The 54,712-nt window shown below is 62.7% G+C and carries 64 protein-coding genes (1 of these 64 cut by a window edge); 53 read left to right on the forward strand and 11 right to left on the reverse strand.

Annotated features, from left to right (window positions below):
- The 32 genes from GCT19_RS26545 to dsbD form a co-directional block, all read left to right on the forward strand.
- On the forward strand, window positions 1–353 hold a 353-nt coding region (locus GCT19_RS26545), incomplete at its 5' end, for an EF-Tu C-terminal domain-related protein (protein ID WP_456299582.1).
- Between the two features lie 127 nt (window positions 354–480).
- Window positions 481–792, forward strand: coding sequence for a 30S ribosomal protein S10 (rpsJ, locus tag GCT19_RS26550; RefSeq protein WP_006998489.1), 312 nt, complete (start codon window positions 481–483; stop codon window positions 790–792).
- Window positions 793–993: 201 nt separating this feature from the next.
- Window positions 994–1,653 (forward strand): 50S ribosomal protein L3, encoded by a 660-nt coding sequence (rplC, locus tag GCT19_RS26555; protein WP_026228374.1) that lies wholly within the window; start codon window positions 994–996, stop codon window positions 1,651–1,653.
- Window positions 1,653–2,273 carry a 50S ribosomal protein L4 gene (rplD, locus tag GCT19_RS26560; RefSeq protein ID WP_008923346.1) on the forward strand — a complete coding sequence of 207 codons (621 nt, stop codon included), beginning with the start codon at window positions 1,653–1,655 and terminating at the stop codon, window positions 2,271–2,273. The genes rplC and rplD overlap by 1 nt, the downstream gene beginning before the upstream one ends.
- The gene (rplW, locus tag GCT19_RS26565; protein WP_008923345.1) at window positions 2,270–2,584 is read left to right on the forward strand and encodes a 50S ribosomal protein L23; all 315 of its coding nucleotides are present in this window, start codon (window positions 2,270–2,272) and stop codon (window positions 2,582–2,584) included. Before rplD ends, rplW begins: the two co-directional genes overlap by 4 nt.
- A 2-nt stretch (window positions 2,585–2,586) precedes the next feature.
- A complete protein-coding gene (rplB, locus tag GCT19_RS26570; protein ID WP_013090758.1) occupies window positions 2,587–3,414 on the forward strand; it encodes a 50S ribosomal protein L2 in 828 nt (275 codons plus the stop codon).
- 10 nt (window positions 3,415–3,424) lie between these two features.
- Window positions 3,425–3,700 carry a 30S ribosomal protein S19 gene (rpsS, locus tag GCT19_RS26575; RefSeq protein WP_006998484.1) on the forward strand — a complete coding sequence of 92 codons (276 nt, stop codon included), beginning with the start codon at window positions 3,425–3,427 and terminating at the stop codon, window positions 3,698–3,700.
- Window positions 3,701–3,712: 12 nt separating this feature from the next.
- Window positions 3,713–4,042 carry a 50S ribosomal protein L22 gene (gene rplV, locus GCT19_RS26580; protein ID WP_007730533.1) on the forward strand — a complete coding sequence of 110 codons (330 nt, stop codon included), beginning with the start codon at window positions 3,713–3,715 and terminating at the stop codon, window positions 4,040–4,042.
- A gap of 11 nt (window positions 4,043–4,053) precedes the next feature.
- Window positions 4,054–4,860 (forward strand): 30S ribosomal protein S3, encoded by an 807-nt coding sequence (gene rpsC, locus GCT19_RS26585; protein WP_012434570.1) that lies wholly within the window; start codon window positions 4,054–4,056, stop codon window positions 4,858–4,860.
- Window positions 4,861–4,862: 2 nt separating this feature from the next.
- Complete coding sequence (gene rplP / locus GCT19_RS26590) at window positions 4,863–5,279, forward strand: 50S ribosomal protein L16 (protein ID WP_008923342.1); 417 nt, start codon at window positions 4,863–4,865, stop codon at window positions 5,277–5,279.
- Between the two features lie 10 nt (window positions 5,280–5,289).
- Entirely contained in the window at window positions 5,290–5,484 is a 195-nt protein-coding gene (gene rpmC / locus GCT19_RS26595) for a 50S ribosomal protein L29 (protein ID WP_007180130.1), read from the forward strand.
- The gene (rpsQ, locus tag GCT19_RS26600; RefSeq protein WP_007180129.1) at window positions 5,481–5,753 is read left to right on the forward strand and encodes a 30S ribosomal protein S17; all 273 of its coding nucleotides are present in this window, start codon (window positions 5,481–5,483) and stop codon (window positions 5,751–5,753) included. The genes rpmC and rpsQ overlap by 4 nt, the downstream gene beginning before the upstream one ends.
- Before the next feature lie 290 nt (window positions 5,754–6,043).
- Complete coding sequence (rplN, locus tag GCT19_RS26605) at window positions 6,044–6,412, forward strand: 50S ribosomal protein L14 (RefSeq protein ID WP_006998478.1); 369 nt, start codon at window positions 6,044–6,046, stop codon at window positions 6,410–6,412.
- A 9-nt stretch (window positions 6,413–6,421) separates the two neighbouring features.
- A complete protein-coding gene (gene rplX, locus GCT19_RS26610; protein ID WP_008923340.1) occupies window positions 6,422–6,730 on the forward strand; it encodes a 50S ribosomal protein L24 in 309 nt (102 codons plus the stop codon).
- Window positions 6,731–6,746: 16 nt separating this feature from the next.
- Complete coding sequence (gene rplE / locus GCT19_RS26615; RefSeq protein WP_008923339.1) at window positions 6,747–7,286, forward strand: 50S ribosomal protein L5; 540 nt, start codon at window positions 6,747–6,749, stop codon at window positions 7,284–7,286.
- A 7-nt stretch (window positions 7,287–7,293) separates the two neighbouring features.
- Complete coding sequence (gene rpsN / locus GCT19_RS26620) at window positions 7,294–7,599, forward strand: 30S ribosomal protein S14 (RefSeq protein ID WP_013090757.1); 306 nt, start codon at window positions 7,294–7,296, stop codon at window positions 7,597–7,599.
- Between the two features lie 14 nt (window positions 7,600–7,613).
- The gene (gene rpsH / locus GCT19_RS26625; protein ID WP_013090756.1) at window positions 7,614–8,009 is read left to right on the forward strand and encodes a 30S ribosomal protein S8; all 396 of its coding nucleotides are present in this window, start codon (window positions 7,614–7,616) and stop codon (window positions 8,007–8,009) included.
- 18 nt (window positions 8,010–8,027) lie between these two features.
- Window positions 8,028–8,558, forward strand: a complete 531-nt coding sequence (rplF, locus tag GCT19_RS26630; protein ID WP_018433854.1) for a 50S ribosomal protein L6 — start codon at window positions 8,028–8,030, stop codon at window positions 8,556–8,558.
- A 12-nt stretch (window positions 8,559–8,570) separates the two neighbouring features.
- Window positions 8,571–8,936 (forward strand): 50S ribosomal protein L18, encoded by a 366-nt coding sequence (gene rplR, locus GCT19_RS26635; RefSeq protein ID WP_008923336.1) that lies wholly within the window; start codon window positions 8,571–8,573, stop codon window positions 8,934–8,936.
- Window positions 8,937–8,950: 14 nt separating this feature from the next.
- Window positions 8,951–9,469, forward strand: a complete 519-nt coding sequence (gene rpsE / locus GCT19_RS26640) for a 30S ribosomal protein S5 (RefSeq protein ID WP_004197945.1) — start codon at window positions 8,951–8,953, stop codon at window positions 9,467–9,469.
- Window positions 9,470–9,481: 12 nt separating this feature from the next.
- A complete protein-coding gene (rpmD, locus tag GCT19_RS26645) occupies window positions 9,482–9,664 on the forward strand; it encodes a 50S ribosomal protein L30 (RefSeq protein ID WP_008923335.1) in 183 nt (60 codons plus the stop codon).
- A gap of 29 nt (window positions 9,665–9,693) precedes the next feature.
- Complete coding sequence (gene rplO, locus GCT19_RS26650) at window positions 9,694–10,128, forward strand: 50S ribosomal protein L15 (protein ID WP_013090754.1); 435 nt, start codon at window positions 9,694–9,696, stop codon at window positions 10,126–10,128.
- A gap of 46 nt (window positions 10,129–10,174) precedes the next feature.
- Window positions 10,175–11,521: a preprotein translocase subunit SecY gene (secY, locus tag GCT19_RS26655; protein ID WP_013090753.1), complete on the forward strand. Its 1,347-nt coding sequence runs from the start codon at window positions 10,175–10,177 to the stop codon at window positions 11,519–11,521.
- Between the two features lie 8 nt (window positions 11,522–11,529).
- The gene (gene infA / locus GCT19_RS26660; protein ID WP_004521905.1) at window positions 11,530–11,748 is read left to right on the forward strand and encodes a translation initiation factor IF-1; all 219 of its coding nucleotides are present in this window, start codon (window positions 11,530–11,532) and stop codon (window positions 11,746–11,748) included.
- A 20-nt stretch (window positions 11,749–11,768) separates the two neighbouring features.
- Window positions 11,769–11,885, forward strand: a complete 117-nt coding sequence (gene rpmJ, locus GCT19_RS26665) for a 50S ribosomal protein L36 (RefSeq protein ID WP_004199844.1) — start codon at window positions 11,769–11,771, stop codon at window positions 11,883–11,885.
- 41 nt (window positions 11,886–11,926) lie between these two features.
- Window positions 11,927–12,292 (forward strand): 30S ribosomal protein S13, encoded by a 366-nt coding sequence (gene rpsM / locus GCT19_RS26670; RefSeq protein WP_008923332.1) that lies wholly within the window; start codon window positions 11,927–11,929, stop codon window positions 12,290–12,292.
- Between the two features lie 28 nt (window positions 12,293–12,320).
- Entirely contained in the window at window positions 12,321–12,725 is a 405-nt protein-coding gene (rpsK, locus tag GCT19_RS26675) for a 30S ribosomal protein S11 (protein WP_006052224.1), read from the forward strand.
- Between the two features lie 147 nt (window positions 12,726–12,872).
- The gene (gene rpsD, locus GCT19_RS26680) at window positions 12,873–13,496 is read left to right on the forward strand and encodes a 30S ribosomal protein S4 (protein WP_013090752.1); all 624 of its coding nucleotides are present in this window, start codon (window positions 12,873–12,875) and stop codon (window positions 13,494–13,496) included.
- A 124-nt stretch (window positions 13,497–13,620) separates the two neighbouring features.
- The gene (locus tag GCT19_RS26685) at window positions 13,621–14,598 is read left to right on the forward strand and encodes a DNA-directed RNA polymerase subunit alpha (RefSeq protein WP_007730697.1); all 978 of its coding nucleotides are present in this window, start codon (window positions 13,621–13,623) and stop codon (window positions 14,596–14,598) included.
- Window positions 14,599–14,780: 182 nt separating this feature from the next.
- The gene (rplQ, locus tag GCT19_RS26690) at window positions 14,781–15,173 is read left to right on the forward strand and encodes a 50S ribosomal protein L17 (protein WP_013090750.1); all 393 of its coding nucleotides are present in this window, start codon (window positions 14,781–14,783) and stop codon (window positions 15,171–15,173) included.
- Between the two features lie 190 nt (window positions 15,174–15,363).
- Window positions 15,364–15,696: a divalent-cation tolerance protein CutA gene (gene cutA, locus GCT19_RS26695; RefSeq protein ID WP_408582397.1), complete on the forward strand. Its 333-nt coding sequence runs from the start codon at window positions 15,364–15,366 to the stop codon at window positions 15,694–15,696.
- A complete protein-coding gene (gene dsbD / locus GCT19_RS26700) occupies window positions 15,689–17,569 on the forward strand; it encodes a protein-disulfide reductase DsbD (RefSeq protein ID WP_152853604.1) in 1,881 nt (626 codons plus the stop codon). Before cutA ends, dsbD begins: the two co-directional genes overlap by 8 nt.
- A gap of 125 nt (window positions 17,570–17,694) precedes the next feature.
- Here dsbD and hemB read toward each other — a convergent pair whose 3' ends face one another.
- Both hemB and yihA read right to left on the reverse strand, forming a co-directional pair.
- Entirely contained in the window at window positions 17,695–18,693 is a 999-nt protein-coding gene (gene hemB, locus GCT19_RS26705; RefSeq protein WP_018433851.1) for a porphobilinogen synthase, read from the reverse strand.
- A 285-nt stretch (window positions 18,694–18,978) separates the two neighbouring features.
- A complete protein-coding gene (gene yihA / locus GCT19_RS26710; RefSeq protein ID WP_018433850.1) occupies window positions 18,979–19,641 on the reverse strand; it encodes a ribosome biogenesis GTP-binding protein YihA/YsxC in 663 nt (220 codons plus the stop codon).
- 220 nt (window positions 19,642–19,861) lie between these two features.
- Here yihA and GCT19_RS26715 point away from each other — a divergent pair, with 220 nt between their 5' ends.
- The 5 genes from GCT19_RS26715 (at window position 19,862) to msrQ (ending at window position 25,970) form a co-directional block, all read left to right on the forward strand.
- Window positions 19,862–20,515, forward strand: coding sequence for a c-type cytochrome (locus GCT19_RS26715; RefSeq protein WP_026228372.1), 654 nt, complete (start codon window positions 19,862–19,864; stop codon window positions 20,513–20,515).
- 118 nt (window positions 20,516–20,633) lie between these two features.
- A complete protein-coding gene (locus GCT19_RS26720) occupies window positions 20,634–22,844 on the forward strand; it encodes a cytochrome c biogenesis protein ResB (protein WP_152853605.1) in 2,211 nt (736 codons plus the stop codon).
- A gap of 4 nt (window positions 22,845–22,848) precedes the next feature.
- Window positions 22,849–24,057, forward strand: coding sequence for a c-type cytochrome biogenesis protein CcsB (ccsB, locus tag GCT19_RS26725; RefSeq protein ID WP_152853606.1), 1,209 nt, complete (start codon window positions 22,849–22,851; stop codon window positions 24,055–24,057).
- Between the two features lie 205 nt (window positions 24,058–24,262).
- Window positions 24,263–25,258 (forward strand): protein-methionine-sulfoxide reductase catalytic subunit MsrP, encoded by a 996-nt coding sequence (gene msrP, locus GCT19_RS26730; RefSeq protein ID WP_152853607.1) that lies wholly within the window; start codon window positions 24,263–24,265, stop codon window positions 25,256–25,258.
- Between the two features lie 10 nt (window positions 25,259–25,268).
- Window positions 25,269–25,970, forward strand: coding sequence for a protein-methionine-sulfoxide reductase heme-binding subunit MsrQ (gene msrQ / locus GCT19_RS26735; RefSeq protein ID WP_152853608.1), 702 nt, complete (start codon window positions 25,269–25,271; stop codon window positions 25,968–25,970).
- A 120-nt stretch (window positions 25,971–26,090) separates the two neighbouring features.
- On the opposite strand, the gene lysA is transcribed toward msrQ, so the two are convergent.
- Window positions 26,091–27,353: a diaminopimelate decarboxylase gene (gene lysA / locus GCT19_RS26740; RefSeq protein WP_152853609.1), complete on the reverse strand. Its 1,263-nt coding sequence runs from the start codon at window positions 27,351–27,353 to the stop codon at window positions 26,091–26,093.
- Window positions 27,354–27,362: 9 nt separating this feature from the next.
- Window positions 27,363–27,707, reverse strand: a complete 345-nt coding sequence (lptM, locus tag GCT19_RS43575) for an LPS translocon maturation chaperone LptM (protein ID WP_013090739.1) — start codon at window positions 27,705–27,707, stop codon at window positions 27,363–27,365.
- Window positions 27,708–27,742: 35 nt separating this feature from the next.
- On the opposite strand from lptM, the gene cyaY reads away from it, so the two are divergent.
- Window positions 27,743–28,063, forward strand: a complete 321-nt coding sequence (gene cyaY / locus GCT19_RS26750) for an iron donor protein CyaY (protein WP_018433842.1) — start codon at window positions 27,743–27,745, stop codon at window positions 28,061–28,063.
- Between the two features lie 102 nt (window positions 28,064–28,165).
- Here cyaY and GCT19_RS26755 read toward each other — a convergent pair whose 3' ends face one another.
- Window positions 28,166–30,562, reverse strand: a complete 2,397-nt coding sequence (locus tag GCT19_RS26755; protein ID WP_152853610.1) for a penicillin-binding protein 1A — start codon at window positions 30,560–30,562, stop codon at window positions 28,166–28,168.
- A 249-nt stretch (window positions 30,563–30,811) separates the two neighbouring features.
- On the opposite strand from GCT19_RS26755, the gene pilM reads away from it, so the two are divergent.
- The 7 genes from pilM (at window position 30,812) to GCT19_RS26790 (ending at window position 38,241) form a co-directional block, all read left to right on the forward strand.
- A complete protein-coding gene (gene pilM / locus GCT19_RS26760; protein ID WP_018433840.1) occupies window positions 30,812–31,801 on the forward strand; it encodes a type IV pilus biogenesis protein PilM in 990 nt (329 codons plus the stop codon).
- Window positions 31,798–32,493 (forward strand): fimbrial assembly protein, encoded by a 696-nt coding sequence (locus GCT19_RS26765; RefSeq protein WP_152853611.1) that lies wholly within the window; start codon window positions 31,798–31,800, stop codon window positions 32,491–32,493. The genes pilM and GCT19_RS26765 overlap by 4 nt, the downstream gene beginning before the upstream one ends.
- A complete protein-coding gene (locus GCT19_RS26770) occupies window positions 32,490–33,428 on the forward strand; it encodes a hypothetical protein (RefSeq protein ID WP_152853612.1) in 939 nt (312 codons plus the stop codon). Before GCT19_RS26765 ends, GCT19_RS26770 begins: the two co-directional genes overlap by 4 nt.
- Window positions 33,425–35,143, forward strand: a complete 1,719-nt coding sequence (gene pilQ / locus GCT19_RS26775; protein ID WP_152853613.1) for a type IV pilus secretin PilQ — start codon at window positions 33,425–33,427, stop codon at window positions 35,141–35,143. Before GCT19_RS26770 ends, pilQ begins: the two co-directional genes overlap by 4 nt.
- Before the next feature lie 114 nt (window positions 35,144–35,257).
- Window positions 35,258–35,809, forward strand: a complete 552-nt coding sequence (locus GCT19_RS26780; protein WP_026228368.1) for a shikimate kinase — start codon at window positions 35,258–35,260, stop codon at window positions 35,807–35,809.
- The gene (gene aroB / locus GCT19_RS26785) at window positions 35,809–36,894 is read left to right on the forward strand and encodes a 3-dehydroquinate synthase (protein ID WP_152853614.1); all 1,086 of its coding nucleotides are present in this window, start codon (window positions 35,809–35,811) and stop codon (window positions 36,892–36,894) included. The genes GCT19_RS26780 and aroB overlap by 1 nt, the downstream gene beginning before the upstream one ends.
- 159 nt (window positions 36,895–37,053) lie before the next feature.
- The gene (locus tag GCT19_RS26790) at window positions 37,054–38,241 is read left to right on the forward strand and encodes a deoxyguanosinetriphosphate triphosphohydrolase (RefSeq protein ID WP_184251752.1); all 1,188 of its coding nucleotides are present in this window, start codon (window positions 37,054–37,056) and stop codon (window positions 38,239–38,241) included.
- Window positions 38,242–38,343: 102 nt separating this feature from the next.
- Here GCT19_RS26790 and GCT19_RS26795 read toward each other — a convergent pair whose 3' ends face one another.
- Window positions 38,344–38,724, reverse strand: a complete 381-nt coding sequence (locus tag GCT19_RS26795) for a DUF883 family protein (RefSeq protein WP_013090729.1) — start codon at window positions 38,722–38,724, stop codon at window positions 38,344–38,346.
- A gap of 364 nt (window positions 38,725–39,088) precedes the next feature.
- The gene (locus GCT19_RS26800; protein WP_152853615.1) at window positions 39,089–39,814 is read right to left on the reverse strand and encodes an OmpW/AlkL family protein; all 726 of its coding nucleotides are present in this window, start codon (window positions 39,812–39,814) and stop codon (window positions 39,089–39,091) included.
- A gap of 187 nt (window positions 39,815–40,001) precedes the next feature.
- Between GCT19_RS26800 and GCT19_RS26805 the strand changes: the two genes are divergently transcribed.
- The 4 genes from GCT19_RS26805 to GCT19_RS26820 all read left to right on the forward strand — a co-directional run bounded on the left by GCT19_RS26805 (window position 40,002) and on the right by GCT19_RS26820 (window position 48,606).
- Entirely contained in the window at window positions 40,002–40,709 is a 708-nt protein-coding gene (locus GCT19_RS26805; protein ID WP_013090727.1) for a transposase, read from the forward strand.
- Between the two features lie 351 nt (window positions 40,710–41,060).
- On the forward strand, window positions 41,061–45,764 hold the full coding sequence (locus tag GCT19_RS26810) for a glutamate synthase-related protein (RefSeq protein WP_018433833.1): 4,704 nt from the start codon (window positions 41,061–41,063) through the stop codon (window positions 45,762–45,764).
- 104 nt (window positions 45,765–45,868) lie between these two features.
- Window positions 45,869–47,338, forward strand: a complete 1,470-nt coding sequence (locus GCT19_RS26815; protein ID WP_013090725.1) for a glutamate synthase subunit beta — start codon at window positions 45,869–45,871, stop codon at window positions 47,336–47,338.
- 392 nt (window positions 47,339–47,730) lie between these two features.
- Window positions 47,731–48,606 (forward strand): tyrosine-protein phosphatase, encoded by an 876-nt coding sequence (locus GCT19_RS26820; protein ID WP_152853616.1) that lies wholly within the window; start codon window positions 47,731–47,733, stop codon window positions 48,604–48,606.
- Window positions 48,607–48,781: 175 nt separating this feature from the next.
- On the opposite strand, the gene GCT19_RS26825 is transcribed toward GCT19_RS26820, so the two are convergent.
- Together GCT19_RS26825 and GCT19_RS26830 are read right to left on the reverse strand one after the other, a co-directional pair.
- The gene (locus GCT19_RS26825; RefSeq protein WP_152853617.1) at window positions 48,782–50,089 is read right to left on the reverse strand and encodes an ATP-binding protein; all 1,308 of its coding nucleotides are present in this window, start codon (window positions 50,087–50,089) and stop codon (window positions 48,782–48,784) included.
- Entirely contained in the window at window positions 50,086–50,826 is a 741-nt protein-coding gene (locus GCT19_RS26830) for a response regulator (protein WP_018433830.1), read from the reverse strand. The genes GCT19_RS26825 and GCT19_RS26830 overlap by 4 nt, the downstream gene beginning before the upstream one ends.
- A 392-nt stretch (window positions 50,827–51,218) precedes the next feature.
- Here GCT19_RS26830 and GCT19_RS26835 point away from each other — a divergent pair, with 392 nt between their 5' ends.
- The 4 genes from GCT19_RS26835 to GCT19_RS26845 all read left to right on the forward strand — a co-directional run bounded on the left by GCT19_RS26835 (window position 51,219) and on the right by GCT19_RS26845 (window position 53,124).
- Window positions 51,219–51,410, forward strand: coding sequence for a hypothetical protein (locus GCT19_RS26835; protein WP_026228364.1), 192 nt, complete (start codon window positions 51,219–51,221; stop codon window positions 51,408–51,410).
- 54 nt (window positions 51,411–51,464) lie between these two features.
- Window positions 51,465–51,623, forward strand: coding sequence for a DUF6726 family protein (locus GCT19_RS42905; protein WP_018433828.1), 159 nt, complete (start codon window positions 51,465–51,467; stop codon window positions 51,621–51,623).
- A 3-nt stretch (window positions 51,624–51,626) separates the two neighbouring features.
- Window positions 51,627–52,340: a hypothetical protein gene (locus GCT19_RS26840; protein ID WP_152853618.1), complete on the forward strand. Its 714-nt coding sequence runs from the start codon at window positions 51,627–51,629 to the stop codon at window positions 52,338–52,340.
- 112 nt (window positions 52,341–52,452) lie between these two features.
- Window positions 52,453–53,124 (forward strand): flagellar basal body L-ring protein FlgH, encoded by a 672-nt coding sequence (locus GCT19_RS26845; protein ID WP_018433826.1) that lies wholly within the window; start codon window positions 52,453–52,455, stop codon window positions 53,122–53,124.
- An 82-nt stretch (window positions 53,125–53,206) separates the two neighbouring features.
- On the opposite strand, the gene GCT19_RS26850 is transcribed toward GCT19_RS26845, so the two are convergent.
- Both GCT19_RS26850 and GCT19_RS26855 read right to left on the reverse strand, forming a co-directional pair.
- Window positions 53,207–53,950, reverse strand: a complete 744-nt coding sequence (locus GCT19_RS26850; RefSeq protein ID WP_018433825.1) for a response regulator — start codon at window positions 53,948–53,950, stop codon at window positions 53,207–53,209.
- A gap of 101 nt (window positions 53,951–54,051) precedes the next feature.
- Window positions 54,052–54,712, reverse strand: the 3' portion of a protein-coding gene (locus GCT19_RS26855; RefSeq protein WP_018433824.1) for a hypothetical protein. The gene runs 8 nt beyond the window's last position; only the last 661 of its 669 coding nucleotides appear in the window; the start codon falls outside the window, past its right edge; it ends in the stop codon at window positions 54,052–54,054.

Raw genomic sequence — 54,712 nt, forward strand, 5'->3', positions numbered from 1 at the left:
TGCTGCGCGGCACGAAGCGTGAAGACGTGGAGCGTGGTCAGGTTCTGGCCAAGCCGGGTTCGATCAACCCGCACACGCACTTCACGGCTGAAGTGTACGTGCTGAGCAAGGACGAAGGCGGCCGTCACACGCCGTTCTTCAACAACTACCGTCCGCAGTTCTACTTCCGTACGACGGACGTGACGGGCTCGATCGAGCTGCCGAAGGACAAGGAAATGGTGATGCCGGGCGACAACGTGTCGATCACGGTGAAGCTGATCAACCCGATCGCAATGGAAGAAGGCCTGCGCTTCGCAATTCGCGAAGGCGGTCGTACGGTCGGCGCTGGTGTCGTCGCAAAGATCATCGAGTAAAATCGTCGATTGCTGTAGCAGTATGTAGCGCCCCGGCTCGGGCGCCCGCTCTCCGCCAGCGCCCGAGCCTACGTTCTTTTTCTACTCGGCGGTGCAATATCGCCTCGCTCTTTCCAAGGAATTTGTCATGCAGAACCAGAAAATCCGCATTCGCCTGAAGGCTTTCGACTATCGCCTGATCGATCAATCGGCAGCTGAAATCGTCGATACGGCAAAGCGGACTGGCGCAATCGTTCGTGGTCCGGTGCCCCTGCCGACTCGCATTCAACGCTTCGACATCCTGCGTTCGCCGCACGTCAACAAGACGTCGCGCGATCAGCTGGAAATCCGCACGCACCAGCGTCTGATGGACATCGTCGATCCGACGGACAAGACCGTCGACGCGCTGATGAAGCTGGACCTGCCGGCCGGCGTGGACGTTGAAATCAAGCTGCAGTAAGGCTTCCAGCCCTTGTCCGACAACCCGGACAGCGCTAAGTCTTTGATTGCTTGCGGAAAACGAAAAGGCTCGCTATACTAGTGAGCTTTTCGCGCATTTGCGTAAAAAAGTCGGCGTGCTGCAGCATGGTTTCATGCCCGAAACGGCGCCGACATTTTGTAAATTAGCCCCGACCAATCGCAGTCGGGAATGGAGAAAACGATGAGCCTTGGACTCGTAGGTCGCAAGGTTGGCATGACCCGTATCTTCACGGCTGAAGGGGATTCGATTCCCGTCACCGTGCTGGACGTGTCCGACAACCGCGTGACGCAGATCAAGACTGTTGAAACCGACGGCTACACAGCCGTGCAGGTTGCTTTCGGTTCGCGCCGTGCATCGCGCGTGACGAAGCCGTTGGCAGGTCATCTCGCCAAAGCTGGCGTTCAAGCCGGTGAAATCCTCAAAGAATTCCAGATCGATGCCGCCAAGGCTGCCGAGCTGTCGAACGGCACCGTGGTTGGCCCTGAGCTGTTCGAAGTAGGCCAGAAGGTCGACGTGCAAGGTGTGTCGATCGGTAAGGGCTACGCCGGTACCATCAAGCGTTACAACTTCTCGTCTGGCCGTGCATCGCACGGTAACTCGCGCTCGCACAACGTGCCGGGTTCGATCGGTATGGCGCAGGATCCGGGTCGTGTTTTCCCGGGTAAGCGCATGACCGGTCACATGGGTGACGAGAAGGTAACGGTGCAAAACCTCGAAATCGCTCGTATCGACGCTGACCGCAAGCTGCTGCTGGTCAAGGGCGCCGTTCCGGGTGCGAAGGGTGGCAAGGTATTCGTTACGCCGGCCGTGAAGACGCGTGCCGTGAAAGGAGCGAAATAATGGAACTTAAGCTCCTGAATGCCAATGGTCAGGAAGGTGCAGGCGTTAGCGCGTCGGACGTCGTGTTCGGCCGCGATTACAACGAAGCCCTGATTCACCAGGTGGTGGTTGCGTACCAGGCGAATGCTCGTAGCGGTAACCGCGCGCAGAAGGATCGTGAGCAGGTCAAGCACACGACCAAAAAGCCGTGGCGCCAGAAGGGTACGGGCCGTGCCCGTGCCGGTATGTCGTCGAGCCCGCTGTGGCGCGGCGGTGGCCGTATCTTCCCGAATTCGCCGGAAGAAAACTTTTCGCACAAAGTCAACAAGAAGATGCATCGCGCAGGTCTCTGCTCGATCTTCTCGCAACTGGCCCGCGAAGGCCGCATCTCGGTGGTCGACGAGCTGACGCTCGAGGCGCCGAAGACGAAGCTGCTGGCTGAAAAATTCAAGGCGATGGGTCTCGACTCCGTGCTGGTGATTACCGACACGGTTGACGAAAACCTGTACCTCGCGTCGCGCAACCTCGCCCACGTGGCGGTTGTCGAGCCGCGTTACGCCGACCCGCTGTCGCTGATCTACTTCAAGAAGGTCCTGATCACGAAGGCTGCGGTCGCCCAGATTGAGGAGTTGCTGTCATGAGCGAGATTCGCAAGAACGATCATCGTTTGATGCAGGTCCTGCTCGCGCCGGTGGTCTCCGAAAAGGCGACGCTGGTTGCTGACAAGAACGAGCAGGTTGTGTTCGAAGTCGCGCCGGATGCCACGAAGCAGGAAGTGAAAGCTGCAGTCGAGCTGCTGTTCAAGGTGGAAGTCGATTCCGTCAACGTGCTGGTCGCGAAGGGCAAGGCCAAGCGCTTTGGCCGCTTCATGGGCAAGCGCAAGGACGTGAAGAAGGCGTATGTCTGCCTGAAGCCCGGCCAGGAAATCAACTTTGAAGCGGAGGCCAAGTAATCATGGCAATCGTGAAAGTTAAGCCGACTTCGCCGGGCCGCCGCGCGATGGTCAAGGTGGTCAACAAAGAACTGCACAAGGGCAAGCCGTTTGCGGCACTGCTCGACACGCAGTCGTCGACCGCCGGCCGTAACAACAACGGTCACATCACCACGCGTCACAAGGGTGGTGGTCACAAGCATCACTATCGTGTCGTCGACTTCCGTCGTACGAAAGATGGTATTCCGGCAAAGGTTGAGCGTCTTGAGTACGACCCGAACCGTAGCGCGAACATCGCGTTGGTTCTGTACGCAGACGGCGAGCGCCGCTACATCATCGCTCCGAAGGGTATCACCGTCGGTCAGCAACTGATGTCAGGTTCGGAAGCTCCGATCCGCGCAGGTAACACGCTGCCGATCCGCAACATTCCGGTCGGTACGACGATTCACTGCATCGAAATGCTGCCGGGCAAGGGCGCGCAAATGGCGCGTTCGGCTGGCACGTCGGCAATGCTGCTGGCTCGCGAAGGCGTCTACGCGCAGGTTCGTCTGCGTTCGGGCGAAATCCGCCGCGTGCACGTTGAGTGCCGCGCGACGATCGGGGAAGTGGGTAACGAAGAGCACAGCCTCCGTCAAATCGGTAAGGCTGGCGCGAACCGCTGGCGCGGTATCCGCCCGACGGTGCGTGGCGTTGCAATGAACCCGGTCGACCACCCGCACGGTGGTGGCGAAGGCAAGACTGCGGCAGGCCGCGATCCGGTGAGCCCGTGGGGCACGCCGACGAAGGGCTATCGCACCCGCAGCAACAAGCGCACGACGAGCATGATCGTCCAGCGCCGTCACAAGCGTTAAGGAGTAGGCAATGGCACGTTCTATTAAGAAAGGTCCGTTCTGCGACGCCCATTTGCTGAAGAAGGTTGAGGCGGCTGCAGCATCGCGTGACAAGAAACCGATCAAGACCTGGTCGCGTCGCTCGACGATTCTGCCGGACTTCATCGGTCTGACGATCGCCGTTCACAACGGCCGTCAACACGTTCCGGTGTATGTCACGGAAAACATGGTCGGCCACAAGCTTGGCGAGTTCGCACTGACCCGTACGTTCAAGGGTCACGCGGCCGACAAGAAGGCCAAGAAATAAGGGGCAATCAAGATGGAAGTGAAAGCAATTCATCGCGGTGCCCGCATCTCGGCGCAGAAAACGCGCCTTGTGGCTGACCAGATCCGCGGTTTGCCGGTCGACAAGGCGCTGAACGTTCTGACGTTCTCGCCGAAGAAGGCTGCGGGAATCGTGAAAAAGGTCGTGCTGTCGGCGATCGCGAATGCGGAGCACAACGAAGGCGCCGATATCGACGAGCTCAAGATCACGAGCATCTACGTCGACAAGGCAGCGTCGCTGAAGCGTTTTACCGCGCGCGCCAAGGGCCGTGGTAACCGCATCGAGAAGCAATCCTGTCACATCACTGTGACGGTCGGGAATTAAGGGGTCATACGATGGGACAGAAAATTCATCCGACTGGCTTCCGTTTGGCCGTCAGCCGCAATTGGGCTTCGCGTTGGTACGCGAACAACAACAATTTCGCGGCGATGTTGCAGGAAGACATCGGTGTTCGTGAATACCTGAAGAAGAAGCTGAAGAACGCGTCCGTCGGCCGCGTTGTGATCGAGCGTCCTGCAAAGAACGCCCGTATCACGATTTTCAGCTCGCGTCCGGGTGTCGTGATCGGTAAGAAGGGTGAAGACATCGAACTGCTGAAGTCCGAGCTGCAAAAGCGCATGGGCGTTCCGGTTCACGTCAACATCGAAGAAATCCGCAAGCCGGAAACCGACGCGCAACTGATCGCTGATTCCATCACGCAGCAACTCGAGCGCCGGATCATGTTCCGTCGCGCGATGAAGCGTGCGATGCAGAACGCGATGCGTCTGGGCGCTCAAGGCATCAAGATTATGAGCGCTGGCCGTCTGAACGGTATCGAAATCGCCCGTACGGAGTGGTATCGCGAAGGTCGCGTGCCGCTTCATACGCTGCGTGCTGATATCGACTACGCAACGTCGGAAGCAAAGACGACGTACGGCATCATCGGCGTGAAGGTGTGGGTCTACAAGGGCGACACGCTCGGCCGCAACGACGCACCGGTGGTCGAAGAAGTCGCCGAAGAAAAGCGTCCGCGCCGCAACGCACGTCCGGGTGGCGATCGCCGTCCGCGTCGTGATGGTGAAGGTGGTGGCCCGGCAGGTGCACGCCGTGGCGCTCCTCGTCGTGCTGGCGGTGCCGGCGGCGACGGGAAGACTGGAGAATAACGATGCTGCAACCGAAACGCAGAAAGTATCGCAAAGAGCAGAAAGGTCGTAACACCGGCGTTGCTACCCGCGGCAACGCGGTGTCGTTCGGTGAGTTCGGCCTGAAGGCTGTCGGTCGTGGCCGTCTGACCGCGCGCCAGATTGAAGCGGCGCGTCGTGCAATGACGCGTCACATCAAGCGCGGTGGCCGCATCTGGATCCGGATTTTCCCGGACAAGCCGATCTCGACCAAGCCGGCGGAAGTGCGTATGGGTAACGGTAAGGGTAACCCGGAGTACTACGTCGCTGAGATTCAACCGGGCAAGATGCTGTACGAAATGGACGGCGTAACCGAAGAACTGGCGCGCGAAGCGTTCCGTCTCGCTGCAGCGAAGCTGCCGCTGAAGACGACGTTTATCGTGCGTCAGCTCGGCGCCTAAGGAGCAAATGATGAAGGCTTCCGAACTTCACCAGAAAGATCAGGCCGCGCTCAACAAGGAGCTGTCGGACCTGTTGAAGGCGCAATTCGGCCTGCGCATGCAACTCGCGACCCAGCAGCTCACGAACACGAGCCAGCTGAAGAAGGTTCGTCGCGATATCGCACGTGTGCGGACCGTCCTGACTGAGAAGGCGAACCAGAAATGAACGATAGCGTAAAAACCTCGCTCAAGCGGACGCTGGTCGGCAAGGTCGTCAGCAACAAGATGGACAAGACGGTTACCGTGCTGGTCGAGCACCGCGTGAAGCACCCGATCTACGGCAAGTACGTCGTGCGTTCGAAGAAGTACCACGCGCATGACGACGCGAACACGTACAACGAAGGCGACCTCGTTGAAATCCAGGAAACTCGTCCGATTTCGAAGACGAAGGCTTGGGTTGTGGCTCGCCTGGTCGAGGCTGCTCGCGTCATCTAATGTCGCAAAGCTGTAGAAGTAGTTGAAATCGCAGTAAGTTTCGCTTGCAAGACCGAGATTATTTGATATAATCTCGGTCTTCCCTCTTTATGGGAGCCCCGTCGCGGGCGAAGTTGGTGGGGGAAGCGGTTCGGGCGCCAGCCTGTGCCGAAGGATTCACCGGATTGCGATGGCGGGTTTCGTTTGCCGTCGCTGCTGTTCTAACCCAAGCAGCCGATCGGCTGACGGGACCAAGACTGACCGGGAAGCACCATGGTGGTGTGACCGGATTAAGTTGGGAAAGATAAACCATGATCCAGACCGAAACTCGGCTTGAAGTAGCCGACAACACGGGTGCACGTGAAGTCATGTGCATCAAGGTGCTCGGCGGCTCGAAGCGTCGTTATGCCAGCATTGGCGACATCATCAAGGTGACTGTCAAAGAGGCAACGCCGCGCGGGCGCGTGAAGAAAGGCGAAATCTACAACGCCGTGGTGGTTCGCACCGCCAAGGGCGTGCGCCGTCAGGACGGCTCGCTGATCAAGTTCGACGGCAACGCAGCTGTGTTGCTCAACACCAAGCTCGAACCGATCGGTACCCGTATTTTCGGACCGGTCACGCGCGAGTTGCGTAGCGAACGATTCATGAAGATCGTTTCGCTGGCGCCTGAAGTGCTGTAAGGAGTCGCGATGAACAAGATTCGCAAGGGTGACGAAGTTATCGTCATCACCGGCAAAGATAAGGGCAAGCGTGGCGTTGTGCTGGCCGTTCACGGCGAAACCGTGACTGTCGAGGGCATCAACCTCGTCAAGAAGCACGTCAAGCCGAACCCGATGAAGGGTACGACTGGCGGCGTGGAAGCCAAGACGATGCCGCTGCAAATTTCGAACGTCGCATTGGTCGACGCGAATGGCAAGCCATCGCGTGTAGGCATCAAGGTCGAAGGAGACAAGAAGGTCCGTTTCCTGAAGACGACCGGTGCCGTGCTGAGCGCCTGACGCTGCGGAGTAAAAAATGGCTCGTTTGCAAGAGTTTTACAAAGAGAAAGTTGTACCCGGCCTCATCGAGAAGTTCGGTTACAAGTCCGTGATGGAAGTGCCGCGCATCACCAAGATCACCCTGAATATGGGTCTTGGCGAAGCCGTCGCTGACAAGAAGATCATCGAAAACGCCGTTGGCGATCTGACGAAGATCGCCGGTCAGAAGCCGGTGATCACGAAGGCACGCAAGGCAATCGCTGGCTTCAAGATCCGTCAGGGCTATCCGATCGGCGCCATGGTCACGCTGCGTGGCCAGGCAATGTACGAATTCCTCGACCGTTTCGTGACGGTTGCGCTCCCCCGCGTGCGCGACTTCCGTGGCGTCTCGGGCAAGGCTTTCGATGGTCGCGGCAACTACAACATCGGTGTGAAAGAGCAGATCATTTTCCCCGAAATCGACTACGACAAGATCGACGCACTGCGTGGGCTGAACATCAGCATCACGACGACTGCGAAGACTGACGACGAAGCAAAGGCTCTGCTCGCCAGCTTCAAGTTCCCGTTCAGAAACTGAGGTTACCGTGGCTAAACTGGCACTGATCGAACGTGAAAAGAAGCGTGCTCGCCTCGCCGCCAAGTACGCTCCCAAGCGTGCTGCACTGAAGGCAATCATTGGCGACATGAGCAAGTCGGAAGAAGAGCATTACGCAGCACGTCTGGAACTGCAGCAACTGCCGCGAAACTCTAACCCGACCCGTAAGCGCAATCGTTGCGCAATTACCGGTCGTCCGCGCGGCACGTTCCGTAAATTCGGCCTGGCGCGTAACAAGATTCGTGAAATCGCGTTCCGCGGCGAGATTCCTGGCCTGACCAAGGCGAGCTGGTAATAGGAGAAACATAAATGAGCATGAGTGATCCTATCGCCGATATGCTGACTCGCATCCGCAATGCGCAGATGGTCGAGAAGGTTTCGGTGACTATGCCCTCGTCGAAAGTCAAGGTTGCGATTGCGCAGGTCCTGAAGGACGAAGGTTATATCGACGGTTTCGCAGTGAAGTCCGAAGGTGCGAAGTCGGAATTGAACATCGTGTTGAAGTATTACGCTGGCCGTCCGGTCATCGAGCGCATCGAACGCGTCTCGAAGCCTGGTCTGCGTGTGTACCGCGGCCGTAACGACATCCCCGTGGTCATGAATGGCCTGGGCGTGGCAATCGTGTCGACGCCGAAGGGCGTGATGACGGACCGCAAGGCACGTGCAACGGGCGTTGGCGGCGAAGTCATCTGCTACGTCGCTTAAGGCCGAAAGGAGAGAAACATGTCTCGAGTAGGTAAGAGCCCGATCGCGCTGCAAGGCGCGGAAGTGGCCCTGAGCGCCGACAGCATCACTGTCAAGGGGCCGCTGGGTACGATTTCGCAGGCTGCTAACAGCCTCGTGAAGGTGGTGAACGACAACGGCACGCTGAAGTTCGAGCCGGTCGATGAAAGCCGCGAAGCGAATGCGATGTCGGGCACGATGCGCGCACTGGTTGCGAACATGGTGCACGGCGTGACGAAGGGTTTCGAGCGCAAGCTGACGCTGGTTGGCGTTGGTTATCGCGCACAGGCGCAAGGCGACAAGCTGAACCTGTCGCTGGGTTTCTCGCACCCGGTGGTGCACCAGATGCCGGCTGGCGTCAAGGCAGAAACCCCGTCGCAAACCGAAATCGTGATCAAGGGGATCAACAAGCAACAAGTCGGTCAAGTCGCTGCAGAAGTGCGCGGCTACCGTCCGCCGGAGCCCTACAAGGGCAAGGGCGTGCGTTACGCCGATGAGGTTGTGATCCTCAAAGAAACGAAGAAGAAGTAAGGGTGCGCAATCATGGATAAGACTCAATCTCGCCTGCGCCGCGCTCGTCAGACGCGTATCAAGATCGCTGAGCTGCAGGTCGCGCGTCTCGCCGTGCATCGCACGAACACGCACATCTATGCGCAAGTGTTCTCGCCGTGCGGCACCAAGGTGCTCGCCAGCGCGTCGACGCTCGAAGCCGAAGTGCGTGCGCAACTGGCCGATCAATCGGGCAAGGGCGGCAACGTTGCTGCTGCGACCCTGATCGGCAAGCGCATTGCAGAAAAGGCTAAGGCTGCCGGCATCGAATCCGTCGCCTTCGACCGTTCGGGTTTCCGTTACCACGGCCGCGTGAAAGCGCTGGCTGATGCGGCGCGCGAAGCCGGACTCAAGTTCTAAGGGAAGAATTCGTCATGGCAAAGATGCAAGCTAAAGTTCAGGCTGACGAACGCGACGACGGCCTTCGTGAAAAGATGATCTCGGTCAACCGCGTGACCAAGGTGGTGAAGGGTGGCCGTATTCTCGGCTTCGCTGCACTGACCGTGGTTGGCGACGGTGATGGCCGCGTCGGTATGGGCAAGGGTAAGGCCAAGGAAGTGCCGGTCGCTGTCCAGAAGGCGATGGAACAGGCTCGGCGCAACATGTTCAAGGTGCCGCTGAAGAACGGTACCCTGCAACACGAAGTGCACGGCAAGCACGGCGCATCGACGGTCCTCCTCGCTCCGGCGAAGGATGGTACTGGTGTGATCGCTGGCGGCCCGATGCGCGCAGTGTTCGACGTGATGGGCGTGCAGAACGTCGTGGCTAAGAGCCACGGTTCGACGAACCCGTACAACCTCGTTCGTGCGACGCTCGACGGCCTGCGCAAGCAGTCCACGCCGGCCGACATCGCTGCGAAGCGTGGCAAGTCCGTCGAAGAAATTCTGGGCTAAAAGGTGGACACCATGTCTGATAAAACTGTCAAGGTCCAGCTCGTCAAGAGCCTGATCGGCACCCGTGAATCGCACCGTGCAACGGTGCGTGGCTTGGGCCTGCGCCGACTCAACTCGGTTAGCGAGTTGCAGGATACGCCGGCTGTGCGCGGCATGATCAACAAGGTTTCGTACCTCGTTAAGGTCATCAGCTAAGCGGCTGATCAGGACTCAAGGAGTTGATAATGGAATTGAATAACCTGAAGCCGGCTGAAGGCGCGAAGCACGCAAAGCGTCGCGTTGGTCGCGGCATCGGCTCCGGCCTCGGCAAGACCGCTGGCCGTGGTCATAAGGGTCAGAAGTCGCGTTCGGGCGGCTTTCACAAGGTTGGCTTCGAAGGCGGTCAAATGCCGCTGCAACGTCGCCTGCCGAAGCGTGGCTTCACCTCGCTGACGAAGGAATTCGTCGGTGAAGTGCGTCTTTCGGATCTGGAGAAGCTGCCGGTCGACGAAGTCGATCTGCTGGCTCTCAAACAAGCCGGCCTGGTCGGCGAGCTGATCCGTAGCGCCAAGATCATTGCAACGGGCGAGCTCAAGCGCAAGGTCGTTGTGAAGGGTCTGGGTGCGACGAAGAGCGCACGCGCTGCTATCGAAGCAGCCGGTGGCTCGTTTGCCGAGTAACGCGCAAGTTATTTGCCGTCACTAGCATTTGCATCGGAGAAGGTACTTGGCTAACAGCCCGAGTCTCGCAAAACCCGGTCGCAGCGCGGCGAAGTTTGGCGATCTGCGTCGGCGAGCAGTGTTCTTGCTGCTGGCGCTGGTCGTCTACCGTATCGGCGCGCATATTCCGGTGCCGGGTATCGACCCGGACCAACTGGCGAAGTTGTTCCAAAGCCAGTCGGGCGGCATCCTTGGCATGTTCAACATGTTCTCGGGTGGCGCACTTTCGCGGTTCACGATTTTCGCGCTGGGGATCATGCCGTACATTTCGGCGTCGATCATCATGCAGTTGCTGGCGATTGTCTCGCCGCAACTCGAGGCGCTGAAAAAGGAAGGGCAGGCAGGTCAACGGAAGATTACGCAGTACACGCGGATCTTCACGGTTGTGCTGGCGACGTTCCAGGCGTTCGGTATTGCCGTCGCGCTGGAAAATCAGCCGGGCCTCGTGATCGATCCGGGAATGGTTTTCCGGTTGACGACGGTCGTGACGCTGGTGACCGGCACGATGTTCCTGATGTGGCTGGGTGAGCAGATCACGGAGCGCGGGCTTGGCAACGGTATCTCGATCATCATTTTTGGCGGTATTGCGGCGGGTTTCCCGAACGCAATCGGTGGGCTCTTTGAACTGGTGCGAACCGGCTCGATGAGTATCATCTCGGCGATTATTGTCGTCGCGCTGATTGCTGCTGTGACGTATCTGGTGGTGTTCATCGAGCGCGGCCAGCGCAAGATTCTTGTGAACTATGCGAAGCGGCAGGTGGGCAACAAGATTTACGGCGGCCAGTCTTCGCATTTGCCGCTGAAGCTGAACATGTCGGGAGTGATTCCGCCGATCTTCGCATCGTCGATCATTCTCTTCCCGGCAACTATCCTGAACTGGTTCAGTTCGGGTTCGCGTACCAGCTGGTTCGCAGACACGTTGCACAACGTGGCCGAAGCCCTGAAGCCCGGTCAACCCGTGTACGTGTTGCTGTACGCGTTGGCGATCGTTTTCTTCTGCTTCTTCTACACCGCACTGGTGTTCAACAGCAGGGAAACGGCCGACAACCTGAAAAAGAGTGGCGCTTTCGTCCCTGGCATCCGCCCGGGCGATCAGACGGCGCGATATATCGACCGCATCCTTACGCGTCTGACGCTGGCCGGTGCGATCTACATCGTGTTCGTTTGCCTGCTGCCCGAATTTCTGGTGCTGCGCTGGAACGTGCCGTTTTATTTTGGTGGAACGTCGCTGCTGATCATTGTCGTCGTCACAATGGATTTCATGGCGCAGGTGCAGTCGTACGTTATGTCGCAACAGTATGAATCGCTGCTCAAGAAAGCTAATTTCAAAGGCGGCGGCGTCCCGATGCGTTGAAAGGACTTATGGCCAAAGACGATGTGATCCAGATGCAGGGCGAAGTAATTGAGAACCTGCCTAACGCTACCTTCAGGGTGAAGCTGGAAAACGGCCATGTCGTGTTGGGACACATATCCGGCAAGATGCGGATGCACTACATCCGAATCCTGCCGGGCGACAAGGTGACGGTTGAATTGACGCCTTACGATCTGTCGCGTGCGCGGATCGTCTTCCGGGCGAAGTGATTTGAAAAAAGGGTAATATCATGAAAGTGATGGCATCGGTTAAGCGCATTTGCCGCAATTGCAAGATTATCAAGCGCAAAGGCGTTGTGCGCGTGATTTGCAGCTCTGATCCGCGCCACAAACAGCGTCAAGGCTGAACGCCGCGCTTTTGCTTGCGCTTTTTGTTTGAGGAAAAACAATGGCTCGTATCGCAGGGGTTAACATCCCGAATCACCAGCATACTGAAATCGGCCTGACGGCTATTTACGGTATCGGTCGCACGCGCTCGCGCGACATTTGCGTCGCTGCTGGTGTGGCATTTTCGAAGAAGGTCAAAGACCTGACTGACGCAGACCTCGAAAAGCTGCGTGAAGAAGTCGGCAAGTTCATCGTTGAAGGCGATCTGCGCCGTGAAACGACGATGAACATCAAGCGCCTGATGGATCTCGGCTGCTATCGTGGCGTGCGGCATCGTAAGGGTCTCCCCCTGCGCGGCCAGCGTACGCGTACGAATGCCCGTACGCGCAAGGGTCCGCGTCGTGCAGCGCAATCGCTGAAGAAGTAAGCGGAACTGACAGTTACAGGAAAACGTAATGGCTAAGGCTTCGAACAACTCCGCGGCGCAACGCGTTCGCAAGAAGGTCAAGAAGAACGTCGCCGAGGGCGTGGTTCACGTTCACGCGTCGTTCAACAACACCATCATCACGATCACCGATCGTCAAGGCAACGCGCTTGCCTGGGCAACCTCGGGCGGTCAGGGCTTCAAGGGTTCGCGTAAGTCGACCCCGTTTGCAGCTCAGGTCGCAGCTGAGTCGGCTGGCCGCGTGGCGATGGAATACGGCGTGAAGAACCTCGAAGTGCGGATCAAGGGCCCCGGTCCTGGCCGTGAATCGGCGGTGCGCGCGCTGCATGGTCTTGGCATCAAGATCACCGCGATCTCCGACGTGACGCCGGTCCCGCACAACGGCTGCCGTCCGCCGAAGCGTCGTCGTATCTAAGACGCGGGTTTTGCGAGCGCCTGTTGCCGCCTTGCGCGGCGGCGGGCTGCGCGCGTTATTGAATTGACTAAGCCCACCGTTCGACCCAAAGGGTTCGGACTAGCGCGAGTGGAAGCACTCGCGTGATTAATCACAGAAGGAATCAACGTGGCACGTTATATCGGCCCCAAGGCCAAGCTGTCCCGCCGTGAAGGCACTGACCTCTTCCTGAAGAGCGCTCGCCGTTCGCTCGCTGACAAGTGCAAGCTGGACAGCAAGCCCGGCCAGCACGGCCGCACCTCGGGCGCGCGCACGTCCGACTATGGCACGCAGCTCCGCGAGAAGCAAAAAGTAAAGCGTATCTACGGTGTCCTCGAGCGCCAGTTCCGTCGCTACTTCGCTGAAGCAGACCGCCTGAAGGGCAACACGGGTGAAAACCTGCTGCAACTGCTCGAATCGCGTCTGGACAACGTCGTGTATCGGATGGGCTTCGGCTCGACGCGTGCCGAAGCACGGCAGCTGGTTGGCCACAAGGCAATCACCGTGAACGGCGTCGTGACGAACATCCCGTCGATGCAAGTGAAGGCTGGCGACGTCGTCGCTGTACGCGAACAGAAGCGGAAGCAGGCTCGCATCATCGAGGCGCTGTCGCTCGCCGAACAAGGCGGCATGCCGAGCTGGGTTGCGGTCGACGCGAAGAAGTTCGAAGGTACCTTCAAGCAGAAGCCGGAACGCAGCGACATCGCTGGCGACATCAACGAAAGCCTGATCGTCGAATTGTATTCGCGGTAATCGGATTGACGGCCGGGGCGCCCTGATTGCGTTGCGCAAGGGGGTGTCTCGGCTGTTTATTTTCAGGTTGTTACCGGTCAGCCTTATCGGTGTAACGAGCCGAGGGTATTGAAAAGGAAAACCTATGCAAACCAGTTTGTTGAAGCCCAAGATCATTGCAGTTGAATCGCTTGGCGAGAGCCACGCGAAAGTGGTCATGGAACCGTTTGAACGCGGTTATGGCCACACCTTGGGTAACGCGCTTCGGCGCGTGCTATTGTCGTCGATGGTCGGTTATGCCCCGACCGAGGTGACGATTGCAGGCGTCGTGCATGAGTATTCGACGCTCGACGGTGTGCAAGAGGATGTGGTCAACCTGTTGTTGAACCTGAAGGGCGTCGTCTTTAAGCTGCATAATCGTGACGAAGTGACGGTTACGCTGCGCAAGGAAGGCGAAGGCGTGGTAACCGCCGGTGATATCGAACTCGCACACGATTGCGAAGTCATCAATCCGGACCACGTGATTGCGCATCTGTCGAAGGGTGGCAAGCTCGACGTGCAGATCAAGGTGGAAAAGGGCCGCGGCTATGTGCCGGGCAATGTGCGTCGTTACGGTGAAGAGTCGGCCAAGATTATCGGCCGAATCGTGCTGGACGCGTCGTTTTCGCCGGTTCGTCGCGTGAGCTACGCGGTGGAAAGCGCTCGTGTCGAGCAGCGCACCGACCTCGACAAACTCGTGATGAACATCGAAACCAACGGTGTGATTTCGCCGGAAGAAGCGATCCGCCAATCGGCGCGCATTCTGGTCGATCAGCTGTCGGTGTTCGCGGCGCTGGAAGGTACCGAAGCAGCGGCAGAAGCGCCGTCGCGCGCACCGCAGATCGATCCGATCCTGCTGCGCCCGGTCGACGATCTGGAACTGACGGTTCGTTCCGCGAACTGCCTGAAGGCCGAGAACATCTACTACATCGGCGACCTGATCCAGCGTACCGAGAACGAGCTGCTCAAGACTCCGAATCTGGGTCGCAAGTCGCTGAACGAGATTAAGGAAGTTCTGGCATCGCGCGGTCTGACGCTCGGCATGAAGCTCGAAAACTGGCCGCCAGCTGGTCTCGACAAGTAAGCGGACAGCTTGGTTGGGTGTAACCCACGAATTGCACTGCTGTACTGTACTGGCAAAGACGCGGATTTTCCTTTAAAATCCGCGTCTTGTCTTTTTTAACTACCGGCCCGTGCGCTCACTGTTTGCTGCAGAGCGAGTGCGATAGAAGAGCTGGACCAAAACTTTGAACTGAAGGAATTAACATGCGTCACCGTCATGGTCTGCGGAAACTGAACCGCACGAGCAGCCACCGTCTGGCAATGCTCCGTAACATGTCCAACTCGCTGATCGAGCACGAAGTCATCAAGACCACGCTGCCCAAGGCGAAGGAACTACGTAAAGTCGTCGAGCCGCTGATCACGCTCGGCAAGAAGCCGTCGCTGGCAAACCGTCGTCTGGCGTTCAACCGCCTGCGCGATCGTGACTCGGTCACGAAGCTGTTTGACGTGCTCGGCCCGCGCTACGCAAACCGTCCGGGCGGCTACCTGCGCGTGCTGAAGTTCGGCTTCCGCGTTGGTGACAATGCGCCGATGGCACTGGTTGAACTGCTCGACCGTCCGGAAGTTGAAGAAACGGAAGTGCAAGAGGCAGAGTAAGCTTTTTGGTTCCGACGAAAGGCCAGGCGCATCGCCTGGCTTTTTTGTTTTTGGCGGCGGACTTTTCATCGATCCCGAAAGCCGTGTCCCAGTGACCAAATGCCGCGGCCGCAGTGCGGCGCGCGCTGCGGGGCGACAAGGCCAGGTGATACGATATCGAGATCGAAATCCTACGCCACCGGAACCTGGTGTGAGTGTGAACGTGACCTTGGTGCTGACGACGGTGCCGGATGTGGCCATCGCTCAAAAACTCGCGGCCGACGCGCTCGCCGCGCGTCTTTGTGCATGCGTCACGCAGCTCGGCAGCGTGCATTCGAGCTATCACTGGCAGGGCGCGATCGAAACGGCGCAGGAAATTCAGCTGTTGTTCAAGACCAGCGCCGCTCGCGCGCTCGAACTGGAGCAATATATTCAGGCTCACCATCCCTACGACACGCCGGAAATCCTCTCATGGCAAGCAACGGCCTCCGCCGCCTACGGCCAGTGGATCACTGCCGAAACCCAACGCCCTCTTCATGTTTAACGGTCTCGACCGGCGCGCGCGCGTAGCGCTGCGCACCGCATTCTTTCTGCTCGGCTGCGTATTCCTCGCGCAACTCGCTACGCTCGCGCGCGCCGCGGACGACTTCCTCGACCCCTCCGTCGCATTCCGGTTCAGTGCGACAGAGCAGCCTGGACAGGTCGTCGTCACCTACAAGATTGCGGACGGTTACTACATGTACCGAGAGCGCTTCGCGTTCGCGACCCGCAACGGCACGGCGACGCTTGGCGAGCCTCAGCTGCCCGCCGGTCACGTGAAGTTCGATCAGACCTTCAACAAAAATGTCGAGACGTATCGCAACGAGCTGACGATTCGGATTCCGGTCAAGCAGGCGGCCGGTTCGTTCGATCTTGCGGTGACGTCACAGGGTTGCGCCGACGCTGGAATCTGCTACCCCCCAATGGAGCGGGTGTACCACGTGAGCGGCGAGGCGCTGCAGCCGGCTGGCAGCGCGGCAGCGGGTCCAACCGTGCAACAATCCGCGGCCACTGACGACGAACCCTGGTACGAACGCGCGACGAGCGCCGACTATGCGCAGACAGTGCTACAGCGGGGCGGTTTCTTCGCGATCGTTGGGCTTTATTTCGTTGCTGGAGCAATTCTGAGCCTGCTGCCGTGCTCGTATCCGATGATTCCGATCGTGTCGGCGATCATCATCGGAGAGGGGGCGCGCGTCACGCGTGGGCGTGGTTTTGCGTTGTCGCTCGCGTATGTGATGGGGATGGCGCTCGTGTACACGGCGCTGGGTGTCGCGGCGGCACTCGTCGGACAGAGTCTCGGCGCATGGCTGCAAAACCCGTGGGTGCTCGGCGCGTTCGGCGGGCTTCTGACGATCTTCGCGCTGCTGCTGATCGCCGGTGTGGATCTCGAACTGCCGCCGCGCTGGCGCGATCGCATGTCGAGCGCGTCAGCGGGACGCCCGGGTGGCAAATTTACCGCGGTCGCCGTGATGGGCGCGCTGTCGGCCCTGGTTGTCGGCGCCTGCATGACCGCGCCGCTTTTTGCGGTGCTCGCGTTCATCGCGCATACCGGCAATGCGATGCTCGGTGGCGCAGCGCTGTTCTCGATGGGCATCGGGCTCGGCCTGCCGCTGCTGATCATTGGTCTCGGCGCGGGTACGCTGCTGCCGCGAGCGGGCAAGTGGATGGACAGCGTAAAAGTGTTCTTCGGCGTGGTTCTGCTCGCCGCGGCGTTGTGGATCGTTTGGCCGGTGCTCGGCGGCCCGGCGACGATGCTGTTGAGTGCCCTCTGGCTGCTCATCGCCGCAGTCGCCCTCGGTCTGTTTTCCAGCTCGGTTGCGGGCGGCTCGATATGGCACCGGCTCGGCCGGGCTGTCGGCGTCGTGATGGCGGTCTGGGCGGCCGCGCTACTAATTGGCCTCGCCGCGGGATCGTCGGACCCGTTGCGACCACTGGCGGTGCTCGCGGCTCGCGCCGGCAATCAGGCGAGCATCGCGAAAGATGGCTCCAACGCGGCCGCAACGGCGTCGCACAGCGATTTGACGTTCGCGCCAGTACGCTCATCGGAGCAGCTCGACCAGGCCGTCAAAACGGCCGCACAGCCTGCGATGCTCGATTTTTACGCGGACTGGTGCGTGAGCTGCAGGGAAATGGAGAAATTCACCTTCAGCGATCCGCGCGTTCAGGCGAAGCTGAAGCAGATGAATCTGCTGCGCGCCGACGTCACGGCGAACAATACCGACGATCAGGCGCTGCTCAAGCGCTTCAAGCTGTTCGGGCCGCCAGGGATTATTTTTTTCGATCAGGGTGGCAAGGAAGTGCTGCGGGTGGTCGGCTACGAATCGGCGGATAAATTCCTGCGCACTCTGGATCGGGCGAGCGCGTCGGGGGTGTAATCGGACGCCGCGGAGGCGTTGCAGGCCGCCGCGGCGCAATGAGCAGCGAAAAAAAACGGAGGCCAAACCCAAAGGTTCGCCTCCGTTTTCTTGTCTGGCAGCCGCGAGCCAAACCTCGCGTTGATTTACTTCTGCGAACGAAGGATCTTCGCGGCATCCAGCGCGAAATACGTCAGCACGCCGTCCGCGCCGGCACGCTTGAACGCGAGCAGGGATTCCATCATGACCTTGTCGTGATCGAGCCAGCCGTTCTGCGCGGCGGCCTTCAGCATCGCGTATTCGCCGCTCACCTGGTACACATAAGTAGGAAACTGCAACTCGTCCTTCACGCGACGCACGATGTCCAGATACGGCATGCCCGGCTTGACCATCACCATGTCCGCACCTTCGTTGATGTCGGCCTGCACTTCGCGCAGCGCCTCGTTCGAATTGGCCGGGTCCATCTGGTAGGTCATCTTGTTGCTCTTGCCGAGGTTCGTCGCGGAACCGACGGCATCGCGGAACGGGCCGTAGAACGCCGAGGCGTACTTCGCCGCGTACGCCATGATGCGCGTGTGGATGTGGTCCTCGCTCTCGAGCATTTCGCGGATCGCGCCGATGCGGCCGTCCATCATGTCCGACGGCGCGACGATGTCGACGCCGGCTTCCGCCTGCGCACGCGCCTGCTCGACGAGGATCTCGACGGTCTCGTCGTTCATCACGTAGCCTGCTTCGTCGAGCACGCCGTCCTGACCGTGGCTCGTGTACGGATCGAGCGCGACGTCGGTGAGCACGCCGAGCTCCGGAAAGTTTTTCTTCAATTCACGCACCGCGCGCGGGATCAAACCCGCCGGGTTGGCTGCCTCGCGGCCTTCTGGCGTCTTCAGAGAGGGCTCGATCGCGGGAAACAGCGACAGCACCGGCACGCCCAGTTCGACGCACTGCTCGGCGACGCCCATCAGCAGATCGACCGACACGCGCTCGACGCCCGGCATCGACGGCACGGCTTGTCGAACGTTGGTGCCTTCGACGATGAATACCGGGTAAATGAGATCGTTGGTGGTGAGGATGTTTTCGCGCATCATGCGGCGCGAGAAGTCGTCACGGCGCATGCGGCGCGGACGGTAGTGCGGGTAGAAGCTCATATCGAACCGAGGATCGTGGATGGGTGGAGTGGACAAATAGCGCCTGGCTCCGCTCCCGGAAACTTTTCGAGACAATGGTATATCATACCGATCGAGCAAGGCGCCTAGCGCTGACCTCCCCGCTTCTCCTCCCTGAGCGGGTGCCTGTCGTTTTTCGATTAGGCTGTTTGACCCGCCGTTCAAGCGGCGGGTTTTTTTATGGGGGGCCGGAAACGCGCTCTGATGCGGGTATTCAAGGCATGTCACGCGTCACGGGCGCTGCGTGATTCTGGCATCGATAGTCATTCAGCCCGCGGCCGGCTTTTCGCCTGATTCGCCCACTGCGTCGGGGATCAGCCAGCTCTCGATCAGCTCATGCGCTTCGTCGAGGCCCGTTCGCTTGAGCGCCGAAAAGAGCTGCGCGCTCAACTCGCCGCGATAGCCGGCGGCCCGATATTCGGCCAGTCCCTTCTGCGCGGTGCGCAAGGCGTTCGTGCTTTCCTGACGCGTCAATTTGTCGCATTTGGTGAGCAGTGTATGGATCGGCTTGCCGGTCGGCGCGAACCACTCGATCATGCGTCGATCGAGATCCGTCAGTGGGCGGCGCGAATCCATCATCAGGATCATGCCGCGCAGTTGCGAGCGCGATTGCAGATACGTGGACAGCAGCGCTTCCCAGTGCGCCTTCGCCGCTCCCGGCACTTCCGCATAACCGTAGCCCGGCAGGTCGACCAGATAGCCGGCCGGCAAATCTGCCTTGCCGACCGAAAAATAGTTGATGTGCTGCGTGCGGCCAGGCGTCTTACTCGCGAACGCAAGTCGCTTCTGATTGCAAAGCACGTTGATCGCCGTTGACTTGCCTGCGTTCGAGCGTCCCGCGAAAGCGATCTCGGGCTGTGCGGTGGCCGGCAGGTCACGCAGATGATTGACGGTGGTATAGAAGCGGGATTCGTGGAGCAGGAAGGGCATGGTGGAAGCCAGATTGGAGACGCCACGGAGACCGCAGCGGGAACGGGGTCAAGCCCGACTGGCGTCTAAGCGATTAGCGAGTTATTGTACAATACGATGGTTTACTGAATACCTTGGGAGCCCGCCCCACGTGCCTTGGCGGCTCCTGGCGGTCCGTCGGTCGCCGTCGTCGTACTTTGCAGAACCTCTAAAATCCCACAAGACGAGACAGGGTGTGCGAATGAATCGACTGTGCAAGACTCTGATGGTGCTTCATGTAACGGCAGGTCTTTCAGGTTTGGCAATTCAGGCACGAGCAGCAGATCCGGCAAAGCCGGACATCAATCGGGGGCAGGCAATCGCGGTACAAGTGTGCGCGTCATGTCACGGGGCAGACGGCAACAGTGCCGGCGGTGCATATCCGAAGCTGGCGGGCCAGCATCCTGAGTATCTCGTCAAGCAGCTCAGAGATTTCAAGACGCAACCGGGCGCCAAACAGGCTGCACGCAATAATGCGATCATGGCAGGCATGGCCGCCGCGCTCTCCGATCAGGACATGATCAACGTTGCGGCTTACTTCTCGACGCAGACGCCCAAGCCAGGCTATGCGCACAATAAGAACACAGTCGCGGTGGGGCAGCAGATCTATCGCGGTGGGATTGCCGACCGGGGCGTGCCGGCCTGCGCGGCCTGCCACGGGCCCACGGGGCAGGGCATTCCGATCCAGTATCCGCGCCTGTCGGGACAGTGGGCCGAGTACTCGGTGACGCAGTTGACCGCGTTCACGCAAGGTCCGGGCGCTCGTAATAACAGCGACGCGATGCATGCGATAGCATCGCGTCTGTCGGACAACGAGATCAAGGCGGTTGCCGACTACATCGCGGGTCTGCATTAAGCGGGTCGCCCGCGCGAATCCAACCGGCCCGGCGAGGTCGGTGAAAAACAAGAAAAGGGTGAGGGTGTCGTAGCTGCGACAGCCCTTCACCCTTTTTTGCTGTTCAGTCGGAGTTTGAATGAGCGTCACCACGTCGGGTCTGCAGTCGAAGTCGGGCAATCGCGTCACGCGCAGCACCGTCGAGCTCCTGAGCTCGATGCGTTTCGCCATTGCGCTGCTCGTGATTCTGTCCATCGCCAGCATCATCGGTACCGTCCTTACGCAGGACGATCCGTATCCCAATTACGTCAACCAGTTCGGTCCGTTCTGGGCGGACATCTTCCGCGCGCTGAGCCTCTACACGGTGTACAGCTCGTGGTGGTTCATGCTGATTCTCGGCTTCCTGATGGTGTCCGTGTCGCTGTGCGTGATCCGCAATGCACCGAAGATGCTCGCCGATGCGAAGAGCTGGAAGGACAAGGTTCGCGAAGGCAGCCTGCGTGCGTTCCATCACAAGGGCGAGTTCGCCGTGCACGGCACGCGCGCGCAGACCGCGGCAGTGCTCGCCAAACTGTCGGCGAAGCTCGGCTACAAGTTCGTCACGCGCGAGTCGGACGGCGCGACGCTGATCGCCGCGAAGCGTGGCGCGCTGACCAAGTTCGGCTACATCTCCGCGCACCTTGCGATCGTCGTGATCTGCCTCGGCGGCCTGCTCGACAGCAATCTGCCGATCAAGCTGCAAATGTGGCTGTTCGACAAGTCGCCGATCAACTCGAACATGGTGATCAACGAGATTTCGCCCGACCATCGGCTGTCGGAGTCGAACCCGACGTTCCGCGGCTACGCGTGGGTGCCGGAGGGGCAGCACGTGTCGACCGCGATCCTGAACCAGCCCAACGGTTCGTTGATTCAGGACCTGCCGTTTTCGATCGAACTGAACAAGTTCATCGTCGATTACTACACGACCGGCATGCCGAAGCTGTTCGCGAGCGACATCGTCGTCGTCGATCACAAGACCGGCGCGCGCGTCCCGGCACGCGTCGAGGTCAACAAGCCGTTCGAATACGATGGCGTGTCAATTTATCAGTCGAGCTTCCAGGACGGCGGCTCGCAGATGCAGATGACCGCCTTCCCGATGTCTGGCCCCAGCGCGAAGTCCGCGCCGTTTGGCGGCACGATCGGCGGCAGCGCGCCGTTGAGTTCGGCCACACCGCTCGCCGATGGCCAGACCGTCGAATTCACCGACTTCCGCGCGATCAACGTCGAAAACATCTCGAACGCCAATGGCCAGAACGATGCGCGCGGGGTCGCCGCGCAGCACTCGCTGAAGGAAGCGTTCGACGAGCGACTCGGTTCCGGCGCGAAATCGTCGAAGCCGCTCGATCTGCACAACGTCGGCCCGTCGGTGCAATACAAGATTCGCGGCAAGGATGGCCAGGCGCGCGAGTACAACAACTACATGCTGCCCGTCGACGTGAACGGCGAGAAGATGTTCCTCGCCGGCATGCGCTTGAATCCCGACGACCCGTTCCGCTACCTGCGCATTCCCGCCGACAGCGGCGGCACGCTCAAGGAATGGATGAACCTGCGCGCCACGCTCGAAGACCCGAACCAACGCGCCATCGCCGCTCATCAGTTCGCGCAGCGCTCGGTGCCGGGTGCGAACGCTGAGTTGCAGCAGCATCTGGAGGAAAGCGCGCAGCGGGTGCTGACCCTGTTTGCGGGCGCCGATGCCGGCATGAAGATGCCGAACGGCGAAACGCTCGGCGGCTTCCAGGCGGTCGCTGGGTTTATCGACCGCTCGGTACCGAAGGGCGAGCAGGAAAAGGCCGCGGGCCTGCTGCTTCGGATGCTCGAAGGCGTCACGTGGGACCTGTGGCAACTGTCACGCCAGCGGCTCGGCGAGCCCGCCGCGCCCGCCAATGCAGACACGAGCCGCTTCATTCAGAGTTCGCTAAATGCGATATCCGACAGCTTTCTGTATGGATCACCGGTCTATTTGCAGCTTGACTCATTCAAGCAGGTGCAAGCTTCGGTATTTCAGTTGACGCGCGCACCGGGCAAAAAAGTCGTGTATCTTGGCAGCCTGCTTCTCGTATTGGGCATCTTCTCGATGTTCTACGTTCGCGAACGGCGTCTGTGGTTCTGGCTCAAGGATACGGACCATGGCACCAGCGTCGTGATGGCGATGTCGAGCGCGCGTAAGACGCTAGACTTCGAGAAGGAGTTCGTCCAGACGCGCGACGCCGTGAGCGCCGCACTGGGCGCGAAACTCATCGAAGCAGCCGATGCCCGTCCGGCCGCTCAGGCCGCCGCCCCGTCGGCAAGTTCACAGGATTCGACCCGGTAAGATCATGGACTTGACTCAGGTTTCCTCCTCTTCTTCTGCTTCACGCGCCGACAAGGCGTTTGCGAGCAGCACGCCCGAACTCCAGCAATTCGACGAACGGCCGTTCCTGAAACGCCTGGGTGTCTTTGACTGGCTGTTCGCGCTCGCGCTGGTCGGGGGCGCGGGCTTCGCGCTGTCGCGGTATTACCCGTTCATGAACTACTACGACAAACTGGTGCTGGTGTGCTCGGTGCCGGTTTTCGTGGTGCTCGGCTGGCGCTGGAAGCCGGTGCGGCCGCTGATGGTGGCAATCGCGGCGCTGTCGCTGCTTGCGATCCAGATCTACCAAGGCGATCTGAGCCGCGCCGACAACGCGTTCTTCCTCAAGTATTTCCTGTCGAGCCAGTCGGCGATCCTGTGGATGAGCGCGCTGTTCGTCTTCGCGACTGTGTTCTACTGGATCGCGCTGCTGTCGCGCTCGGCGACCGGCGCCGCGATCGGCTCGAAGATGACGTGGGTGGCGGTGCTGATGGGCTTCGTCGGCATGATGGTGCGCTGGTACGAGTCGTACCTGATCGGCTCGGACGTCGGCCATATTCCGATTTCGAACCTGTATGAAGTGTTCGTGCTGTTCAGCCTGATCACTGCGCTGTTCTATCTGTACTACGAGCAGCACTACAACACGCGCGCGCTGGGCGCGTTTGTGCTGCTCGTGATCAGCGCGGCCGTCGGCTTCCTGATGTGGTACTCGGTCTCGCGCGACGCGCAGCAGATCCAGCCGCTCGTGCCGGCGCTGCAAAGCTGGTGGATGAAGATTCACGTGCCGGCGAACTTCATCGGCTATGGCAGCTTCGCCCTGTCGGCGATGGTCGGCGTCGCATATCTGGCGAAGGAACGCGGCGTGCTCGCGGATCGTCTGCCGGCGCTCGACGTGCTCGACGACGTGATGTACAAGTCGATCGCAGTCGGCTTCGCGTTCTTCACGATCGCGACGATTCTCGGCGCGCTGTGGGCCGCCGAAGCGTGGGGCGGCTATTGGAGCTGGGACCCGAAGGAGACGTGGGCGCTGATCGTCTGGCTGAACTACGCGGCCTGGCTGCACATGCGTCTGATGAAGGGCCTGCGCGGCGCGGTCGCCGCTTGGTGGGCGCTGACTGGCCTGCTGGTCACGAGCTTCGCGTTCCTCGGCGTGAACATGTTCCTGTCTGGCTTGCATAGCTACGGCAAGCTGTAAGATCCGCCGCGCTGAACCGACTAAGAACCGCCGCGTGCTTCGCACCGGCGGTTTTTTTATGGCTGACGGAATATTCATCGCGCCCCGGTGTTCACCAGTCAAGCACCTGAGCAAGTACCTGTGGATGACAGCCGCCCCCAAACGGGCGATCATCAATATGGCACCGCAGCGCGCACGACGCGGCGGGCCGGCAAGGAGCGGCACGATGTGGATCAAGCGAAGCGACAGAATTCAACTGACCGGCGATGACATCGCGCGCAGCGAAATCGCGCCGCGGCACGTGTTCGAGAACCGCCGACGCATCCTGCAGGCAGCGGGCGCGATGGCGCTCGGCAGCATGATCGGCGTGAGCGGCGAGGCGCTCGCGACATACTCGTCGCCCGATCCGAAGGCGCAGAAGCTCGCGGCGAAAACCAACACCAGGTTCGTCGCGCTCGACAAGATCACGCCGTACAAGGACATCACCACCTACAACAATTTCTACGAGTTCGGCACCGACAAATCCGACCCCTCGCAGCACGCGGGCACATTGCGGCCGCATCCGTGGAAGGTGAGCGTCGAGGGCGCGATCAAGAATCCGAAGGTGTACGACATCGACGACCTGCTGAAGCTCGCGCCGCTCGAGGAACGGGTGTACCGGCATCGCTGCGTCGAAGGCTGGTCGATCGTGGTGCCGTGGATCGGTGTCTCGCTTTCCGAATTGATCAAACGCGTCGAGCCGACCGGCAATGCGAAGTACGTGCAGTTCATCACGCTCGCCGATCCGTCGCAGATGCCCGGACTGTCGCAGCCCATACTCGACTGGCCCTACTCCGAAGGCCTGCGGATGGACGAAGCGATGCATCCGCTGACGCTGCTGACGATGGGACTCTACGGCCAGGTGCTGCCGAATCAGAACGGCGCGCCGGTGCGCGTCGTGGTGCCGTGGAAGTACGGCTTCAAGAGCGCCAAGTCGCTCGTGAAAATCCGTTTTGTCGAGAAGCAACCGCCCACCAGCTGGAACACGTACGCGTCGAACGAATATGGGTTTTATTCGAACGTGAATCCGAACGTCGATCATCCGCGCTGGAGCCAGGCGACTGAACGACGCATCGGCGAAGACGGCTTTTTTACGCCGAAGCGCAAGACGCTAATGTTCAACGGTTACGGCGATCAGGTCGCGTCGCTCTATCAGGGCATGGACCTGAAGAAGAACTTCTAAGGCGCGCGCGATGGCTTCCGACATGCAAACTGTCACCCGCAGCGAGCCTGCGACACCGCGCACGGCGCCGATGTCGGCGGCGAAGCCACGGCCCGCGGGCGGCGCGCGCTGGGTCGTACCGGCGAAAGTCGCGGTCTTCATCGCTGCGCTTTATCCGCTCGCGCGCCTCGTGCTGTTTGGCCTGACCGACCGGCTCGGCTCGAATCCGATCGAATTCATCACGCGCTCGACGGGGCTGTGGACGCTCGTGTTCCTGTGCATCACGCTCGCGGTGACGCCGCTGCGCCGTCTGACCGGCGTGGCCGCGCTCGTGCGTTTCCGTCGGATGCTCGGCCTCTACACGTTCTTCTACGCGACGCTGCATTTCACCACGTACCTGTGGTTCGACAAGTGGTTCGATGTTGCGGAGATCGTGAAGGACATCGGCAAGCGGCCATTCATCACGGTAGGCTTCGCCGCGTTCGTGCTGCTGATCGCGCTTGCGGTCACGTCGCCGCGCGCGATGGTGCGCAAGCTCGGACGTCGCTGGCAGACCCTGCATCGTGCGATCTACGTGATCGGCGCGCTCGCGATCCTGCATTTCTGGTGGATGAAGGCGGGCAAGCACGATCTGCTGCTGCCGAAGATTTACGGCGCGGTGATGATCGCGCTGCTGGGGTGGCGGCTCGTAGTCTGGATACGGGAGCGAAGGACGACCACGCGCCGACGGTGATTGCGCGAACTTTCGCGTCACGCGCGTTGCAGCAAAGAAAAATGGCGATGCCTCCTCGGCATCGCCATTTTTTCGTTGCTGTGCTTCATTTGCCGTTGGCTTTGCAGCCAGCTCCGACGTTTACGCCGGCAAAATCGTTTCACCTGCAAACAGCTGCTTGATCTCTTCACGCGCGCGAACCACGTGCGCTTGTGTACCATCCACCATCACTTCGGCGGCGCGCGCACGGGTGTTGTAGTTCGAGCTCATCACGAAGCCGTAAGCGCCGGCCGAACGGATCGCGAGCAGATCGCCGGGTTCGACCGCGAGCAGCCGTTCGCGGCCAAGCCAGTCGCCGCTTTCGCAAACCGGGCCGACCACGTCATAGACGTGAGCAGGGACGTCGCGCTTCACGACCGGCTCGATCGCGTGATACGCGTCGTACATCGCGGGGCGCGCGAGATCGGTCATCGCCGCGTCGACGATCGCGAAATTCTTGTCCTCGCCCGGCTTCAGAAACTCGAGACGCGTGAGCAGCACACCCGCGTTGCCGACCAGCGAGCGGCCCGGTTCGAAATAGACTTCGCGGTGACCGTGGCCACGCGCTTCGATGCGATCGAGCACCGTGCGCACGAACTCGCCGATTTCCGGCGGCGTTTCGTCGTCGTATGTGATGCCGAGGCCGCCGCCGACGTCGATATGGCGAATCGACACGCCGTCCTGCTCGATCTGCTCGACGAGTTCCAGCACCTTGTCGATTGCGTCGAGGTAAGGCGCGACTTCGGTGATTTGCGAGCCGATATGGCAGTCGATACCGACCACCTCGAGATTCGCCATCGCCGCGGCCGCCTGATAAGTGGCACGTGCATCTTCGAACGCGACGCCGAACTTGTTCGTCTTCAGTCCGGTGGAAATGTACGGATGCGTTTTCGCGTCGACGTCGGGATTCACGCGCAGCGACACCGGTGCCTTCTTGCCCACGTCGCCCGCCACCGCGTTGAGTCGATCGAACTCGGGAATCGACTCGACGTTGAAGCATTTGACGCCCGCCGCGAGCGCGTCGCGCATTTCGCTCGCCTGCTTGCCGACGCCCGAAAACACGGTGTTTTCCGCTTTGCCGCCGGCCGCGAGCACGCGCGCGAGTTCGCCGCCCGACACGATGTCGAAGCCCGCGCCGAGGCGCGCGAACACGTTCAGCACCGCGAGATTGCTGTTGGCTTTGACGGCCACGTGAACGCTCGCGCGACGCCCTGCGCAGGCGCCCGCATAGGCGTTCCACGCCGCGGTGAGCGCGGCGCGCGAATAGACGTACAGCGGCGTGCCGAACTGCTCGGCGAGGGAAACGGCGGACACGCCTTCGGCGTGCAGTACGCCGTCGACGTAGTCAAATACGGATCGAGTCATGCGAAAGTCTTATTGGGCGGAAGGGACGGCAGAGGCGGGCAGCGGCACTGCGGGAGCCGATGCCGCCGAAGCGGGCGGCGTCTTGAGTTGGTCTTCGGGGGCGAGCGTGAGCGGCGTACCCGAGGTGTCCGGGATCGAATCCGTGTCGGCCGCGCTGCCGGTAGCGGGTTGCGTTTGATCGGTCGGCGGCGTTTGTGTGCGATGAGCCGGCGGGGCAGGCAGCGGCGGTACGGTTGGCAGATAGAGCGAGCCGCGTTGGCCGCAGCCGGTAAGCGCACAACCTGCGAGAATGGCTAAAACCGCTACAATCGCGCGGCCGGGCGCTGCCGCGCGCATCCGAGTTACGACTCGCATGACTGTCCCTGAATGAATAATCGATGGAGTTTAGCATGTCCGATAGTGATTACCTGACCCGTGCGGAAGCCGTACTGGCCGCCATCGAGAGCGCACTCGACGACATCGACGCCGACATCGAGTTCGAGCGCAGCGGCAACGTTCTGACGCTCGAATTCGAGAACCGCACGAAGATCATCGTCAACCTTCAGCCGCCGATGAGCGAGATCTGGATCGCCGCGAAGGCCGGTGGTTTTCACTTCCGTTTCGTCGACGGCGAATGGCGCGACACGCGCAGCGGCTCGGAGTTTTTCGCGGCGCTGTCGCAGTATGCGACCGAGCAGGCTGGCGAGCCGGTGCAGTTCGCCGCGCAATGAGCTTGGCGCAATAAGCGCGAAGCACGAGACGCTGTCAAAACAAAACCGCCGCGTAACGAACGCGGCGGTTTTTTTCTTTTCTAGCGGGACGTCGACCCGGCCTCAGTGCCCGCGGAACAGATTCATGATGTCCTGCTTCTCCTGCTCGCCGACCTGCTCTGGCGCGGCGGCCGCCGCGCTCGCCTGGGCGTCGAGCGTCGCCTGACTGACGCCGACCGTTGCGATGAACCCGTGGCCCGGCGTGAAATCGTCGAAATAAAGCTCCGAGCCGATTTCACTGACGTCGTCGGGACGTGCCATCTTGTACTCGGGCACGCCCTTCAGCGCGCGTCCCATGTACTCGATCCACACCGGCAGCGCGAGGCCGCCGCCGGTTTCCTTGTCGCCGAGGCTGCGCGGATTGTCGTAGCCGATCCACGCGATCGCGGTGAGCGTGTGCTGATAGCCGGCGAACCAAGCGTCGCGCGAGTCGTTGGTCGTGCCGGTCTTGCCGGCGAGATCGGTGCGCTTGAGCACGTTGCTCTTCGCGCCGGTGCCGTGCTGCGCGACGCTTTGCAGCAGGCTGTTCATCACATAGGCGTTGCGCGGTTGGATCGCATACGGCGCGTTTCGGCCAGCCACGAGCGGCTGCGCTTGCGCGACGACGCCGCCTCGCTGATCGGTGACTTCCGCGATCAGATAAGGATTGATCCGGTAGCCGCCGTTGGCGAACACCGAGAACGCGCCCGCCATCTGCAGCGGCGTCACGAGGCCCGCGCCGAGCGCCATCGGCAGATAGGCGGGATGGCGGTCCGCGTCGAAGCCGAAGCGCGTGATGTATTGCTGCGCGTACTTCGGGCCGATCTGGTTCAGGATGCGGATCGACACGAGATTCTTCGACTTCTGCAGCGCGGTGCGCATCGTCATCGGACCGTCGAAACCGCCGCCGTAGTTCTTCGGCTCCCACGCCTGGCCGCCGGTTTCGGCGGCGCTGAAAAAGAGCGGCGCGTCGTTGATGATCGTCGCGGGCCCGAGGCCTTTTTCGAGCGAAGCCGAATAGATGAACGGCTTGAAGCTCGAGCCCGGCTGACGCCACGCCTGCGTCACGTGATTGAACTTGTTCTTGTTGAAGTCGAAGCCGCCGACCAGCGCGCGGATCGCACCGTCCTGCGGCACCACCGAGATGAACGCGCCTTCCACCTGCGGTAATTGCGTGATCGACCAGTCGCCCTCGTCGTTCTTCACGAGCCGCACGATCGCGCCGGGCCGGATGCGCTGATTCGGCTGCGCGCGCGGGCCGAGCGCGAACTGCGCATAACGCAGGCCGTCGCCCTGAACCGTCGCGACGTTGCCGTCGATGAAGGCCGCCTGCACCTCCTTCGGGCTCGCCGCCGTGACGACGGCCGCGATGATTTCGCCGTTGTCGGGATGCTCGAGCAGCGCGTCGTCGATGGCCTGCTCGCGCTCGTCGGCGTCGGCCGGAAGATCGATGAACGCCTCCGGGCCGCGATAGCCGTGACGGCGCTCGTAGTCCATCAAGCCTTTGCGCACCGCGTGATAGGCGACGTCCTGATCGGCCGAGTCGATCGTGGTCACGACGTTCAGGCCGCGCGTGTAGGCTTCCTCGCGATACTGCGCGTACATCATCTGCCGCACCATTTCCGCGACGTATTCCGCGTGCACGCTGTACTCCTTGCCCATGCCTTTCACCACGAGCCGCTGCCGGCTCGCCTCGTCGTACTGTTGCTGGGTGATGTAGTGCAGTTCGTACATGCGCTGCAGGATGTACTCCTGGCGCACCTTCGCGCGCTTCGGATTGACGACCGGGTTATACGCGGACGGCGCCTTCGGCAGACCGGCGAGCATCGCCGATTCGGCGAGCGTCAGGTCTTTCAGATCCTTGCCGAAGTACACGCGCGCGGCACTCGCGAATCCGTACGCGCGCTGACCGAGATAGATCTGATTCATGTACACCTCGAGAATCTGATCCTTGCTCAGCTTCGACTCGATCTTGTACGCGAGCAGCATCTCGTAGATCTTGCGCGTGTAGGTTTTTTCGCTGGATAGAAAGAAGTTGCGCGCCACCTGCATCGTGATCGTGCTCGCGCCTTGCGTCGCATGGCCGTTGGTCAGCGCGACGATGCCGGCTCGCGCGATGCCGGTCAGGTCGACGCCACCGTGCTCATAAAAGCGCGCGTCCTCGATCGCGAGGATCGCTTTCTTCAGGCTGTCGGGCACGTCCTGAATGTGCACGATGTCGCGCCGCTCCTCGCCGAATTCGCCGATCAGCACGTGGTCGGCCGTATAGATTCGCAGCGGCACCTTGGGTTGATAGTCGGTCAGCGCATCGAGTGACGGCAGGTTCGGCGTCGCGACGACGAGCGCATAGCCGAGCACCAGCGCCACGGACACGATGCCCGCCACGATCAAGCCGAAAAAGCCGAGGATCAGCTTCAGCCATAGCGGACGTTTGCGCTTTTTCGGCGCGGGCGGCGGGGACGTAGGAGACGAGGCTTGCATAGGAGTACCGGAAAAACAGTCCCGCGATTATAGCCGCCAGGGTTTTTCTGCTTTCGGCAAGCTTACGAATGGCGTGCAATCGGCACACGCCAGACGGCGCAGGAATGACTTCGCTGTAGTCCCAACTGTAGTCGCTTTGATGTCGCTCGGGGCGCCTTCGCAGCTGCGTTAGCCATTCGGCTGAATGTCGTTAGGACGCGCGTCTGCCGACAATGATCCCTCGTTATTCGCGTTCAGAGGGAGGGCGCTATGGCTTATAAAAATTCATGGCTTCAGGCAGTGCGGGAGGGCCGGCAGCGCTTCGCCGCCGGCATCGACGTCGGCTCGCAAAACGTGCGTCTCGTGGTGGTGAGTCAACGCGCACGGGGCGCGCTGCATCTCGAACATATCAGCACGGTGCCGCTCGCGGCCGGCGTAATGGCCGGCGCAGAGATCGTCGATCGGCAGGCCGTCGCGCGGGCGTTGCGCGATGCGTTCGCCGGTTTGCCGCGCGTATGCGCGACGCACGCGCTGCGCTGCGCGATGGCCGTGCCTTCGTCGGCCACGCTGACGACGACAGTGCCGCTCGCACGGCTCGCCGCGCAGAGCGACTGCGAGGCGGAGGACGGCGGCGTTGCGCTCGCCGGACTCGCACCCGCGGTGATGGGCGAAGCGGAGCGCATCGCCGGGCTCGAGCGTCATGCGCTCGCGGTCGACTGGTACGTCGACGAGACGCCGTCGCCGCAGCGCTCGGTGAAGATCGCCGCGACTTCGCGCCAACACCTGGAAGCGCGGATCGAATGCGCGGCGACCGCGGGCATTTCGCTGTCCGCTATCGATGGCGAGCCGCACGCGGCATTGCGCGCCTTGCGCCACGCGGCGGGTCGCGAACTCGACCCGAACGAGCCGTACGCGGCGGTGTGGGTCGGTACGGACGGCGTGTACGGCTGGAGCGTCGTCGATGGCGCGAGCGTCGGGGAGATGCGCTATCCGGCGCCCGAGCATGCCGATCTCGCCGACGCGTTGCGCGATCTCACGCACGGGCCGGAGTTCGACTGCGCGCTGATCGGCGGCGAAATCGATCTGCTCGACGGCGTCGGTTTTTCGCTCGCCGATATCGGCGACGTGCTCGGCTGCTCGGCGCTGCCGTTCGAGTGTGCGCTGCTCGGCAGCCACGCGCGGCCGCTCGACGACGCGTTGCTGCACGAGCCGGCGGGCGCTGTCGCGTTTGGGCTTGCGTTGCGCGGGGTGCTGGAATGAGGGGCGTTCTGTCGTTTTCATCTGGCGCGGGCGCGAGTCTCGATCGGTGTGATCAGCGTGCCGCTGTGCCGTGGCTCGGCGGCTTCAATCTGCTGCCGTATCGCCAACGCAACGCGCGACTCGCGCGGCACCGCTGCATGCGCGACTGGGCTGCGGCGGCTTGCGTCGGTGCCGCGGGTGTGTTGCTCGTCGCCGGCTGGCAGAGCTTCGCTGCGGCGCGGCTCGATGCGCGGAGCGCAGCGGTCGAGCAGGCGCTGACCCCGCTCGCCGTGCCGCTCGCGGAGCACGCGAAGCTGTCGCAGGCCGAACAGCAGCAGCGCCAGGCCGCGGCCCGCGCCGCGAGTCTCGCGAGGCCGCTCGTGCATCTGCGCGATCTGCTCGACGCGCTGAGCTTCGAGCCCGGCGATCGCGTCGTGTTGCGGCAGTTTCGACAGCGCGAGTACGAGACCGAATTGCTGGCGACTTCGAGCGGCCATATCGCGTCGGCTGAGTGGCTCAAGCGGCTCGGCGCGGTTCACGGCGTGGAGAGCGCGGAGATGCGCGATCTGCGTCGGCCGACGGCGAAGGGCGGCGCGCCGACGGAACCGTCGATAGGCGGACCGGTGGAATTCGATGCGCGCCTGCGCTGGGGCGAACCGCCGCCCCAAGCGACGCACGCCTCGAGGGCCGCACGAAAGGGAGGTGCACGATGAGCTCGACCTTTTTTGAGCCGGGCGGTGCGGCGCACGGCACCGCGGTTTTTTCACGCTGGGTCAAGCGGGCGCGGGTGCCGCTCGAGGCGTGGAGCTCGCGCCGTCGCTGGCTCGTTGCGGGGACGCTTGCCGCGCTCGTGTTCGGCCTCGGCGCGTACGGTTGGAACACGGCCGATCTCGCCGGACTGGAGGCGAGCCGCGCGGCGTTCGCGCTCAGCACGCAGCGTCTCGCGGAGGCCCGGCACGCGCTCGCACAGCTGCCGTCGCTGCGCCGTGCAGCCGCGGCGATGTCGGCCACGGTGTCGAGCGCCTTGCCGTGGAATTCCGCCGACGACGTGCGCATCGTCTCCGAGCTGGCCACGCAGAGCGGCGTCGAGTTGCTCGCGGTCGAACCGGGCGCGGCGAGCGGCGAGGGCGTCGAGCGGATGCGCGAGCTGCAGCTCACCGCGCGCACGGACTTCGTCCACCTGATGGCTTTTTTCCACGGGCTCGCGCAACTGCCGGTGCTGATCGTTCCCGTCGATGTGACCGTCAAGCAGGATGGCAAAGGTCTCGCGGTGGCTGCGACGCTGCACGTATACGGCGCGCTGCGACCGGCTCCCGAGATCCCGGCCGCAAGCACCGACGCCAGCCGTGACGCCGACGAGGCTGCCGACGATGACGACGAAGGCCTCGTATTCTTCGATCCGTTTGCGAAGCCGCAAATCTCCGCGAGTGGCGAGCCGGGCGATGCCTCCGAATTGCGCCTTGTCGGTCTGCTGCGCGATCGTACCCGCGGGCTCGCCCTGCTCGACACGCCAGACGGCACGACGACGGTCGCGGCCGGGCAGCAACTGGGCGTCGAGCGAGTCACGCAGCTCGATGCGCTCGGCATTACGCTCGCGAACGGCGGCGCGACGCGCACCCTGACGCTGACGCAGACGGAGGCGTCATGATGCGCATACTCAAGCGATGGGGCGTGGCGGCGTTGGGGAGTGAACGCGAGGTCCGCGTCGTCTCCGCGCTGTGTTTCGGGCTCTACGTCGCTGCGACGCTGGGCGCCGGCGTCGCACAGGCAGCGACGCCAACGTTGCTACCGCCGTTGCCGACCTACGCGGCGCTCGACGATCCAGCCGTATCGGCCAAAACTGCCCAAGAGACAGCGCCGCTGCCGAGCGGTGGTCTCGGCCAAGCGGCGAATCCGTTCGGCGACGTTTCCACGCCAAAAGCAGCCCAAGACCCGGACACCGTCGAGCCGGCCCCGCGTGCCGCGACAGCCCCCGACGCTTCCCCGGACGACGCCGCCAACGGCCCGATCCTGCCGCCGTCGCCAAAACAACCGACCGCTCCGGCTCGCGACGACGGCGCCGGCACGCCCAGTCTCGAGGGCCCGCCGGTTCCACTGCCGCCGCGGCCGCGCCTAGCCGACGCATCGGCCGGCGCCGATTCGGGCCTTCCCGCGGGCAACAAGCCGATTTCGCTGAACTTCCAGCATGCGCAACTCGGCGCGGTCCTGAAAGCGTTTGCCGAGTTCACCGGCCTGAACATCGTCGCCAGTGACAAAGTGCGCGGCGCCGTGTCGATACGGCTCGATCAGGTGCCGTGGCGCACCGCGTTCGACACGCTGCTCGACGTCAACAATCTGGCGATGGAGCGCCACGGCAACGTCATCTGGGTCGCGCCTGCCGCCGAACTCGCTGCGCGCGAACGTCAGCGCTTCGAAGCTCACGCGCGCGCCGCGGACCTCGAACCGCTCGCGAGCCGCACGTTCGAGCTGCACTACGCGCACGCCGAGGACGTGCGGCGCCTGCTGACCGGTTCCGGCACCCAGCGCGTGCTGTCCAAACGCGGCGCCGTCACCGCCGATCCGCGCACTAATCTGCTGTTCGTCACCGATCTCGCGGGGCGGCTCGAGCAGATCGCGGCGCTGATCGCCTCCGTCGACCGGCCGACTCGCCAGGTGCTGATCGAAGCTCAGATCGTCGAAGGCGAGCAGGGCTTTTCGCGCAATCTCGGGGTGCGGCTGTCGCTCGCCGGCACGAGCGCGGATGGTACGTCGAGGGGGCTGACGGGAGGAACGGACGGCACCGTGTACGATCTGTCGGCCCGTCCGATCTCCGGATTCGATGCCGCGACCGCCGGCCTCACGCTATTCGCGGCGCACGCGACACGGCTGCTGAACATCGAACTCTCGGCGCTCGAATCAGAGGGACATGGGAAAATCGTGTCGAGCCCGCGGGTCGTCACGGCGGACCGGATGAAGGCGATCGTCGAGCAGGGCACCGAGCTGCCGTATCAGGCGAAGGTCGGCCAGGGCGTGTCCGGCGTGCAGTTTCGCCGCGCGACGCTCAAACTGGAGGTCGAGCCGCAGATCATGCCGGATGGCCGCGTAGTGCTCGATCTCGACGTCGCGAAGGACAGCGTCGGCGAGCAGACCGACGCCGGGCCCGCGATCAACACCAAGCACGTGCAAACGCGCGTCGAAGTCGAGGATGGCGGTACGGTGTCGATCGGCGGAATTTATGAGACCGACGACCGGGACGACGTCGAGCGGGTGCCCATCCTTGGCAAAATACCGGTTTTGGGCGCCCTGTTCCGCCATCGGACTCATCGCGACACGCGTAGCGAACTGGCGGTTTTCATCACGCCGCGCGTGGTGCGGGAAAATTAGGGCATATAGGGCACGCATGCGCCGCCGTCCGCCGGCGGCGCGCAGGCTCGACAAGGCAGCCGCTTTGCCAGTAAGCTGCGGCACGAACTACACCGGATTAGCCAGAGGACACCGTTGCAAGCGCGGGACGCACACGCCAATGTTTTTTTCGTAGGGCTCATGGGGGCAGGAAAGACCACTGTGGGTCGGGCGGTTGCGCGCCGTCTCGAGCGCCCGTTCTTCGATTCCGACCATGAAATCGAGGCGCGCACGGGCGCGCGCATTCCCGTGATCTTCGAGCTCGAGGGCGAAGCGGGCTTTCGCGATCGCGAAGCGAGCGTGATCTCGGAGCTGACCGCGCGGGACAATATCGTGCTCGCGACCGGCGGCGGCGCGGTGCTGCGGCCGGAAAACCGCGAAGCGCTGAAAAGCCGCGGCCTCGTGATCTATCTGCGCGCCAATCCGCATGACCTGTGGCTGCGCACGCGGCGCGACAAGAATCGTCCGCTGCTGCAAACGGAAGACCCCAAGGCGCGCCTCGAAGCGCTCTATGAAGTGCGCGACCCGCTGTACCGCGAATGCGCGCACTTCGTGATCGAAACCGGCCGGCCCTCGGTCAACGGACTCGTCAACATGGTTCTGATGCAGCTCGAGATGGCCGGCGTCGCCAAACATCCTGCGTCATAATGGACCGTATGATTACCGTCAACGTCGAACTGGGCGAGCGCGCCTACCCCATCCATATCGGTGCCGACCTGATCGGCCAGACTGAGTTGTTCGCGCCGCATATCGCCGGCAACTCGATCACGATCGTCACCAACAGCACCATCGATCCGCTCTACGGCGACAAGCTGCGCGCGGCGCTCGCGCCGCTGAACAAGCAGGTGTCCACGGTCGTTCTGCCGGACGGCGAAGCGCACAAGAATCTGCAGACGCTGAACCTGATCTTCGATGCGCTGCTCGGCTCGCGCGCCGACCGCAAGACCACGCTGATCGCGCTCGGTGGCGGTGTGATCGGCGACATGACCGGGTTTGCCGCCGCCTGCTACATGCGCGGCGTGCCGTTCATCCAGGTGCCGACCACGTTGCTGTCGCAGGTGGATTCGTCGGTCGGCGGCAAGACCGGCATCAATCATCCGCTCGGCAAGAACATGATCGGCGCGTTCTACCAGCCGCAGGCGGTGATCGCCGACATCGGCGTATTGCGGTCGCTGCCCGCGCGCGAACTCGCGGCGGGCATCGCCGAAGTCATCAAGACCGGCGCGATCGCCGATGCCGGTTTCTTCACCTGGATCGAGGCCAATATCGAGGCTTTGAACCGCTGCGAACCGGCGGCGTTGACCGAGGCGGTCAAACGTTCGTGCGAGATCAAGGCTTCGGTGGTGGCGCAGGACGAGCGCGAAGGTGGTCTGCGCGCGATCCTGAACTTCGGCCATACGTTCGGCCACGCGATCGAAGCCGGACTCGGCTATGGCGAGTGGCTGCACGGCGAGGCGGTCGGCTGCGGAATGGTGATGGCGGCGGATCTGTCCGTGCGCCTCGGCCATCTGGACGAAGCGTCGCGCAAGCGACTCGTCGACGTGGTGCTTGCCGCACATCTGCCCACGCGTGCTCCGGCGCTCGGCACGGATCGCTACGTCGAGCTGATGCAGATCGACAAGAAAGCAGAAGGCGGCGCGATCAAGTTCATTCTGCTGAAGCGTTTCGGTGAGACACTGATCACCCGCGCGCCCGACGCCGAAGTGCATGCGACGCTGGCCGCCGCCGTCTAGACTCAACGCGGCCCTGCAACCACACTTCACGCACCCGCGTCACGAGGCGCCGCCCATGTTTCGGAGAACCCGGTGACTGACAGGCGCAGCGACGATATCCAGCATGACTCGACAAGCGCGCGCGCTGGCGCCGGGAACGGCGCCAGCGGCGCCACTGCCATCGCCGCGGATGCCGCTGCCGCAGTCGCCGCACCCGCCGTCCCCGCGCCGACCCAGCAGGCGCTCGAAGGGCATCTCGCGCCGTACGCGGCGCATTCGAGCCAGTCGCGCGGGCGTCGCTATGCGGAAACCGCGCCGAGCGCGCGCACCGAGTTTCAGCGCGACCGCGACCGCATCGTCCACTCCACCGCATTCCGGCGGCTCGAATACAAGACTCAGGTATTCGTCAATCACGAGGGCGACCTGTTTCGCACGCGTCTCACCCACAGCCTCGAAGTTGCGCAGATCGCGCGCTCGGTCGCGCGCAATCTGCGCGTCAATGAAGATCTGGTCGAAGCGATTTCGCTGGCGCACGATCTCGGCCATACACCGTTCGGCCATGCCGGCCAGGATGCATTGAACGAATGCATGCGCGAGCACGGCGGCTTCGAGCACAATCTGCAGAGCCTCGCGGTCGTCGACGAACTTGAGGAGCACTACGGAGCATTCAACGGCCTGAACCTGTGCTTCGAGACGCGCGAGGGCATTCTCAAGCATTGCTCGCGCGACAACGCGCGCCGGCTCGGCGAATTGGGCGAGCGCTTTCTCGAAGGACGTCAACCGTCGCTCGAAGCGCAGATCGCCAACGTCGCCGACGAAATCGCCTACAACAATCACGACGTCGACGACGGTTTGCGCTCCGGTCTGCTGTCGCTCGAGCAGCTCGCCGAAGTGGAGCTCTGGCAGACGCATTGTGAGGCGGCGCGCGGCGACTACCCGCAGATAGAAGGGCGTCGGCTGATTCACGAGACGGTGCGGCGCGTGATCAATACGCTGATCGTCGATCTGATCGAGACGACGCGGGCCAACCTCGCGCGCTACTCACCGGCGTCACTCGACGACGTGCGCGCGGCGCCCCCGCTCGTCGCACACAGTGATGCGATTGCCGCGCAGGCCGCGGCGCTCAAGCGCTTTCTGTTCAGAAACATGTACCGCCACTATCGCGTGATGCGCATGGCCAACAAGGCGCGCCGCGTCGTGGTCGGACTGTTCGACGCGTTCACCGACGACCCGCGGCTGCTGCCGCCGGACTATCAGTCGAGCGATGCGACGCGCCAGCCGCGTCTGATCGCGCATTACATCGCGGGGATGACCGATCGCTACGCGCTGAAGGAGTATCGACGGCTGTTCGTGATCGACGACAATTAGGCGCTAGCGGCTTGGCGCGGCAAGGGGCAACGTTTAACCTTGCCGCATCGAAGCGGCTGTCGCGTCGCCCTTGCCAGCATCGTCAGACCGCGCAGGTCAGCGTCATCGCGAGCGCGATGCGAACAGCGCTCCCGCCACCAGCGCAAGTCCGCCGACGATCGCAATCGTCTGCCACGGATTTTCATGCACATAGTGATCGGCGTCCGAGATCGCGACGCCCGCACGATCACGCATGGCATCGCGCGTGTCGTTCAGCCGCTCGCGCGCGGCGTCCAGTTGTTTGCGCAGCCTGCCGCGCAAGGCCACGGCGTCGGCCTGCGTGCCGTCGGCCAAGGTCGATTCGAGTTCCGACAGCAGGGTGCGCAACTCGACCGCGATATCTTCGGCCGCGTGGCGGCTATGGCGAGCGATGCGCCGTGCACGGCGACTCGCGCTTGTCCAGGATTCGCCGAGGGCGTCTCGCGTATTTGGAAGTGCTGTCATGGTCGCTCCGTCGATGAGTTGAAAGGCCCCGCGCATCGTCGCGCGGATACGCTATGCGCAGACGCAGTATCACGTCGCAGCGTTGGAAACGCCATCTAACGCAACTTCGATGCCAAGCGTCGCATTGCCCGTAACGCGACAGCGCGGGGCTCGCGACACGGTCCGCGTGCCCTTAGCGCTGCCCAATATTGCACGCAGGTACGCCGCATTCGCGTCAAATTTACAAACGCCGATGCCGGATGACATTGCCATACCGATACAAGCGGGAGGCCAAACAAAAACGCCGTCATCTGTTCGATGACGGCGTTCCCCACGGCGCGAAAATTCGACTACCCTAATTCAAGCCACCTGCTGTCGCGATGCGTTAGAAACGGTAACCGATGTTGACGTAGGTGACGATCGGGTTCAGCTTGATCTTGGTCTGCGATTGCACGGTCAGCGTGCCGACCGGCGTGGTGGCCGCCGAATTGAGCTTCGCGGTCGTGCTGAGCGGCAGGTATGAGATCGACACGCCGGCGAACCAGTGCTGATTGAAGGAGTAATGGAAGCCTGCATTAAACACGGGTTCCCACGAACTATCCGTCGAGACACTGGTCGGACCATGCAGAATGTTGGCTTGGAATGAGCTGTTGGTGATGTGTTCGTCGGTGAACCAGATGCGGCTCACACCGACACCGAGATATGGCCGGAACGCAGCGGTCGGCGCGTTGAAGTAGTACTTGAACAGCAGAGTCGGGCTCCACTGTTTGGCCTGCCCGATCTTGCCGAACTGCGCGAGGCTGCCCGTGCCTGATAGGTCGAAAGTAGGCGGGACGCCAATGACGAATTCGGTGGCGATGTGGTCGGTGACGAAGTATCCGGCGGTGAAACCGATGGTGTCGGCCGAACCCAGCGAAGCGCCGGTGTTGGCTTCGGTGATGTTGGTTGGGCTCCCGCCGATGCTGGTCACGGTCAGCGGGTCGCTGCTCGATTGGGGCGCCAGATGGAACCAGCCCGTCGTGACGTAAAAGCTGCCGGCCGATTGTGCGTGCGCTGCCGTGCTCATGCAGGCAAGCACTGCCATCCCCGTTACGGCCTGTTTTAATTTCATATGTGCTCCTCCAAAAAAGGCCCGCTCATTATGACTACAACGTTTGAAACAAACCATACGCGGCGGTTAGAGTTTTCTCCCTAAGCGCCGCGTGGTTTCTGGCTTGGCCGCATGGCGCCGAACCTTGCGCGCATGCGGATCTTCGGACCTTCGGGTATATACCAACGCGACTATTGGACACTCCAGCATGGCACGGCTTGCACGTCTTTATGTCCCCGACCAGCCGCAGCACGTCATCCTCCGCGGGCTCGATCAGCAGCCCGCCTTCGTCGACGACCAGGACTACGAGCTTTTCATCGACTGTCTGAAGGCGGCATCCCGGGACCATCATCTTTCCATCCACGCTTACGCCTTGATGCCGGGCGCCGTGCAACTGCTCGTCACGCCCACCGAGGAGTCGAGCCTGCCCAAGGCGATGCAGGCTGTCGGGCGGCGCTACGTCGCGCACTTCAACCGGCGCTATGCGCGTCGCGGCACCTTGTGGGAAGGCCGTTACCGCGCCACGGTGATTGAAGGTGAGCGCTACTTCCTGCTGGCGAGCCGGGTGGTCGAAATGTGTCCGGTGCGCTTGCAGTTGGTCAACGCTGCCGAGGATTATCGTTGGTCGAGCTATCGTCATCACATCGGCCTTACCCTCGACAGCCTGATCACGGATCACCCTCTCTACTGGTCGCTCGGCAATACGCCGTTCGAGCGGCAGCGTGCTTATCGCGAATTGTGCGAGCAGCCGCTCGACGAGCGCGAGGCAAGTCAGCTTCAGCAAGCCACGTTGAAGGGCTGGGTGCTCGGCAGCGACACTTACCGCGAATGGGCGGCGCGCGCCGCGAACCGGCGTGTGTCACCGCTACCGCGTGGCCGGCCACGCAAGGTGCGCGAGACGCCGCATACGCAGTGAGGCGGCGGAAAGGCGACACCCAGCGCCGCCGATAGAGCCGCTTTAAATCCGCATAAAGCGTTTTGCATCAAAGGACTACATGAAGACGGCATTTCGTATGCCGTTTTCTTTTGTGTCGCATTGATATGGCACCAATAAAAAATAGCCGCAATGCACCAATTTGATAATCGGGGGCGGATCACCATGTTTTATTTGCTATTTCCTTGATTCGTCGCGTATATTCCGATTTCCGACGCTTTTCCTCCCGCGCAGTTCTGCTGCGAGAAGAGCGCCGTCGTGGTTGCGAAGCGCACTGCGGCAAAAAAACAATGGTTTAACGGCCTGTCCGGCCTCCTCACAGACGGTGTCCCCATGAACGACCACCAGCAACCGATTCACCCGGTTCCCGCCGCCCAAGGTCTGTACGACCCGCAAAACGAGCACGACGCTTGCGGCGTCGGCTTCGTCGCCCATATCAAGGGCCACAAGAGTCACGAAATCATCCAGCAGGGCTTGAAGATTCTCGAGAACCTCGACCACCGGGGCGCCGTCGGCGCCGATCCGCTGATGGGCGACGGCGCGGGCATCCTGATCCAGATTCCGGACGGCTTCTATCGCGAAGAAATGGCCCGCCAAGGCGTGACGCTGCCGCCGGCTGGCGAATACGGCGTCGGCATGATCTTCCTCCCGAAGGAGCACGCGTCGCGCATCGCCTGCGAACAGGAGCTCGAGCGTACGGTGAAGGCCGAAGGCCAGGTCGTGCTCGGCTGGCGCGACGTGCCGGTCGACCACGCGATGCCGATTTCGCCGACCGTGAAGGCGAGCGAGCCGCTGATCCGCCAGATCTTCATCGGCCGCGGCAAGGACATCATGGTGACCGACGCGCTCGAGCGGAAGCTGTACATCATCCGCAAGACCGCGAGCCACCGCATCCAGGCACTGAAGCTCAAGCACGGCAAGGAATACTTCGTGCCGTCGATGTCGGCGCGCACGGTCGTCTACAAGGGTCTGCTGCTCGCGGGCCAAGTCGGCGTGTACTACCGCGACCTGCAGGACGAGCGTGTCGTGTCGGCGCTCGCGCTCGTGCACCAGCGCTTCTCGACCAACACGTTCCCGGCGTGGGAACTGGCACACCCGTACCGCATGATCGCCCACAACGGCGAAATCAACACGGTGAAGGGCAACGTCAACTGGCTGAACGCGCGTACCGGCGCGATCGCCTCGCACGTGCTCGGTGACGACCTGCCGAAGCTGTGGCCGCTGATCTATCCGGGCCAATCGGATACGGCATCGTTCGATAACTGTCTCGAACTGCTGGTGATGGCCGGCTACCCGCTCGTCCACGCAATGATGATGATGATCCCGGAAGCCTGGGAACAGCACACGCTGATGGACGAGAACCGCAAGGCGTTCTACGAATACCACGCCGCGATGATGGAGCCGTGGGACGGCCCCGCCGCGATCGCATTCACCGACGGCCGCCAGATCGGCGCGACGCTCGACCGTAACGGTCTGCGTCCGGCGCGCTACATCGTCACCGACGACGACCTCGTGATCATGGCGTCGGAAGCCGGCACGCTGCCTATTCCGGAATCGAAGATCGTCAAGAAGTGGCGTCTGCAGCCGGGCAAGATGTTCCTGATCGACATGGAGCACGGCCGCATCATCGACGACAAGGAACTGAAGGACAACCTCGCCAACGCCAAGCCGTACAAGAGCTGGATCGACGCCGTGCGCATCAAGCTCGACGAGATCGAGCCGAAGGCCGAAGACGTCGTGACGGAGCGCCGCGAAGCTGCTGCGCTGCTGGATCGCCAGCAGGCGTTCGGCTACACCCAGGAAGACCTGAAGTTCCTGATGGCGCCGATGGCGCAAGCGGGTGAGGAAGCCGTCGGCTCGATGGGCAACGACTCGCCGCTCGCGGTCATGTCGAACAAGAATAAGACGCTGTACCACTACTTCAAGCAGCTGTTCGCGCAGGTCACGAACCCGCCGATCGACCCGATCCGTGAAAACATGGTGATGTCGCTCGTGTCGTTCATCGGCCCGAAGCCGAACCTGCTCGACACGAACAATATCAACCCGCCGATGCGACTCGAAGTGTCGCAGCCGGTGCTCGACTTCAAGGACATCGCGAAGATCCGCGCGATCGATCAGTACACCGGCGGCAAGTTCAGCTCGTACGAGCTGAACATCTGCTATCCGGTTGCCTGGGGCAAGGAAGGCATCGAAGCGCGCCTCGCGTCGCTGTGCGCGGAAGCCGTCGATGCGGTCAAGTCCGGCTACAACATGCTGATCGTGTCGGACCGCAAGACCGACCGCGACAACGTCGCGATTCCGGCATTGCTCGCGACCGCTGCGATCCACACGCACCTCGTGCAGCAAGGTCTGCGCACGAGCACGGGCCTCGTCGTGGAAACTGGTTCGGCGCGTGAAACGCACCACTTCGCGCTGCTTGCGGGCTATGGCGCGGAAGCCGTGCACCCGTACCTCGCGATGGAAACGCTGAGCCAGCTCGCGGCCGGCCTGAAGGGCGACCTGTCGGCGGAGAAGGCGGTCTACAACTTCACGAAGGCAGTCGGCAAGGGCCTGCAGAAGGTCATGTCGAAGATGGGCATTTCGACCTACATGTCGTACACCGGCGCGCAGATTTTCGAAGCGGTCGGTCTTGCGTCGGATCTGGTGGCGAAGTACTTCCACGGCACGTCGTCGAAGGTCGGCGGCATTGGTCTGTTCGACGTTGCGGAAGAGGCTATCCGTCTGCATCGCGAGGCGTTCGGCGACAACCCGGTCCTCGCGAACATGCTCGACGCGGGCGGCGAATACGCATACCGCGTGCGCGGCGAAGAACACATGTGGACGCCGGATGCGATCGCCAAGCTGCAGCACTCGGCGCGCAGCAACTCGTACCAGACGTACAAGGAATACGCGCATCTGATCAACGATCAGACCAAGCGCCACATGACCTTCCGCGGCCTGTTCGAGTTCAAGTTCGATCCGACCAAGGCGATCCCGCTCGACGAAGTCGAACCGGCGAAGGAAATCGTCAAGCGTTTCGCGACCGGCGCAATGTCGATGGGCTCGATCAGCACCGAAGCGCACGCCACGCTCGCCGTCGCGATGAACCGCATCGGCGGCAAGTCGAACACGGGTGAGGGCGGTGAAGATGCGAACCGTTACCGCAACGAACTGCGCGGCATTCCGATCAAGAACGGCGACACGATGAAGTCCGTGATCGGCGACGAAGTGATCGTCGATATTCCGCTGAAGGAAGGCGATTCGCTGCGCTCGCGCATCAAGCAGGTCGCGTCGGGCCGCTTCGGCGTGACGGCTGAGTACCTCGCGTCGGCCGATCAGATCCAGATCAAGATGGCGCAGGGTGCGAAGCCGGGCGAAGGCGGTCAGCTGCCGGGCCACAAGGTGTCGGACTACATCGGCAAGCTGCGTTACTCGGTGCCGGGCGTCGGCCTCATTTCGCCGCCGCCGCACCACGACATCTACTCGATCGAAGACCTGGCACAGCTGATTCACGATCTGAAGAACGTCAACGCGTCGTCGAGCATCTCGGTGAAGCTCGTGTCGGAGTCGGGCGTCGGTACGGTTGCCGCCGGTGTCGCGAAAGCAAAGGCCGATCACGTCGTGATCGCCGGTCATGACGGTGGCACGGGTGCGTCGCCGCTGTCGTCGATCAAGCATGCGGGCACGCCGTGGGAACTGGGTCTCGCGGAAACGCAGCAGACGCTGGTGCTGAACCAGCTGCGCGGCCGTATCCGCGTGCAGGCCGATGGTCAGATGAAGACCGGCCGCGACGTCGTGATCGGCGCGCTGCTCGGCGCGGACGAATTCGGCTTCGCGACGGCGCCGCTCGTCGTCGAAGGCTGCATCATGATGCGCAAGTGCCATCTGAACACGTGCCCGGTCGGCGTCGCGACGCAAGATCCGGTGTTGCGTGCGAAGTTCCAGGGACAGCCGGAACACGTCGTGAACTTCTTCTTCTTCGTTGCGGAAGAAGCGCGCGAAATCATGGCGCAACTCGGTATCCGCAAGTTCGACGACCTGATCGGCCGCGCGGAACTGCTCGACACGAAGAAGGGCATCGAGCACTGGAAGGCGAAGGGCCTCGACTTCTCGCGCGTGTTCTATCAGCCGCAAGTGCCGGCGGAAGTCGCACGCAAGCACGTCGACGAGCAGGATCACGGCCTCGACCGCGCACTCGACCACACGCTGATCGAGAAGGCGAAGGCCGCGATCGAGAAGGGCGAGCACGTGTCGTTCATTCAGCCGGTGCGCAACGTGAACCGCACGGTCGGCGCGATGCTGTCGGGCACGATCGCGAAGAAGTACGGCCACGAAGGTCTCGCGGACGACGCGATCCACATCCAGCTGAAAGGCACCGCGGGCCAGAGCTTCGGCGCGTTCCTCGCGAAGGGCATCACGCTGGATCTGGTCGGCGACGGCAACGACTACGTCGGCAAGGGCCTGTCGGGCGGCCGCATCATCATCCGTCCGACCAACGATTTCCGCGGCAAGTCGGAAGAGAACATCATCTGCGGTAACACGGTGATGTACGGCGCGATCGAAGGTGAAGCCTTCTTCCGCGGCGTCGCCGGCGAGCGTTTCTGCGTACGTAACTCGGGCGCGACCGCGGTCGTCGAAGGCACGGGCGATCACGGTTGCGAATACATGACGGGCGGCACGGTGGTCGTGCTCGGCGAGACGGGCCGTAACTTCGCGGCCGGCATGTCGGGCGGTATCGCGTACGTGTTCGATCCGGACGGCACGTTCGCGAGCAAGTGCAACAAGTCGATGGTTTCGCTCGACCCGGTGCTGCAACAGGCCGAACAGGAGCGTACGGTCGACAAGGGCGTGTGGCATCGCGACACGACCGACGAGGCGCTGCTCAAGGGGCTCATCGAGCGTCACTTCCAGTTCACGGGCTCCCCGCGCGCGAAGGCGCTGCTCGAAAACTGGGACGCGGCACGCCGTCAGTTCGTGAAGGTGTTCCCGACCGAATACAAGCGCGCGCTCGGCGAACTCGCCGCGAAGAAGGCGAACAGCGAAGTGCTCGCCGCCTGAGCTGCCTTCACGGAAGTCACACTTAGACGTACCCGCCGCGTTCCGATCGATCGACGCGCGGCGGGTCCAGATTACCCCTAGATACAGATAGAGAAGAGAACCACATGGGCAAGGCAACCGGTTTTCTCGAGTTCGAACGTCGCCACGAGACGTACGAGGCTCCGCTCACGCGTGTGAAGCACTACAAGGAATTCGTCGCGGCGCTGACCGACGACGAAGCGAAGATTCAAGGCGCACGTTGCATGGACTGCGGCATTCCGTTCTGCAACAACGGCTGCCCGGTCAACAACATCATCCCGGACTTCAACGACCTGGTGTTCCGTCAGGACTGGAAGAACGCGATCGAAGTGCTGCATTCGACCAACAACTTCCCCGAGTTCACGGGCCGCATCTGCCCGGCGCCGTGCGAAGCGGCGTGCACGCTCGGCATCAATGACGACCCGGTCGGCATCAAGTCGATCGAGCACGCGATCATCGACAAGGCCTGGGCCGAAGGCTGGGTCGCGCCGCAAACGCCGAAGCACAAGACCGGCAAGAAAGTCGCCGTGGTCGGCTCGGGACCCGCGGGTCTCGCGGCTGCTCAGCAGCTCGCGCGCGCCGGTCATGACGTGACCGTGTTCGAGAAGAACGACCGGATCGGCGGTCTGCTGCGTTATGGCATCCCCGACTTCAAGCTGGAGAAGTGGCAGATCGACCGCCGCATGCGCCAGATGGAAGCCGAAGGCGTGACGTTCCGCACCAACGTGTTCATCGGCAAGCCGGACTCGCTGCCGGCGCACATCGGCAACACCGCGAAGGAAACCATCACGCCGGCCGAGCTGAACGAACAGTTCGACGCGGTCGTGATCGCCGGGGGTTCGGAAACGCCGCGCGATCTGCCGGTGCCGGGCCGCGAGCTCGAAGGCGTGTACTACGCGATGGAGTTCCTGCCGCAGCAGAACAAGGTCAATGCCGGCGACAAGGTGCCGAACCAGCTGGTCGCGAAGGGCAAGCACGTCGTCGTAATCGGCGGTGGCGATACCGGTTCGGACTGCGTGGGTACGTCGAACCGTCATGGCGCAAAGAGCGTCACGCAGTTCGAACTGCTGCCGCAGCCGCCGGAAGAAGAGAACAAGCCGCTCGTGTGGCCGTACTGGCCGATCAAGCTGCGCACGTCGTCGTCGCACGAGGAAGGCTGCGAGCGCGATTGGGCGGTCGCGACCAAGCGCCTCGAAGGCAAGAACGGCAAGGTCGAGAAGCTGATCGCCGCACGCGTCGAATGGAAGGACGGCAAGATGGTCGAAGTGCCGAACTCCGAATTCGAAATGAAGGCGGACCTCGTGCTGCTCGCGATGGGCTTCACGCAGCCGGTTTCGCCGGTGCTCGAAGCGTTCGGCGTCGACAAGGATGCGCGTGGCAACGTGCGCGCCACGACCGAGGGTGAAAAGGCGTACTACACGTCGGTGGACAAGGTGTTCACGGCGGGAGACATGCGTCGCGGCCAGTCGCTCGTGGTGTGGGCGATCCGCGAGGGCCGTCAGTGCGCACGTTCGGTCGATGCATTCCTGATGGGTCATTCGGAACTGCCGCGTTAAGCGTCTCTTCAATTTGCAGGAAGACGTGGAGACGACAAGGTGCCCCATGAAGGGCACCTGTAGCGGTAAAGCGATGCAGTAAGAAAGAAACCGGGCTCGCCTGAAAGGGGGAGCCCGGTTTTCTTTTTGCTTCGTCGCAGTGCGTCATGTCCGCCTCATTTGCGATAGCGCCCGAGCGTCCCGCGGCATTTTGTTGGCGCGCACCCGGCCCTCTTTTTTCTTACTAACCCCTACGATGTAACGCAAAACTTATTGGTCAACGTTAAACTGCGTTTGCAGCCCGGCTGCGCACTCGATCCTCCTATAACCCGTCGCCCCCGATGCCCGTCACCGCGAAAAACCGTTCGCCTTTCCGCACCCTTACGAGCACGACCGTGCCCGTGGAGCGCGGCATGCCCGGCGAAACGTCGGCGGCGCGGCGACGCTTTCTGAGGGGCTCGGCCGGTGCGATGCTGGCCGCGGGTTTCGGCAGCACGCTGCTGTCCGCGTGCGGCGGCAGTCTCGAAGCCGAGCAGCCGGCTACGCCGCGACTCGTGTCGGTCAGCAATTTCCGCGATGTCGGCGGCGCGGGTGCCGGCTATCTGACCGTCGACGGCAAGCAGATGCGGCGCGGCGTGTTCTTTCGCGCGAATGCGCTGACGCTGAGCGGCACGGACGCGGCGACGCTCGACAAGCTCGGCATCGTGTCGGTCTACGACCTGCGCACGCCCGCCGAAATCGCTCGCATCGCCGACGTGCTGCCGAGCGGCGCGACATCCGCCGCGCTGAATGTGCTCGGCACGAACGACTTCGTCACACCCCCGGTCGATTCGCCCGTCGACGCCGTTGCGTTCATGCAGGAGCAGGCGCGCGCGTATGTGACGGGCGGCCCGCAGCGAGCCGCCTACGGCGAGTTGCTCGGCGCGCTTGCCAACGGCACGGGCGCGCAGCTATTCCACTCGAGTGCGGGCAAGGACCGCGCGGGCTGGGTCGCGGCGCTGCTGCTCAGCATCGCCAACGTTCCGCTCGACGTGATCATGCAGGACTACCTGCTGAGCAACGTCTATCTCGCGCCATCGATCGCTGCGCAAACTACCACGCTGCGCGCACAGGAAGGCGCGGCCATCGCGGCGGCGAGAGCGCCGTTGTTCGACGTCGATGAAAATTATCTGCAGGCGGGATTCGACCAGGTACAGGCGAGCTACGGCACGATGGCGAGCTATTTGACGCAAGGCCTCGGTCTTTCCACGGCGACGGTCGACGCGCTGCGCAATCGGCTCGTGCACTGACGCGCTTCGCTGGCCGGGCGATAGCGCAAAAAAATCCGCCCCAGAGGTGCGGGCGGACGGAGAAGGGCGGCATCGAGGTTGCCGGGAGCGACTATAAGGCCGCAACCCGCGCGACAGCCGATGCGGTAAGGACGGGTAAGTGCCTCGGTCCGCGTCCCCTTACCTGCGAGCATCCTCACGTCAGCGCCGGGTCCACCGGCAATTCGATCCGTACGTCGAGCCCGCCCCGCGCATGATTGCGCACGAGGCAGCGTCCGCCGCGATGGTGCGCGAGCCGCGCGACGATCGCTAGACCGAGGCCGCAATGACCTTCGCCGCCGCGCGCGGCGTCGAGCCGCACGAACGGCTTCATCGCTGCGGCGATACGGTCGTCGGGAATGCCTGGGCCGTGATCGCGCACGCTGATGGTCCAATGACCGTCGTTGCACGCGGTCGAGATTTCCACCGGCGGCATGCCGTGTTCGAGCGCGTTGTCGACGAGATTCGTCACGAGCCGGTCGAGCAGCGTGCGCGGCAGCGTAAACGAGGGGCCGGCGCGCAAGTCGAGTGCGAAGAGCGGGGTCTCGGCGGGGTCCGCGGCTTCGGCGGTTTCAGTGGCTTCCGCGAAATCGCCTGAGGAAAACTGCTCCCGCAAGAATTCGTCGACTTCTACAGGCGGTCCAGCGTCCGCCGATTGGCCAGCGAATTCGAGGAACTGCTGGACGATATTGGTCAGCGAATCGACGTCGCGGATCAGGCCAGCGCGTTCGTTTTCGTCGACCAGCACGCTTGCGCGCAACTTCAGGCGCGTGAGCGGGGCCTTCAGATCGTGCGCGACGCCGGCGAGCATCACCGCCTGATCGTCGCCGGCTTCGTTCAGGCGCCGCATCATGTCGTTGAACGAGCCGATCAGATCGCGCAGTTCGCGCGGGCCCTGCACCGGCACGGGTTCGGGCCGGCCGCCTGAGCCGAACGCGCGAGACGCATCGGCCACGCGCAACAACGGCCGTTGCATCTGCCATACCGCGAACAACGACAGGATCAGCCCGGCGGCCAGCATCGATACCGATTCGATCAGAAAGCGCGGCGGCGGCGGAACATCGACCGGCACGACGACCCAGTTCGACTTGCCCGGAACCAGCACCCACAGTTGCGGCGGACGCAGATCGTCGACGGCGATCTGCGTGCCGGCCGGCAGGTTCTCGCGCAGATGCCGGCTCAACTCGACCAGCATATGCTCGTGCGGCTCGCGCAGATGCACGCTGGTCGGCATGTTCCAGGTGGGTACCAGATGCACGCGCATCGCCGGCGCGAGCGCGGTGCCCTTGATCGGCTCGCCGTTGATCGCCTGCAGCACGAGCAGAATGCCGCGCGCGAAGCCGTCGATTTCATGGCGCGGCGGCTGCATCGTCACCAGCACGAACCAGCTCGCCTGAATCGTGAACAGCACCGCCGCCGACAGCAACGCCATTCTGCCGAACAGCGTGTTCAGCAGATTTCTCATGCGCTCGGGGCGGCCCCGTGCTCGAAGGGGGTGCCGTTGGCGTCGGGCACGAACACGTAACCCTTGCCGCGCACCGTTTGCACGTAGCACGGGTTCGACGGGTCGTCCTCGATCACGCGGCGCAGGCGCCAGATCGGCACGTCGAGGCTGCGGTCGCGGAACGCAAGGTCGTCGCGATGCACGAGATCGTGAATCAGCACGCGCGACAGCACCTTGTACGGGTTGTTGACGAAGATCTTCAGCAGGGCGAATTCGCTGTCGCGCAGCGGCAGCTTGGCGTCGTCGCGGCTCAGCGAGCGCGTCGCGAAGTCCAGTTCGAACGGACCGAAGCGATAGCGCTTGCGTGCTTCTGGCGCGCTCGTGGTGGACGGCCCGCGCCGGCGCAGCACTGTCTGGATGCGCACCAGCAGTTCGCGCGGATCGAATGGTTTGGTCAAGTAGTCGTCCGCGCCGAGCGACAGACCGACGATGCGATCGGCCACGGTTCCGCGCGCGGTCACGAAGATCACCGGGATGTCGTCGCCGGCGGCGCGCAACGCGGTGAGCGCGCGCAGGCCGTCGGTGTTCGGCATCATGATGTCGAGCACGACGACCGACGGCCGCTCACGCTCGAGACGACGCTGCAAGTGGGTGCCGTCATGCAGCACGGACGCATCGAAGCCGTTCGACTGCAGAAACTTGCAAAGCAGATCGCGTACGACCGGATCGTCGTCGACGATAAGGACCTGTGGATTCATGGCGAAATTCTAGACTGGCGCGCCCGACGCGCGACCGCGCATTTCCTTACCAACGCTTACTGTGTGCCGCGTGGCGCTGGCGGGCTCGCGCCGGGGCGGATCAGCGAAGGTTCCGCGCCTACTTTAGCACTGCCTGATCCTGTTCTCCGCAACGACCGCCACGCGATGACAACGCTTGGCAAGCACTCGAAAGCCCTCGCAAGCCCACGGAACGAGTCGTAACAACCGCGCGAAAGCGTGCTTTGCTTCGCCCATCGTTGGCACTTGCGCGGCGCGATGATTCGTTCCGCAGCACGTCGCGCCGCACGCCGAACGAGGTCCGCTGCCTCGGACGACGGCGCGCGGCATTCAACCGACAACAGCGCGCAATGCGCGCCTTCGCGAGGTTCATCATGACGATCCACAACACGCTCAGTTCCACGCCTTTCTCCACGCTGGCGAAGACGCCGGCCACGGCGAAGTCCACCAGTTCGAGCCCCACCGGCGCAGCGGCGAAATCGCAGCAAAGCAGCGCGCTCGCGCAGCCTGCACTGCCTGCGCCGGGGACGGGGCTCATCGGCCATCTGGTCAACACGACGGCGTGAACCGGCGAGGTCCACGTGCCGCTCTCCAGAACTACTGAGCATCGGCGTCGCGCCGTGGCGTGGCTCGTTGCCGGCGTGCTGCTGTTGCCGCTCGGCGGCTGCGGCGCCGCGGCGCTGCCGTGCCGGGTCACGGCGGCGACCCTGAAAGTGCTGCCGGTCGTCGGCCATGCGGCGGCGACGCCTTTCGACATGTGCGCTTCCGCGATCGATTGAATCATGACGCTCACCCGGATGGTTGGTGCATTGATGCTGCTCGGCGGTGTGCTGTCGTGCGCCGCGCATGCGCAGCCTGTCGCGCGCAGTCCGAAGGCGGCCAGCGCGGCATCGAATGGCGTCGTCGCCGACACGCGCCGGCGCTCGCCGGACGCGCCGTTTTCATTTCGCGGCGTCGCGCTAGGCATCACGATCGACGAATTCCGCGCGGGCTCGACCGTACGCGCAACGCCGGTCGGCAGCGTGCCGATTTGCGAGACCGACGTGCAGGCAGGTGCGCTCGGCATGCGGTTGAAGTCGCACGATAGCCTGAGCGTCGCGTGCCGCTGGGCGCACCGCGATGATGGGCGCTGGGCGGTGTCGCAGGCGGTAGTCGATGGCGCGCCGGCGCTCGAACACGTGATGCGCTTCACGCGCATCGACGGGCAAGGCGCGCTGCGTCTTTACGAGATGTCGTTCTTGATCGACGAGCTGACCGCCGAGGTTCTGCGCGACGCGCTCGAGGATCGTTATGGGCCGCCGCGTCACGCGACACGCAACGCGGCGGCGCCGGGCGCGATGCCGATGTACGTATGGGAGAACGCGGTCAGTTCGATCACGCTGTGCTTCCTGCCGGGCAGCCGCAATGGCACGCTCACGTATCTGCTGAAGGGCTCGGATGCGTGGATGAAAGCGGTCGTGCGGCAGTGGCAGGCGAGCGGCACCGGCGCGGGCTGATGATTGCCCGGCAAGCCTGACCATCGGTATGAGCCCATTGCCGAAAGCGGCTGGTGCCGGCTAGCGCCGCCTCGTTTCAACTCGATTTCATCTTTCTCGCCACGGAGCCAGCATGACCGCGCTACGTCTCACCTTCGTGCTCGGCGCCGCGAGCTGTCTCGCGGCCTGTTCGAGCACGCAGACCCGGTCGATCGTCGAAACGCCGATGGCGCCGCCGCTCGCGTCCGCGCCATTGAACGTCAACACGCAAGGCGCGATCTATCAGGCCGGAGCGCCGCTGCTGCTGTATGAGACGCCGCGCGCGCAGCACATCGGCGACGTGCTGACGATCCGGCTGTCGGAATCGTATAGCGGCAGCAACAGCGCGAGCGCATCGGCGAACCGGGCGAGCAGCATCACCGCCACCGCCGCGGACCAATCGACGAGCGCCGCGGCGCGGCTTGCCAAACTGTTCAACATCGGCTCGGCGAGCACCGACTACAAAGGGCAGGGCCGTCTGAGCGACATTAGCGACATGACGGGCACGCTCGCCGTGACCGTGATCGGCACGGTGTCGGGCGGCAATCTCGTCGTGTCGGGCGAGAAGGTGATCGCGATGAGCGGTACCCGTGACCGTCTTCGGTTGTCGGGCATCGTCAATCCCAAGGATATCGAAGCAGGCAATTACGTTGCGTCGAGCAAGGTCGCGAACGCGCGCATCGAGCAGGCGGGCTTCGGCATGGTCAACGATGCGACGACGATGGGCTGGCTACAGCGGATGTTTCTGAGTGTGCTGACGTTTTGACCGTCCGCCGCATCAGCGCGGTGCGCGCTATGCGCGACACGCAGGTCATATCAACCGGCCCCGATCAGATCGACTCGCACCGCTAGCCGAGCGGCGGCGCGAGCCCGCGTTCGGCCGCGCCGATCTCGCCGTCCGGCACGAACACATAACCGCGTCCCCACACAGTCTGCACGTAGCGCGGTTCCGACGGGTCCACTTCGATCAGCCGACGCAAGCGCCAGATCGATACGTCGAGACTGCGATTGCGATGCGCCTCGCTATTGCCATGCAGTTTTTCGAGCAGTTGCGCGCGTGTGAGCACGGTCATCGCGTGCGTGACGAACACCTTGAGCATCGCGAATTCGCTCGAACGCAGCGTGATGCGTTCGCCGTCGCGGCGCAGTTCGCGCGCGGGGAAGTTCACTTCGAAGCGGCCGAAATGATAGGGCGCACGTTGCTCGGGCGCGCCCGGCGCGATCGAGCCGCGACGCCTCAGCACGGTGCGAATCCGCGCGACGAGCTCGCTCGGTTCGAACGGCTTGCCGAGGTAGTCGTCGGCGCCGAGTTCGAGGCCGATCACGCGATCGATCGGATCGGCTCGCGCGGTCAACAGAATCACGGGAATGTCGTCGCCGGCGACGCGCAGCGCGCGTAGTGCGCTGATGCCATCGAGCTCCGGCATCATGATGTCGAGCACGACGAGCGCGGGACGCTCCTGCTGCAATCTGCGCTGCAACGCCAAGCCATTTTCGAGGCTGGAGACGTTGAAGCCGCGCCCGTGCAGATATTCGCTGACGAGCTCGCGTACGACGGGATCGTCATCGACGATCAGGATGGTCTGGTTCATTCAGGTCATCTTAGTGAGGCGCACGCGCTGCGCAAAGCGCATGCCGCTTTCCAATCCTTTCCCGTGTAAGGCGCTGCAAGCGACGGAAGAGCCGCGGGTACTCAGTGGCTTGGCGGGAAGGCCTGAGAGGTTTGCAGGGTCTGCTGTTGCTGCTCTTGACGCGCAAAATCGGTCCGATCGACGACCATCCGCTCGATCAACCCGCCGAGCTTCACCGAGGCCGACGAGAAGCGGTCGGTGTTCAGGCCGCCGGTCTGATAGCGCGCGGTGACCAGAATGCGGCCGCTCTGGATCAGCGTCAGATCGATGATCGACAGGTACTGGATCGATTCGTCGCTGAACGAGCGGCGCCCATAGTCGATCGCGGCGTTATAGACGAGCCGCGCCTCGCAGCCGGCCGGCGAGGTGCCCGGATTGTAGACGTCCGAACGAATACCGCGCCGCTCGAGCGCGAGCTGCAGCGCAGGCACGAAATCGCCGACCGATACCGTCGGGTTCACTTCGATGCACACGTGCTGCACATCCGCGGGCCGGCCGTTGACGAAGGTCGGCGACGAGTAGTTCGACGCGATCGCGTAGCCGGCCTGGATCACCGAGCCGGTGGCGTCGGCGGCCTGGATCAGCGTCCATGCGCAGCCGTCTAGCGTGAGTGTCAGCGTCGCAGCGAAGGCGGCGAGGGCGCAGCGACGCCGGGATATCAGCGAGGCGACCGGACTCAGGCTCGAAGGCCTGGATGCCTCTGGCGCGCGCACGGTCGGCGGC

The sequence above is a fragment of the Paraburkholderia atlantica genome, assembly GCF_009362785.1.
Classification (GTDB): domain Bacteria; phylum Pseudomonadota; class Gammaproteobacteria; order Burkholderiales; family Burkholderiaceae; genus Paraburkholderia; species Paraburkholderia atlantica.

Bases quoted from the DNA above. Each gene is read 5' to 3' on its own strand.
- rpsJ (WP_006998489.1), top strand. From the start codon at position 481: ATGCAGAACCAGAAAATCCGCATTCGCCTGAAGGCTTTCGACTATCGC.
- rplQ (WP_013090750.1), top strand. From the start codon at position 14,781: ATGCGTCACCGTCATGGTCTGCGGAAACTGAACCGCACGAGCAGCCAC.
- rpsE (WP_004197945.1), top strand. From the start codon at position 8,951: ATGGCAAAGATGCAAGCTAAAGTTCAGGCTGACGAACGCGACGACGGC.
- cyaY (WP_018433842.1), top strand. From the start codon at position 27,743: ATGTCCGATAGTGATTACCTGACCCGTGCGGAAGCCGTACTGGCCGCC.
- msrP (WP_152853607.1), top strand. From the start codon at position 24,263: ATGTGGATCAAGCGAAGCGACAGAATTCAACTGACCGGCGATGACATC.
- rplO (WP_013090754.1), top strand. From the start codon at position 9,694: ATGGAATTGAATAACCTGAAGCCGGCTGAAGGCGCGAAGCACGCAAAG.
- GCT19_RS26795 (WP_013090729.1), bottom strand. From the start codon at position 38,724: ATGACAGCACTTCCAAATACGCGAGACGCCCTCGGCGAATCCTGGACA.
- rplF (WP_018433854.1), top strand. From the start codon at position 8,028: ATGTCTCGAGTAGGTAAGAGCCCGATCGCGCTGCAAGGCGCGGAAGTG.
- GCT19_RS26765 (WP_152853611.1), top strand. From the start codon at position 31,798: ATGAGGGGCGTTCTGTCGTTTTCATCTGGCGCGGGCGCGAGTCTCGAT.
- rplB (WP_013090758.1), top strand. From the start codon at position 2,587: ATGGCAATCGTGAAAGTTAAGCCGACTTCGCCGGGCCGCCGCGCGATG.
- rplN (WP_006998478.1), top strand. From the start codon at position 6,044: ATGATCCAGACCGAAACTCGGCTTGAAGTAGCCGACAACACGGGTGCA.
- rplE (WP_008923339.1), top strand. From the start codon at position 6,747: ATGGCTCGTTTGCAAGAGTTTTACAAAGAGAAAGTTGTACCCGGCCTC.
- dsbD (WP_152853604.1), top strand. From the start codon at position 15,689: ATGTTTAACGGTCTCGACCGGCGCGCGCGCGTAGCGCTGCGCACCGCA.
- rpsS (WP_006998484.1), top strand. From the start codon at position 3,425: ATGGCACGTTCTATTAAGAAAGGTCCGTTCTGCGACGCCCATTTGCTG.
- GCT19_RS26835 (WP_026228364.1), top strand. From the start codon at position 51,219: ATGACGATCCACAACACGCTCAGTTCCACGCCTTTCTCCACGCTGGCG.
- GCT19_RS26815 (WP_013090725.1), top strand. From the start codon at position 45,869: ATGGGCAAGGCAACCGGTTTTCTCGAGTTCGAACGTCGCCACGAGACG.
- aroB (WP_152853614.1), top strand. From the start codon at position 35,809: ATGGACCGTATGATTACCGTCAACGTCGAACTGGGCGAGCGCGCCTAC.
- GCT19_RS26685 (WP_007730697.1), top strand. From the start codon at position 13,621: ATGCAAACCAGTTTGTTGAAGCCCAAGATCATTGCAGTTGAATCGCTT.
- rpmD (WP_008923335.1), top strand. From the start codon at position 9,482: ATGTCTGATAAAACTGTCAAGGTCCAGCTCGTCAAGAGCCTGATCGGC.
- lptM (WP_013090739.1), bottom strand. From the start codon at position 27,707: ATGCGAGTCGTAACTCGGATGCGCGCGGCAGCGCCCGGCCGCGCGATT.
- msrQ (WP_152853608.1), top strand. From the start codon at position 25,269: ATGGCTTCCGACATGCAAACTGTCACCCGCAGCGAGCCTGCGACACCG.
- GCT19_RS26840 (WP_152853618.1), top strand. From the start codon at position 51,627: ATGACGCTCACCCGGATGGTTGGTGCATTGATGCTGCTCGGCGGTGTG.
- GCT19_RS26805 (WP_013090727.1), top strand. From the start codon at position 40,002: ATGGCACGGCTTGCACGTCTTTATGTCCCCGACCAGCCGCAGCACGTC.
- rplX (WP_008923340.1), top strand. From the start codon at position 6,422: ATGAACAAGATTCGCAAGGGTGACGAAGTTATCGTCATCACCGGCAAA.
- ccsB (WP_152853606.1), top strand. From the start codon at position 22,849: ATGGACTTGACTCAGGTTTCCTCCTCTTCTTCTGCTTCACGCGCCGAC.
- hemB (WP_018433851.1), bottom strand. From the start codon at position 18,693: ATGAGCTTCTACCCGCACTACCGTCCGCGCCGCATGCGCCGTGACGAC.
- rplC (WP_026228374.1), top strand. From the start codon at position 994: ATGAGCCTTGGACTCGTAGGTCGCAAGGTTGGCATGACCCGTATCTTC.
- GCT19_RS26810 (WP_018433833.1), top strand. From the start codon at position 41,061: ATGAACGACCACCAGCAACCGATTCACCCGGTTCCCGCCGCCCAAGGT.
- GCT19_RS26845 (WP_018433826.1), top strand. From the start codon at position 52,453: ATGACCGCGCTACGTCTCACCTTCGTGCTCGGCGCCGCGAGCTGTCTC.
- GCT19_RS26820 (WP_152853616.1), top strand. From the start codon at position 47,731: ATGCCCGGCGAAACGTCGGCGGCGCGGCGACGCTTTCTGAGGGGCTCG.
- infA (WP_004521905.1), top strand. From the start codon at position 11,530: ATGGCCAAAGACGATGTGATCCAGATGCAGGGCGAAGTAATTGAGAAC.
- GCT19_RS26850 (WP_018433825.1), bottom strand. From the start codon at position 53,950: ATGAACCAGACCATCCTGATCGTCGATGACGATCCCGTCGTACGCGAG.
- rpsH (WP_013090756.1), top strand. From the start codon at position 7,614: ATGAGCATGAGTGATCCTATCGCCGATATGCTGACTCGCATCCGCAAT.
- lysA (WP_152853609.1), bottom strand. From the start codon at position 27,353: ATGACTCGATCCGTATTTGACTACGTCGACGGCGTACTGCACGCCGAA.
- GCT19_RS26715 (WP_026228372.1), top strand. From the start codon at position 19,862: ATGAATCGACTGTGCAAGACTCTGATGGTGCTTCATGTAACGGCAGGT.
- rplW (WP_008923345.1), top strand. From the start codon at position 2,270: ATGAGCGAGATTCGCAAGAACGATCATCGTTTGATGCAGGTCCTGCTC.
- rpsQ (WP_007180129.1), top strand. From the start codon at position 5,481: ATGAACGATAGCGTAAAAACCTCGCTCAAGCGGACGCTGGTCGGCAAG.
- rplP (WP_008923342.1), top strand. From the start codon at position 4,863: ATGCTGCAACCGAAACGCAGAAAGTATCGCAAAGAGCAGAAAGGTCGT.
- GCT19_RS26825 (WP_152853617.1), bottom strand. From the start codon at position 50,089: ATGAGAAATCTGCTGAACACGCTGTTCGGCAGAATGGCGTTGCTGTCG.
- GCT19_RS26800 (WP_152853615.1), bottom strand. From the start codon at position 39,814: ATGAAATTAAAACAGGCCGTAACGGGGATGGCAGTGCTTGCCTGCATG.
- rplR (WP_008923336.1), top strand. From the start codon at position 8,571: ATGGATAAGACTCAATCTCGCCTGCGCCGCGCTCGTCAGACGCGTATC.
- rpsK (WP_006052224.1), top strand. From the start codon at position 12,321: ATGGCTAAGGCTTCGAACAACTCCGCGGCGCAACGCGTTCGCAAGAAG.
- GCT19_RS26720 (WP_152853605.1), top strand. From the start codon at position 20,634: ATGAGCGTCACCACGTCGGGTCTGCAGTCGAAGTCGGGCAATCGCGTC.
- rplD (WP_008923346.1), top strand. From the start codon at position 1,653: ATGGAACTTAAGCTCCTGAATGCCAATGGTCAGGAAGGTGCAGGCGTT.
- rpmC (WP_007180130.1), top strand. From the start codon at position 5,290: ATGAAGGCTTCCGAACTTCACCAGAAAGATCAGGCCGCGCTCAACAAG.
- GCT19_RS26770 (WP_152853612.1), top strand. From the start codon at position 32,490: ATGAGCTCGACCTTTTTTGAGCCGGGCGGTGCGGCGCACGGCACCGCG.
- rpsC (WP_012434570.1), top strand. From the start codon at position 4,054: ATGGGACAGAAAATTCATCCGACTGGCTTCCGTTTGGCCGTCAGCCGC.
- pilM (WP_018433840.1), top strand. From the start codon at position 30,812: ATGGCTTATAAAAATTCATGGCTTCAGGCAGTGCGGGAGGGCCGGCAG.
- rpsM (WP_008923332.1), top strand. From the start codon at position 11,927: ATGGCTCGTATCGCAGGGGTTAACATCCCGAATCACCAGCATACTGAA.
- rpmJ (WP_004199844.1), top strand. From the start codon at position 11,769: ATGAAAGTGATGGCATCGGTTAAGCGCATTTGCCGCAATTGCAAGATT.
- rplV (WP_007730533.1), top strand. From the start codon at position 3,713: ATGGAAGTGAAAGCAATTCATCGCGGTGCCCGCATCTCGGCGCAGAAA.
- yihA (WP_018433850.1), bottom strand. From the start codon at position 19,641: ATGCCCTTCCTGCTCCACGAATCCCGCTTCTATACCACCGTCAATCAT.
- GCT19_RS26755 (WP_152853610.1), bottom strand. From the start codon at position 30,562: ATGCAAGCCTCGTCTCCTACGTCCCCGCCGCCCGCGCCGAAAAAGCGC.
- pilQ (WP_152853613.1), top strand. From the start codon at position 33,425: ATGATGCGCATACTCAAGCGATGGGGCGTGGCGGCGTTGGGGAGTGAA.
- GCT19_RS26830 (WP_018433830.1), bottom strand. From the start codon at position 50,826: ATGAATCCACAGGTCCTTATCGTCGACGACGATCCGGTCGTACGCGAT.